The sequence below is a fragment of the Arthrobacter crystallopoietes genome, from assembly GCF_017603825.1.
Lineage (GTDB): Bacteria > Actinomycetota > Actinomycetes > Actinomycetales > Micrococcaceae > Crystallibacter > Crystallibacter crystallopoietes_B.
This window is the reverse complement of the sequence record NZ_CP072014.1, coordinates 3,602,541-3,660,211: the sequence shown is the minus strand read 5'-3', so window position 1 is coordinate 3,660,211 and position 57,671 is coordinate 3,602,541. Positions and strand designations below refer to the sequence as shown.

General features: G+C 64.4%; 49 protein-coding genes and 3 tRNA genes (2 of these 52 cut by a window edge). 37 read left to right on the top strand and 15 right to left on the bottom strand.

Features of this window, described 5'->3' with window-relative positions; translation table 11 throughout:
• Positions 1-622 (bottom strand): IS3 family transposase gene (locus tag J5251_RS16735; protein WP_139007412.1). Its coding sequence is split into 2 segments (ribosomal slippage): positions 1-352 and positions 352-622, totalling 1,191 coding nucleotides (it extends 568 nt beyond the left edge of the window); the frame shifts between segments, so codons are not numbered across the junction.
• Positions 623-731: 109 nt separating this feature from the next.
• Here J5251_RS16735 and J5251_RS16730 point away from each other — a divergent pair.
• The gene (locus J5251_RS16730) at positions 732-1,256 is read left to right on the top strand and encodes a flavodoxin domain-containing protein (RefSeq protein WP_139006561.1); all 525 of its coding nucleotides are present in this window, start codon (positions 732-734) and stop codon (positions 1,254-1,256) included.
• Positions 1,257-1,438: 182 nt separating this feature from the next.
• A complete protein-coding gene (locus J5251_RS16725) occupies positions 1,439-2,059 on the top strand; it encodes a hypothetical protein (protein WP_208574652.1) in 621 nt (206 codons plus the stop codon).
• Here J5251_RS16725 and J5251_RS16720 read toward each other — a convergent pair.
• A protein-coding gene (locus J5251_RS16720) for an IS3 family transposase (RefSeq protein WP_139007412.1) occupies positions 2,032-3,221 on the bottom strand; the annotation gives its coding sequence in 2 pieces (ribosomal slippage) (positions 2,032-2,951 and positions 2,951-3,221; 1,191 coding nt in all). The genes J5251_RS16725 and J5251_RS16720 overlap by 28 nt on opposite strands.
• 142 nt (positions 3,222-3,363) lie before the next feature.
• On the opposite strand from J5251_RS16720, the gene J5251_RS16715 reads away from it, so the two are divergent.
• From J5251_RS16715 to J5251_RS16700, 4 genes are all read left to right on the top strand, one after another.
• The gene (locus J5251_RS16715) at positions 3,364-3,918 is read left to right on the top strand and encodes a DUF4389 domain-containing protein (protein WP_208574651.1); all 555 of its coding nucleotides are present in this window, start codon (positions 3,364-3,366) and stop codon (positions 3,916-3,918) included.
• Positions 3,858-4,691 carry a cation:proton antiporter gene (locus J5251_RS16710; protein ID WP_208574650.1) on the top strand — a complete coding sequence of 278 codons (834 nt, stop codon included), beginning with the start codon at positions 3,858-3,860 and terminating at the stop codon, positions 4,689-4,691. The genes J5251_RS16715 and J5251_RS16710 overlap by 61 nt, the downstream gene beginning before the upstream one ends.
• A gap of 743 nt (positions 4,692-5,434) precedes the next feature.
• Positions 5,435-7,843 (top strand): phosphoenolpyruvate synthase, encoded by a 2,409-nt coding sequence (gene ppsA / locus J5251_RS16705; RefSeq protein WP_208574649.1) that lies wholly within the window; start codon positions 5,435-5,437, stop codon positions 7,841-7,843.
• Complete coding sequence (locus tag J5251_RS16700) at positions 7,844-8,689, top strand: pyruvate, water dikinase regulatory protein (protein ID WP_244250706.1); 846 nt, start codon at positions 7,844-7,846, stop codon at positions 8,687-8,689. It abuts the gene before it with no gap.
• Between the two features lie 628 nt (positions 8,690-9,317).
• Here the strand turns inward: J5251_RS16700 and J5251_RS16695 are convergent.
• The 5 genes from J5251_RS16695 to J5251_RS16675 all read right to left on the bottom strand — a co-directional run bounded on the left by J5251_RS16695 (position 9,318) and on the right by J5251_RS16675 (position 14,851).
• Complete coding sequence (locus J5251_RS16695; RefSeq protein ID WP_208574648.1) at positions 9,318-10,727, bottom strand: ferredoxin reductase; 1,410 nt, start codon at positions 10,725-10,727, stop codon at positions 9,318-9,320.
• Positions 10,724-12,028, bottom strand: coding sequence for an aromatic ring-hydroxylating oxygenase subunit alpha (locus J5251_RS16690; RefSeq protein ID WP_139006556.1), 1,305 nt, complete (start codon positions 12,026-12,028; stop codon positions 10,724-10,726). Before J5251_RS16690 ends, J5251_RS16695 begins: the two co-directional genes overlap by 4 nt.
• A gap of 823 nt (positions 12,029-12,851) precedes the next feature.
• Positions 12,852-12,927, bottom strand: a tRNA-Lys gene (locus tag J5251_RS16685).
• 111 nt (positions 12,928-13,038) lie between these two features.
• Positions 13,039-14,157 carry a PQQ-dependent sugar dehydrogenase gene (locus J5251_RS16680; protein WP_208574647.1) on the bottom strand — a complete coding sequence of 373 codons (1,119 nt, stop codon included), beginning with the start codon at positions 14,155-14,157 and terminating at the stop codon, positions 13,039-13,041.
• Complete coding sequence (locus tag J5251_RS16675) at positions 14,147-14,851, bottom strand: hypothetical protein (protein ID WP_208574646.1); 705 nt, start codon at positions 14,849-14,851, stop codon at positions 14,147-14,149. Before J5251_RS16675 ends, J5251_RS16680 begins: the two co-directional genes overlap by 11 nt.
• A gap of 141 nt (positions 14,852-14,992) precedes the next feature.
• Here J5251_RS16675 and J5251_RS16670 point away from each other — a divergent pair, with 141 nt between their 5' ends.
• The gene (locus J5251_RS16670; RefSeq protein ID WP_208574645.1) at positions 14,993-15,943 is read left to right on the top strand and encodes a 2-hydroxyacid dehydrogenase; all 951 of its coding nucleotides are present in this window, start codon (positions 14,993-14,995) and stop codon (positions 15,941-15,943) included.
• 4 nt (positions 15,944-15,947) lie between these two features.
• On the opposite strand, the gene J5251_RS16665 is transcribed toward J5251_RS16670, so the two are convergent.
• A complete protein-coding gene (locus J5251_RS16665) occupies positions 15,948-16,391 on the bottom strand; it encodes a hypothetical protein (protein WP_208574644.1) in 444 nt (147 codons plus the stop codon).
• 88 nt (positions 16,392-16,479) lie between these two features.
• On the opposite strand from J5251_RS16665, the gene ilvD reads away from it, so the two are divergent.
• The 8 genes from ilvD to metG all read left to right on the top strand — a co-directional run bounded on the left by ilvD (position 16,480) and on the right by metG (position 29,063).
• Complete coding sequence (ilvD, locus tag J5251_RS16660) at positions 16,480-18,183, top strand: dihydroxy-acid dehydratase (protein ID WP_208574643.1); 1,704 nt, start codon at positions 16,480-16,482, stop codon at positions 18,181-18,183.
• A 352-nt stretch (positions 18,184-18,535) separates the two neighbouring features.
• Positions 18,536-20,437 carry an acetolactate synthase large subunit gene (locus tag J5251_RS16655; RefSeq protein ID WP_208574642.1) on the top strand — a complete coding sequence of 634 codons (1,902 nt, stop codon included), beginning with the start codon at positions 18,536-18,538 and terminating at the stop codon, positions 20,435-20,437.
• Between the two features lie 3 nt (positions 20,438-20,440).
• Positions 20,441-20,953, top strand: coding sequence for an acetolactate synthase small subunit (gene ilvN, locus J5251_RS16650; protein WP_074701971.1), 513 nt, complete (start codon positions 20,441-20,443; stop codon positions 20,951-20,953).
• Positions 20,954-20,989: 36 nt separating this feature from the next.
• On the top strand, positions 20,990-22,015 hold the full coding sequence (gene ilvC, locus J5251_RS16645; protein WP_074701972.1) for a ketol-acid reductoisomerase: 1,026 nt from the start codon (positions 20,990-20,992) through the stop codon (positions 22,013-22,015).
• A gap of 154 nt (positions 22,016-22,169) precedes the next feature.
• Positions 22,170-23,759 (top strand): phosphoglycerate dehydrogenase, encoded by a 1,590-nt coding sequence (serA, locus tag J5251_RS16640; RefSeq protein ID WP_139006548.1) that lies wholly within the window; start codon positions 22,170-22,172, stop codon positions 23,757-23,759.
• 113 nt (positions 23,760-23,872) lie between these two features.
• Entirely contained in the window at positions 23,873-26,680 is a 2,808-nt protein-coding gene (locus tag J5251_RS16635) for an ABC transporter permease (RefSeq protein ID WP_208574641.1), read from the top strand.
• The gene (locus J5251_RS16630; RefSeq protein ID WP_208574640.1) at positions 26,677-27,381 is read left to right on the top strand and encodes an ABC transporter ATP-binding protein; all 705 of its coding nucleotides are present in this window, start codon (positions 26,677-26,679) and stop codon (positions 27,379-27,381) included. Before J5251_RS16635 ends, J5251_RS16630 begins: the two co-directional genes overlap by 4 nt.
• Before the next feature lie 122 nt (positions 27,382-27,503).
• Complete coding sequence (gene metG / locus J5251_RS16625) at positions 27,504-29,063, top strand: methionine--tRNA ligase (RefSeq protein ID WP_208574639.1); 1,560 nt, start codon at positions 27,504-27,506, stop codon at positions 29,061-29,063.
• A gap of 7 nt (positions 29,064-29,070) precedes the next feature.
• Here the strand turns inward: metG and J5251_RS16620 are convergent, their stop codons facing one another.
• From J5251_RS16620 to J5251_RS16610, 3 genes are read right to left on the bottom strand one after another with little or no spacing between them, the layout of a single operon-like run.
• Positions 29,071-29,631 carry a hypothetical protein gene (locus J5251_RS16620; protein WP_139006544.1) on the bottom strand — a complete coding sequence of 187 codons (561 nt, stop codon included), beginning with the start codon at positions 29,629-29,631 and terminating at the stop codon, positions 29,071-29,073.
• Positions 29,632-29,687: 56 nt separating this feature from the next.
• Positions 29,688-31,094: an APC family permease gene (locus J5251_RS16615; RefSeq protein ID WP_208574638.1), complete on the bottom strand. Its 1,407-nt coding sequence runs from the start codon at positions 31,092-31,094 to the stop codon at positions 29,688-29,690.
• Positions 31,095-31,142: 48 nt separating this feature from the next.
• The gene (locus J5251_RS16610; protein ID WP_208574637.1) at positions 31,143-31,325 is read right to left on the bottom strand and encodes a hypothetical protein; all 183 of its coding nucleotides are present in this window, start codon (positions 31,323-31,325) and stop codon (positions 31,143-31,145) included.
• Between the two features lie 118 nt (positions 31,326-31,443).
• Between J5251_RS16610 and J5251_RS16605 the strand changes: the two genes are divergently transcribed.
• The 11 genes from J5251_RS16605 (at position 31,444) to J5251_RS16555 (ending at position 42,772) form a co-directional block, all read left to right on the top strand.
• A complete protein-coding gene (locus J5251_RS16605) occupies positions 31,444-32,511 on the top strand; it encodes a 3-isopropylmalate dehydrogenase (protein WP_139006541.1) in 1,068 nt (355 codons plus the stop codon).
• 54 nt (positions 32,512-32,565) lie between these two features.
• Positions 32,566-33,669, top strand: a complete 1,104-nt coding sequence (locus J5251_RS16600; protein WP_139006540.1) for a branched-chain amino acid aminotransferase — start codon at positions 32,566-32,568, stop codon at positions 33,667-33,669.
• Positions 33,670-33,866: 197 nt separating this feature from the next.
• Positions 33,867-34,898 (top strand): M14 family zinc carboxypeptidase, encoded by a 1,032-nt coding sequence (locus tag J5251_RS16595; protein WP_208574636.1) that lies wholly within the window; start codon positions 33,867-33,869, stop codon positions 34,896-34,898.
• Positions 34,899-35,033: 135 nt separating this feature from the next.
• On the top strand, positions 35,034-35,837 hold the full coding sequence (locus J5251_RS16590) for an MBL fold metallo-hydrolase (protein WP_208574635.1): 804 nt from the start codon (positions 35,034-35,036) through the stop codon (positions 35,835-35,837).
• A 10-nt stretch (positions 35,838-35,847) separates the two neighbouring features.
• On the top strand, positions 35,848-36,621 hold the full coding sequence (locus tag J5251_RS16585; RefSeq protein WP_208574634.1) for a fumarylacetoacetate hydrolase family protein: 774 nt from the start codon (positions 35,848-35,850) through the stop codon (positions 36,619-36,621).
• Positions 36,622-36,633: 12 nt separating this feature from the next.
• Positions 36,634-37,227, top strand: coding sequence for a hypothetical protein (locus J5251_RS16580; protein WP_208574633.1), 594 nt, complete (start codon positions 36,634-36,636; stop codon positions 37,225-37,227).
• A 52-nt stretch (positions 37,228-37,279) separates the two neighbouring features.
• The gene (gltX, locus tag J5251_RS16575) at positions 37,280-38,794 is read left to right on the top strand and encodes a glutamate--tRNA ligase (RefSeq protein WP_208574632.1); all 1,515 of its coding nucleotides are present in this window, start codon (positions 37,280-37,282) and stop codon (positions 38,792-38,794) included.
• 150 nt (positions 38,795-38,944) lie between these two features.
• Positions 38,945-39,016, top strand: a tRNA-Gln gene (locus tag J5251_RS16570).
• A 117-nt stretch (positions 39,017-39,133) separates the two neighbouring features.
• A tRNA-Glu gene (locus J5251_RS16565) sits at positions 39,134-39,206 on the top strand.
• A 126-nt stretch (positions 39,207-39,332) separates the two neighbouring features.
• Positions 39,333-41,126 (top strand): dynamin family protein, encoded by a 1,794-nt coding sequence (locus tag J5251_RS16560; protein ID WP_208576208.1) that lies wholly within the window; start codon positions 39,333-39,335, stop codon positions 41,124-41,126.
• Positions 41,123-42,772 carry a GTPase gene (locus J5251_RS16555; protein WP_208574631.1) on the top strand — a complete coding sequence of 550 codons (1,650 nt, stop codon included), beginning with the start codon at positions 41,123-41,125 and terminating at the stop codon, positions 42,770-42,772. Before J5251_RS16560 ends, J5251_RS16555 begins: the two co-directional genes overlap by 4 nt.
• Positions 42,773-42,808: 36 nt before the next feature.
• Here the strand turns inward: J5251_RS16555 and J5251_RS16550 are convergent, their stop codons facing one another.
• A complete protein-coding gene (locus tag J5251_RS16550; protein ID WP_208574630.1) occupies positions 42,809-43,336 on the bottom strand; it encodes a DUF1697 domain-containing protein in 528 nt (175 codons plus the stop codon).
• A gap of 106 nt (positions 43,337-43,442) precedes the next feature.
• On the opposite strand from J5251_RS16550, the gene J5251_RS16545 reads away from it, so the two are divergent.
• On the top strand, positions 43,443-44,447 hold the full coding sequence (locus tag J5251_RS16545; RefSeq protein ID WP_208574629.1) for a thiamine-phosphate kinase: 1,005 nt from the start codon (positions 43,443-43,445) through the stop codon (positions 44,445-44,447).
• An 11-nt stretch (positions 44,448-44,458) separates the two neighbouring features.
• Here the strand turns inward: J5251_RS16545 and J5251_RS16540 are convergent, their stop codons facing one another.
• Positions 44,459-45,178 carry an IclR family transcriptional regulator gene (locus J5251_RS16540; RefSeq protein ID WP_139006532.1) on the bottom strand — a complete coding sequence of 240 codons (720 nt, stop codon included), beginning with the start codon at positions 45,176-45,178 and terminating at the stop codon, positions 44,459-44,461.
• A 158-nt stretch (positions 45,179-45,336) separates the two neighbouring features.
• Between J5251_RS16540 and leuC the strand changes: the two genes are divergently transcribed.
• The 6 genes from leuC to J5251_RS16510 all read left to right on the top strand — a co-directional run bounded on the left by leuC (position 45,337) and on the right by J5251_RS16510 (position 51,847).
• Positions 45,337-46,815 (top strand): 3-isopropylmalate dehydratase large subunit, encoded by a 1,479-nt coding sequence (leuC, locus tag J5251_RS16535; RefSeq protein ID WP_208574628.1) that lies wholly within the window; start codon positions 45,337-45,339, stop codon positions 46,813-46,815.
• Positions 46,816-46,839: 24 nt separating this feature from the next.
• Positions 46,840-47,439, top strand: coding sequence for a 3-isopropylmalate dehydratase small subunit (leuD, locus tag J5251_RS16530; protein ID WP_139006569.1), 600 nt, complete (start codon positions 46,840-46,842; stop codon positions 47,437-47,439).
• 110 nt (positions 47,440-47,549) lie between these two features.
• Entirely contained in the window at positions 47,550-48,866 is a 1,317-nt protein-coding gene (murA, locus tag J5251_RS16525; RefSeq protein WP_139006530.1) for a UDP-N-acetylglucosamine 1-carboxyvinyltransferase, read from the top strand.
• A 16-nt stretch (positions 48,867-48,882) separates the two neighbouring features.
• A complete protein-coding gene (locus J5251_RS16520) occupies positions 48,883-49,668 on the top strand; it encodes a lysophospholipid acyltransferase family protein (protein ID WP_208574627.1) in 786 nt (261 codons plus the stop codon).
• A complete protein-coding gene (locus tag J5251_RS16515; RefSeq protein ID WP_208574626.1) occupies positions 49,665-50,702 on the top strand; it encodes an NAD(P)H-dependent glycerol-3-phosphate dehydrogenase in 1,038 nt (345 codons plus the stop codon). Before J5251_RS16520 ends, J5251_RS16515 begins: the two co-directional genes overlap by 4 nt.
• On the top strand, positions 50,699-51,847 hold the full coding sequence (locus J5251_RS16510) for a D-alanine--D-alanine ligase family protein (RefSeq protein ID WP_208574625.1): 1,149 nt from the start codon (positions 50,699-50,701) through the stop codon (positions 51,845-51,847). The genes J5251_RS16515 and J5251_RS16510 overlap by 4 nt, the downstream gene beginning before the upstream one ends.
• A 33-nt stretch (positions 51,848-51,880) precedes the next feature.
• Here J5251_RS16510 and J5251_RS16505 read toward each other — a convergent pair whose 3' ends face one another.
• Positions 51,881-52,369: a DUF3515 family protein gene (locus J5251_RS16505; protein WP_208574624.1), complete on the bottom strand. Its 489-nt coding sequence runs from the start codon at positions 52,367-52,369 to the stop codon at positions 51,881-51,883.
• Positions 52,370-52,510: 141 nt separating this feature from the next.
• Here J5251_RS16505 and J5251_RS16500 point away from each other — a divergent pair, with 141 nt between their 5' ends.
• From J5251_RS16500 to rsmD, 4 genes are all read left to right on the top strand, one after another.
• Complete coding sequence (locus J5251_RS16500; RefSeq protein WP_208574623.1) at positions 52,511-53,536, top strand: LCP family protein; 1,026 nt, start codon at positions 52,511-52,513, stop codon at positions 53,534-53,536.
• 146 nt (positions 53,537-53,682) lie between these two features.
• Positions 53,683-54,651, top strand: a complete 969-nt coding sequence (locus J5251_RS16495; RefSeq protein WP_244250704.1) for a DAK2 domain-containing protein — start codon at positions 53,683-53,685, stop codon at positions 54,649-54,651.
• Entirely contained in the window at positions 54,644-56,851 is a 2,208-nt protein-coding gene (locus tag J5251_RS16490; RefSeq protein WP_432264406.1) for an ATP-dependent DNA helicase RecG, read from the top strand. The genes J5251_RS16495 and J5251_RS16490 overlap by 8 nt, the downstream gene beginning before the upstream one ends.
• A gap of 3 nt (positions 56,852-56,854) precedes the next feature.
• On the top strand, positions 56,855-57,421 hold the full coding sequence (gene rsmD, locus J5251_RS16485) for a 16S rRNA (guanine(966)-N(2))-methyltransferase RsmD (RefSeq protein WP_208574622.1): 567 nt from the start codon (positions 56,855-56,857) through the stop codon (positions 57,419-57,421).
• Here the strand turns inward: rsmD and J5251_RS16480 are convergent.
• On the bottom strand, positions 57,418-57,671 hold the end of the coding sequence (locus J5251_RS16480; RefSeq protein WP_139006522.1) for a spermidine synthase. The gene runs 517 nt beyond the window's last position; only the last 254 of its 771 coding nucleotides appear in the window; the start codon falls outside the window, past its right edge — the gene reads right to left on this strand; it ends in the stop codon at positions 57,418-57,420. The genes rsmD and J5251_RS16480 overlap by 4 nt on opposite strands.

Below are 57,671 nucleotides of genomic sequence, written 5' to 3'. Positions count from 1 at the left end.
GTCGTGGTCCTGAACGGGCGCGGCTGGCACGGGATGAGGTTCTCATCGCGCATGATCTGGCGCACCAGCTCCGGCGAACACCCGGTGCCCTCGTCGGCCAGATCGGCGTGGATCCGCCGGTAGCCGTAGGTGCCGTCGGATCGTGTGAAGAAGTGCCGCACGCGGGCGGTGAGCGCCTGCCGGCGGGCCGCGGTGGCCGAGAGCGGGCGGGAGAGCCAGTTATAGAAACCGGACGCGGAGACGCCAAGCCACCGGCACATCTTCACCACCGGACTGGTGCCGGCAGGGTCGTTGCGCTGGGAGTCGATGAATTCATACTTCGCCACTACCGTGGCTCCCGTGCAAAGTATGCTGCGGCTTTTTTTAGGAACGCGGCCTCGGCTTTCAGCTCGCGGTTTTCGCGCTCGAGTTCCTTGAGCCTTGCTCGTTCGGAGACGCTCAGGGCCTCGTCCTCATCGGGCACGTTTCCGGCGTTACGGTATTTCTTCAGCCAGGTCCGCAGAGTCTCGGCCCCGACGCCGTTCTCCTCGGCAACGGATTTGATTGTCTTGGAGGTTGTGATGACCTCCTGGCACAGATCGTCCTTGAATTCCTGGGTGAACCGTCGTTGTGATGCAGACATTCTGCACGTTCCTCATTTCAGTAGTCCCTCTAATTTTATGAGGGTCCACTGTCCGAAATCTCTAGGCTCCCCAAACCTCTTAATCTGGGAACCTCCCAGGAGGTGTCGGATGCGGGTCATTATCGGTTATGCCAGCAGCCAGGGATCCACCGCGCAGATCGCGGAACGGATAGCCGAAATCCTGCGGGACTCGGGAAACACCGTGGACGTACGCCCGGTGCAGGAGATCGACCGTCCCGGAGACTTTGATGCTGCCGTGCTGGGCAGCGCCCTCCACAACCAGGCCTGGCTGCCCGAAGCGGCCGCGTTCCTGCACACCCACGCCCCGGTGCTCGCCAAGAAAAAGGTATGGCTGTTCAGCGTGGGCATGTCGGACGGCCTGCCCAAACCGATCCGCGCGATGGCCCGTTCCGGTCAGGAAAAACGCATCGCGCAGTCGCTGCGCGGCGACGTCCAGCCCCGGGGCCACCGCCTCTTCTCCGGGGTCTGCCAGCCATGGCAGCTGCCCCGGGCGGGCAGCATCCTGTTCCGTGCGGCGGGAGGCCGTTTCGGCGACTACCGGGACTGGCCGTCCATCGAGTCCTGGGCCCGCGACATCGCACAGGACATCAAACACACAGCACCGGGCCGGTGAACGCTCCCGGACACTAAACCGCAGCCCGCAGGCACCCGTCCGAAGCGGGTGCTTCCGGACCATTGAAGGGAATCGTCATGAGCGAGGCTTTTCCGGCGCACCCGTAACCGGTTCCAGGAGCACCACCGCCGCGGGCCAGACCCGTCAACTGGGTCCTGCTGGTCATCGGCGCGCTGCTGGCCATGCTGGGGATCGGGCTGACCATCGGCGGGGCCGCCCTGGCAGGCGCGGACGCGGCGCAGCAGGACGGGTGGTACCTGAGCGGACCGGTGGAACGCAACCAGAGTACCGGCTACGCTTTGACCGCACCATCCCTGGTGATCGACCCCGGGCAGGCGGGACTGCCCGGGGCGCCGCCACTGAGCGAGCTCGCCAGCATCCGGGTGCAGGTCTCCTCCGTGGTCCCCGGCCAGGACATCTTCGTCGGCATCGGGGAGGCCTCAGCGGTCTCGGCATACCTTGACGGGGTGCCCCACGACTCGATGGGCGACTTTTCCTGGCCCATCGACGGGGAACGGCCCGGGACCTTTTCCGGGACGCCAGGCGAAACGGATTCCCCGGCAGGGGAGAGGGCACCGGCCAAGCCGGCCGGGGAGGATTTCTGGGCCGCGTCCGCATCGGGCTTGGGCACCCAGGAAATCACGTGGGACCTGCAGCCGGGCCGCTGGTCCCTGGTAGTGATGAACGCCGATGCCAGTCGCCCGGTATGGGCCGACGTTCAGGCCGGGGCCAGTGGGCTGCTTAGCGAATTTCGGACAGCGGAATTAGCGGTTTCCTATGCTGCCAGGGCTGGCTGCTGGTAACTGTAGTGGACGTTGTTGGGGTACCGGTAATCGAGTGCGGAATGCCTCCTGCGGGAGTTGTAAAAGCCCTCGATATAGCGGATGACGTCCCTGCGGGCCTGAGTCTTCGTCGCGTAGACCGTGCGGTAAACACGCTCGTTTTTCAGAGCGGAAAAGAAGGATTCGGCCATCGCGTTATCCCAGCAAACCCCGGTCCGGCCCATCGAGGACCGCATGCCCAGTCCCGCGACCAGGGCCCGGAACGAGGCGGAGGTGTATTGGCTGCCGCGGTCCGAATGCCAGATCGCGCCGGGCTCGATCACGCTCGTCTCGGCGGCGTTGCGCAAGGCAGTCTCGACCAGTTCCGCACGAATGTGGTCGGCGATGGCCCAGCCCACGACTTTCTTGGAGTAGCAGTCGATGACGGTGGCCAGATAGACGAAGCCCTGCCAGGTGTGGATATAGGTGATGTCGCCGACGAACTTGGTCCCGGGCCGGTCCGCGCTGAAGTCCCGCTTCATCAGATCCGGGATCTTTGCCGCAGCGTCGGCATCGGCCTCGGTCGTGGTCCTGAACGGGCGCGGCTGGCACGGGATGAGGTTCTCATCGCGCATGATCTGGCGCACCAGCTCCGGCGAACACCCGGTGCCCTCGTCGGCCAGATCGGCGTGGATCCGCCGGTAGCCGTAGGTGCCGTCGGATCGTGTGAAGAAGTGCCGCACGCGGGCGGTGAGCGCCTGCCGGCGGGCCGCGGTGGCCGAGAGCGGGCGGGAGAGCCAGTTATAGAAACCGGACGCGGAGACGCCAAGCCACCGGCACATCTTCACCACCGGACTGGTGCCGGCAGGGTCGTTGCGCTGGGAGTCGATGAATTCATACTTCGCCACTACCGTGGCTCCCGTGCAAAGTATGCTGCGGCTTTTTTTAGGAACGCGGCCTCGGCTTTCAGCTCGCGGTTTTCGCGCTCGAGTTCCTTGAGCCTTGCTCGTTCGGAGACGCTCAGGGCCTCGTCCTCATCGGGCACGTTTCCGGCGTTACGGTATTTCTTCAGCCAGGTCCGCAGAGTCTCGGCCCCGACGCCGTTCTCCTCGGCAACGGATTTGATTGTCTTGGAGGTTGTGATGACCTCCTGGCACAGATCGTCCTTGAATTCCTGGGTGAACCGTCGTTGTGATGCAGACATTCTGCACGTTCCTCATTTCAGTAGTCCCTCTAATTTTATGAGGGTCCACTGTCCGAAATCTCTAGGCTCCCCACAGATCCCAGCTGCTGGGCCCGGCCGGCCAGGCAAACTGACCGCCGGGATCATCGCGCTCATTGTTGGGGTGCCGCTGTTACTGTTCGGCGCGGCACGGCTGGGCCGCGACATCGACCCCTCCGCCAGCAGCCGGGGTGCAGCCCTGGGGCCTGCTGCTGAACCGGCCGCCGCAGCAACAGCGCCCGGATCTCCGGGCTACCCGGTCCGGTTCAGCGGATTCCTGGACCCGCAACTGTCCCGCGGCCTGTGGCTGATGAAATGGCTGCTGGCCATACCGCACTTCATTATCCTGGCGTTGCTGTGGTTCGCCCTTTTGGTGACGACGGTCGCGGCCGGCATCATGATCCTGTTCACCGGCCGTTACCCCCGTTCCTGGTTCGCCTTCTGTGTCGGGGTGCTGCGCTGGAACTGGCGGGTCGGTTTCTACTCCCACGCGGCGCTCGGGACCGACCGGTACCCACCCTTCACCCTGGCCCCGGCGGCCGGTTACCCGGCGGACCTGGACATCGCATACCCCGAGCGGCTATCCCGGGGACTGGTGCTGGTCAAATGGTGGCTGCTGTGCTGGATGACCTTGGCCGCCTCGCGAAGAGGGAAACACCGGCGGTACTGTCGGTGCTAGTGCTCGAGGACATCGCCATGGCGTTGTATCTGCCCATATTGGTCGTCATTCTCTCCGGCGGCGGGCCCTGGCAGGCGGCCGGGGGAGTTGCCCTGGCGGTGGGGGCGGTGTCCCTTGTCCTGCTCGCCGCGCACAAGGCCGGGCACCGGATGGGCCGTCTGCTCTCCCACCCGCAGAATGAACAGGTCATGCTGCGCCTTCTTGGCATCACCCTCGTTGTCGCAGGGCTCGCCGAAGGCGTGGGTGCCAGCGCCGCCGTCGGCGCCTTCCTGGTCGGCATCGCCATTCCGCAGAGTTTCGCAGACCGTGCCCGGCGCATCCTCAGCCCGCTGCGTGATCTTTTCGCGGCAATTTTCTTCTTCACTTTCAGCCTGGCGATCCAGCCCGCAGACTTGCTGCCCATCCTGCCGGCGGCGCTGCTGTTGTGCGCTGTCACCGCTGCGACGAAGCTGGGCACAGGCTGGTGGGCGGCCAGGAAAGAGGGGGTTCAGACCCGCGGAAGGCTGCGTGCCGGTGCCGCGCTGGTGACCCGTGGCGAGTTTTCGATCGTGATCGCCGGGCTGGCCGTTACCGCAGGCTATGCGGCGGTCGGTCCGATCGCCACGGCATATGTGCTGATACGGGCCCTCTCCTGGCCCGGTTCATCGACACCTCCACAGCCAGAACCAAGGGCAAACCTGCAAAGACCTGACCTGGACCGTGAGAACCTAAGGGTAGAGCACAAGCAACAAGGCCGCTTGCCTGGAGTTCCGGGAGGAAGACCGCCGCCTTAAACAGCCGCGACGATGCCGATCATACGAAGATTCTATTGGTGACCGGGACTTCTGTGTGTTCTGCAGGTTGTGCGCTCTGCACCAGCTGTGGGTGGATGCTCTGGTGCTGCGCGGCTCGGCCACTCTTGGACGCCTATCCTACGTATTAAGGTGTTCGGGTGATTGAGGGGGTCCGGTGGGCCGGTGCGCGTAGGCTACGGTAGCTGCGAGGCTGGTACCGACAACAACGGAAACCATCACCATCGGACCAGTCCGCTCGTATCCCCGCTCATGACGATCAGCATCATCGCGGCCATGATTCGCGACAGCTCTTTACCCGGACGGCTGGCTACGAGGTATGGATCAATTACAAGTGGGAGGGCTAACCTATCCGCCGAAACCAGGTGGAACCTCCGCTCGACATGTGCTGCGGTCCTCAACGCAACCAGCTGCGGGGGCCTCATTTACGTTCCTTCAAGCCCACTTGCAACCGCACCTTCCGTTGCCTTGGCCGCAACCGGTGTCCATTCATTCAAGGCAGATCTGTTTCCGAGTTCCTGGCGAACTCAAATGCTGAGGCTCCGCTAGCCGCAATGGTCCGGCCGGATCTCTATCGGCGACTGCGTACCTTCCATTTCTTTCGGTGACCTCGATATTTTGTTGCGTGCGTCACAATCACTTGCCTCCCCGTGGCCGTATTGACAGCCTTGGGCATCAACCATTTGTACAGCGCTTTGTGCGCGTGCCCACAAGGAGCACCACATATGACCGACGTTCTTTGGTTTTCTGAACTTGGCCTGTCCGACCTTGAGCGGGTCGGGGGTAAAAACGCCTCGCTCGGGGAGATGATCCGGGGCCTGGCAACGGCCGGGGTCCGGGTTCCCGACGGTTTCGCCACCACGGCGGACGCCTACAGGCGTTTCCTGCGCGAGTCCGGCCTCGATGAGCGCATCGGCGCGATCCTCGAGAACCTGGACAGCGACAACGTGACTGCCCTGGCCCGCGCCGGCACGCAGATCCGGGACCTGATCCGTCACACCCCGTTCCCCGCCGGTTTTGAGGAGCAGATCCGGGGCGCGTACAGCCAGCTGGTTGAAAACCACGGAGGGGATACGGAGGTGTCGTGGGCGGTTCGCTCCAGCGCCACTGCCGAGGATCTGCCGGATGCTTCCTTTGCCGGCCAGCAGGAGACCTTCCTGAATATCCGCGGCGTGGAGAACATCCTCCACGCGGTCAAGGACGTTTTCGCCTCGCTCTACAACGACCGGGCCATTGCCTACCGCGTCCATCATGGTTTTACCCATTCCGAGGTTGCCCTCTCAGCCGGTATCCAGCGCATGGTCCGCTCCGACATCGGCACCTCCGGCGTGATGTTCACCATGGATACCGAGTCCGGCTTCAACGACGCCGTGTTCATCACCTCCTCCTACGGCCTGGGCGAAGCAGTGGTTCAGGGAGCGGTGAATCCTGACGAATTCTATGTGTATAAGCCTGCCCTGGCCGCCGGCCGTCCGGCGGTCCTCAAGCGTGGACTCGGCGAAAAAGCGATCCAGATGACCTACACCGAGTCCCGGGAGGTCGGCCGGACCGTCGATTTCGTACCCGTGCCCCGCGAGCAGCGCGGCAGGTTCAGCCTCAGCGACGCCGAAGTCGAGCAGCTCGCCCGGCATGCGGTGGCGATCGAAGCCCATTACGGCCGCCCCATGGACATTGAGTGGGGCAAGGACGGCGTGGACGGAGAACTGTACATCCTGCAGGCCCGCCCGGAGACCGTCCAGTCCCGCCAGGCCACCGGTACCATTTCCCGGTACAAGCTCAACGAGCACTCCAAGGTCCTGACCGAGGGCCGGGCCATCGGCCAGCGCATCGGCGCCGGCCAGGTGCGCGTGCTGACCTCGATCGACCAGATGGCCTCGTTCCAACCCGGCGACGTCCTGGTGGCGAACATGACCGACCCGGACTGGGAACCGATCATGAAGAAGGCCGCCGCGATCGTGACCGACCGCGGCGGCCGCACCTGCCACGCGGCGATCATCGCCCGGGAACTGGGCATCCCGGCTGTGGTCGGCACCGGAAACGCGTCCCGGGTCCTGGCCGACGGGGCGCCGGTGACCGTCTCCTGCGCTGAAGGCGAGGCCGGACGGGTCTACGAGGGACTGCTGGACTACACGCTGCACGAAACCACGGTGGACACGATGCCGCCGGCGCCGGTTCAGATCATGATGAACGTTGGTACTCCTGAACAGGCCTTCAGCTTCTCCCGGCTCCCGCACAGCGGCGTCGGCCTGGCCCGCCTGGAATTCATCATCAACCGCCAGATCGGCATCCACCCCAACGCCCTGCTGGCCCTGGAAGGCGAGATCGAGCGGCCCGCCGCGCTGTCCGACTACACGGTGCAGCAGATCCGGGAAAAGACCGCCGCCTACGAGGGGCCGCGGGACTACTACGTGCGGCGGCTGGCCGAGGGCATTTCCACCATCGCCGCCGCCTTCGCACCGGAACCGGTAATTATCCGGCTGTCGGACTTCAAGTCCAACGAGTACGCCAACCTGCTCGGCGGCCCCGCCTTCGAACCGGTCGAAGAGAACCCGATGATCGGCTACCGCGGCGCCTCCCGGTACCTCTCGCCGTCGTTCCGCAAGGCGTTCGAGCTTGAGTGCGAGGCCCTGAAATTCGCGCGCAACGAGATGGGCCTGTCCAACATCAAGCTCATGGTCCCGTTCGTGCGCACCCTCGAGGAAGCGCAGGGAGTGACCGAGCTGCTCGCCGCCAACGGCCTGCGCCGCGGCGAGGACGGGCTTCAGATCGTCATGATGTGCGAACTGCCGGCCAATGCCCTGCTGGCCGATGAGTTCCTGGACTACTTCGACGGTTTTTCCATCGGCTCCAATGACCTGACGCAGCTCACCCTCGGTCTGGACCGGGACTCTGCGCTCGTCGCCGGAGGCTTCGACGAACGCAACCCCGCGGTGAAGAAGCTACTGGAGATAGCGATCGCCGCCTGCCGCGCCCGTGGGAAGTACGTCGGCATCTGCGGCCAGGGTCCCAGTGACCATCCGGACTTCGCCGAGTGGCTGCTGGAGCAGGGCATCAGCTCGATCTCTCTCAACCCCGACGCCGTAACGGATACCTGGCTGCGCCTGGCCCGGACCGGCAACCGCTCCGCGGTCTAAGTGACCGATCCACAGCAGCGGAACACCGCGGGGATTGGGCAGCGCCCGGCCCCCGCGGTGTTCTTCCTCTCGGACAGCACCGGCATCACCGCCGAGACGCTGGGCAACACCTTGCTGACCCAGTTTCCCGGTCACCGATTCGAACGCCGCATCATCCCCTTTATCACCACCGAGGAGGAGGCAGAGCGCGTTGTGCGGACCATCGACGCCGTTGCCGCGGTAGGCGCGCGGCCGATCGTCTTTTCCACCGTGGTGAATCCGGATACCCGCGCGATCCTCTCGCAGGGCAACGGGCACTTCATGGATTTGCTCGGCGCCCACATCGCCGAGCTGGAAGATGTCCTGCAGTCCCGGGCCAGCGCGGAACCGGGCAAGGCCCACGGCCTCGGCGACGCCATCCGCTACCAGTCCCGCATGACCGCCGTCGAGTACGCCATCGAGCACGACGACGGGCAGTCCATTCGAGCATTGGAACGTGCGGAGCTGATCCTGATCGCCCCCTCACGGTGCGGCAAGACCCCGACGACAATGTACCTGGCGCTGCAGCACGGTGTCCTGGCCGCTAACTTCCCGCTCGTCGAGGAGGACTTAACCAGCCGCTCGCTGCCGGAGCCGCTGCGCCCCTTCGTACGCAAATGCTTCGGGCTTACCTCCCTGCCGGTCCGGCTGAGCCAGATCCGCCAGGAACGCCGGCCGCACAGCACCTACGCCTCGCTGTCCCAGTGCAGCTGGGAACTGCGCAACGCCGAAGACATGTACGTGATCAACGGAATCCCGTACGTAAACTCTGCGTCCATGTCGGTCGAAGAAATCTCTGCCACCATCGTTCAACGGATGAAACTGTAAGCATTGAGATCGGCTGGCGGTCGCCCCGACTACCGAAGCTGCCTGGGCCGCGCAATGAAGGGTCCCCGTAAACGCAGAGCGAAAGTCTGGCTGGGGTCCGCGCTGATACCCATTAATGTCCGCACTCGTCTAAAATCCCGCCATTTAGCCCTGATGCCTCGCATACACCTGTTAGTAGCTAGTCGCAGCACTCGAGGTACACAGGCATTTTTACGGGCGGGGTAATCGCGAATCTGAGAACCCGGAACCGTGGCGTTTTGAGCGTTTGGTTTTAGTCGGGGAGTGGTGCGATGAAGGACCGGCTAAGCGACTGAATGTTTCAGGTTGAGTTCTGGGACCGTAGCGTGAGCGTCGGATAACTAGGAAGTGACCCTATTCTGACGTTCATTCCGACACCCGCCTGACGTCAGGTCGAAAGAGACACCAACCCGAACCAGCGGCCTTACATCCGATCGCACATGCTCTCCAGCTGGTGGTGCGTTCATTTTCCGGGAAGGTACGACTGGTCGGGGAGCCCACGGACCGACAAGGGCCTACGGAAATACCACCTGTGGCATTCCAATAGGCCCCTGTCTTCTTGCCGTGAAAACCATCCCTTAGCTGTTTGACCCAGAGCAGTTAAGGGCGGCTAGGCATCGATCACCATATCGGTGCGCGCGGTCGAGCAGCAGGGCAGGAACTTGCCGGCATCGATCTCCCGTGCCCGGATCCCACCCTGGTGGTTCATCTCGACCTCCCCTGAAAGCTTGACGACCTTGCAGGAGCCGCACATGCCTTCCTTGCAGTTTGCACCGATCCTGACGCCCGCACGCTGGGCCACCTCGAGAATGTGCTCGTCGGGGTCAACCCGCACATTGATGCCGGTACGCATGAAGGACAGGGTCAGGCTTCCCGTTCCCACCGTGTCAAAACTCGAGGCATCAGAGGAACCGGGCTCCTCTCCCACACCCGAACTGCCATCTTCGGAACGGGGCGCGTCCGGGTCGACGGTTTCCAGCGGCAGCCCCGTGGCCGTCAGGGTTCCCTCGGCGTCGTAGCCGGGCTCGTAGAGCCCGAACGCGGTGGGCTGACTTTCGTAGTAGTCCTGGGCGGAATCGGCGATTTCCTCGGCGATTTCCTCTGCGATGTCCGCTGCAAGCGCGAGCTCTTCTTGGTATTCAAGGAGCGTCTGGCGATCGCCCGAGAAGAATTCCATGTTGATGGAGGTGTCGTCGACGCCGACCTTCTTGAGGAGCTCGGCAGCGGTGTTCAGGTAACCCTCGGGACCGCAGGCATAGACCTGGCGGCCATTGGCGTCGGGTGCCACCTGGTCGATCATGGCCGCCGTCAGCCTTCCGCTGAGCCATTCCCACCCCTCGGGCTTGCTTCGGTTGCCCAGGGAATAGAAGACCTTGACGCGGGAGTCCACGGAGGCAATGTAGGCCAGTTCCTGGTGGAAGGCATATCCTCCGGCCTCCGCTCCGTGGTACAGCACCACCACATCCGCCTGTCCGGGCAGGGAGTGGATGGTCCGCACCATCGACATGATGGGGGTGATGCCGGCGCCGGCGGCCAGCAGGAGGTACCGTGCCCGCCGGTCGGCGTCGGGCAGGTGGAAAGCCCCGACCGGGCCCAGCATGTCCAGGACCATGCCGGGTTTGACGTTCTCATGGACCCACGGGGAGACGAGTCCCGCGGGGTCGCTTTTAACGGTGATGTTGAAGGTCCACGGCTGGGTGGGCGAACTGGACAGCGAGTAGCTGCGGTCCACCGGATCCTGGTCCTCGCCGTTCACAGGAAAGGCGATGTTCACGTACTGGCCCGCACGGAACGCCAGGGGCGCACCGTCGCAGCGGCGGAACACGAAGGTCATCATGCCGCCCGCCTCGGGAACGGTCTCGACACACTCAGCCATGAACTCCTGCGGATGCCAGGGGCCCAACGCGCGGGCGGCGCCGGCGGGCCCCTCGGTGCTGCCCATCACCCTGTTCCACGGCATCTCAAGACCACGGATGCGCGATGGTTCCGAGATCGCCGTCTCGGTGAGGAGCTCAATCATGCCAAGTGCTCCTGCACGCGCTGCACGTACCAGTTGATGAACGCCTCTACCTGGTATTCGCTCTTCATGTACGGGCCGGGCTCGTAGGCGGGGCTGCTAGCGCCCTTCTGGCACAGCTCCACGAAGGCCTTGTCCTGAAGATTAGTTTGCTTCCACGTGTAGGTGAGTTTCTCCAGATCGTAATCGACACCTTCCTCGGCGTCGTCAGCCACCAGCCAGGTGGTGCGTACCAGTGTCTGGTGTTCGTTGACGGGGAAGACGGCGAACGTGATGACGTGGTCCCCTTGGAAATGGAACCAGCTGTTGGGCTGCAGATGCATAGAGCAGCGGCCAAGGCGGAAGTCCCGCAAGTCACCGAGCAGCTTCTTGGAGAGCCTGCGCCCATCGGGGGAGAACGATTCGCCTTCACCGTCCAGTGATTCCCGTGAGATGCGGATTCCCGCTACGCGCGTGTCAAGCTCCTCGACGACCTCGTAGGGAAGGCCATAGCGGCGGCAACGCTCCTCAAGCGAGGACTGCGCTTCCTTGTTGCGGTCCCACACCTCCTCGAGATGGGGCGGGATAACGCCGTCCGTCAGGCCCCAGGTGGGAAAGAGGGAACAGGCCAGTTCCGGGTGGCCGTCGCAGTGGTAGCACTCACGGTTGTTCTCCATGACCAGCTTCCAGTTGCCCTCTTCGATGATGTTCTGCTGGTAGGCGATTTTGGTCTTCGACAGATCGTGGGGTGCGAGGTAAGGCTCGAAGATCTTAGAGGTTTCGTCGAAATCCGCCGGCGGCTCATCTGCAATGCAGACGAAGATGAGCCCGGCGACCATGCGGCTGTGGGCTCGCTTGAGGCCGAAGCAGCCCTTGTCGAACTTCGTTTCCCCGGGAGCCGAGGCGTGGATCAGATCGCCGCTGGGCGAGTAGGTCCAGGAGTGGTAGCCGCAGACCAGGTTTCCCGTTGATCCCGCAGCTTCGGTCAGGACGCGGGCGCCGCGGTGGCGGCACACGTTGTGCAGGACGTTCACATCGCCGTCGTCGTTGCGCAGCACGATCAGGGAGTAGGGCCCGTAGTCGACGGTGACGTAGTCGCCCGGCTCCGGCAGTTCGGCGACGCTGGCAGCATAGATCCAGTGCTGGCCAAAAATGGCCTCCATGTCGATGTTGAAAATCGACCGGTCTGTGTAGAAGGGGGCATCGAGGGAATAGCCCGCGCGCCGGAACTCAAACAGCTCGGCGATTTCCGCCCGCTGATGGGCAGGCAATGATGAAGCGAGTTTTCCGCGTGAGTTGAGGGCCACGTTCACTGGAGCGGACATTTTTTTCTCCCGGGTGGACTGGAAGTGGGCGATTGGTGGGGATTACGGAGTTAGTGCGGGCAACTGGTGTTGTCGAGATGTTGTAGTCACGAGATTAGGGAGGACCGAAGAGCAAGAGGGGCCTGTCGTAGATGACAAATAATCGGCAGTCCCACCACCGCAAACGTCTCCATGCTTAGCCCTTCGCACTGCGTATTACGCAACTACAATCATGATGTGCAACAGCGTGACGTATCCCACGTTTGGTGTCAAGCTTTGAGACGCGGCTCGGCGCTATATAAATGCTTTGGTTGCAGTGCGGGTAGGGGCGACAGCGTGGGACGCAGGATGCCAGAAGGGGAGATGCGGCTCTATTCTGACGGGATCCCGACCACTCATCTGACGTCAGGTTGTTTCGCCGTACTGGAGCTTTTCGAGGTCCTCGATCCAATTCCGCTATGGGGAATCGACCTGGCGGAGGAAAAGCCCTGACCCAGCAGGCGTCTACCGCTGCCCTCCGATCTTCAGCAGAAGGGCTTTTCTGATGACCGGGACGACCGCACCCAATGTGGGTCGCTGGCGACTGGGACGGTGACATATCGTGAATGCGGGCTGCAGTCGACGCCGCCGCTGCTGGTGCTCAACGGGATAATGCATGTCAGGGGACCTGAGGGTTGCTTTGAGGTTGCCTTCGGCTGACCAAATGGCGACAGAGGCAACGATACGTCGCGCGGTAAGCGCACTCATGCTCTATATGGACCGTAAATAACCCCCGCTGGCTATTGAGGCAAGAAGAAACCCCGCCTGTCCAAGCAGTTGGCTTGGTCAGACGGGGTTTCTGCTCTGGTGCACCCCCCGGGACTCGAACCCGGAACCCATTGATTAAGAGTCAATTGCTCTGCCAGTTGAGCTAGAGGTGCAATGTGTTTCGAAGCGTTTCGGACTTTTTCGTTTCCGTTTTCTCCCTCGCAACGACATGTAACTCTAGCAGGACTTTTTGGTGAATGCGAAATCCAGCGGTCGATTGTTGGCTACTTCACAGAAACGGCCAGCATGCGGTCCGGATTGCCCCCATTCGTCAGTACCCACAGGTCGCCTTCCGGAGACAGCGCCACGTCGCGGAGCCTGCCGTACTTGTCCGTCAGGAGCGCCGTAGGTTCGCCTGCGCCTTCCTCAGCCAGTTCTACACGCCACAGGCGCTCGCCCCGCAGGGCCGCTATCCAGGCCACATCCTCCACAATGGCCATGCCGCTGGGGGAGGCCTCGGCTGTAGATGGCCAAACAACGACGGCGTCCACATACCTTTCGTCTCCGGGTGCGCCGGTAACGGCGGGCCAGCCGTAGTTCTGCCCCGGCTCGATGAGGTTGAGTTCGTCGTCCTCGGTGGGGCCGAATTCGGTTGCCCACAGGCGGCCCAGCGAATCCCAATCCATGCCCTGGACGTTTCTGTGCCCGTAGCTGTACACGGGGCTGTCCGGGAAGGGATTCCCCGGTGCGGGCTCCCCATCCGTAGTGACCCGGAGAATCTTGCCGCCCAGAGAATCCAAGTCCTGGGCCGTTTGGGAATTGCTCGCGTCGCCCGTGGACACGTAGAGGTGGCCGTCCGGGCCGAACTCCAACCGGCCGCCGTTGTGGATCCGCGATTTGGGGATCCCGGTGACTACCTCCTGCGCGTCCGACAAGGGGCCGTTGTTCCAACGGTAGCTGATGACCCGGTTGTCCTGAGGCGCCGTCAGATAGACAAACAGGCGCTGGTTTTCGGCGTAGTCCGGGCCTACCGCGAGACCCATCAGGCCGCCCTCTCCCGTTGTTTCAAGCGGGGAGTCAATCGGTACTGAAGCCACCGTGCGACCGTCGCTGACGTGTTTGATCACCCCGGTGTCGTTTTCCGAGATGAGCGCACTCCCATCCGGCAGGACGGCGATGGACCAAGGCGACTCCAGATCCGTGGCTGCCGTTGTGACGCGGTCCCCTAAAGACGGGGTGCTGCCGGTGTTCGGGGCGGGGCTTTCGGACGGACCGGTGCAAGCCGCCAGCCCCAGCGCCAGCACCGCAGCCGTAGCTGGGAGCTGGCCGCGCCGAAAAATGTCCTTGCGGCGCCGGTCGCCCGGAACGGATGTGTCAGCACGAGGTAGTGGCTTAGGTCGCATTCGTGCCGCGGCCGCCGTCGTCGTCCTGAACTTTGTTCACCCGCGGTTCGATGACGGTTTCGCCGTCGTGCGCGGGCCACTGCGTTTCATCGTAAAGCGGGTCCGGGCTGTCCGGGGTGGTGCCGCTTTCCTGTGGCTTCGGTTCGGCCCCGGTCTCCGGTGCGCCCGGGCTTGCCTGGGATGGAGCCTGATCCTTTGCCTGGTCTCCGGTGAAGGGACCGGCGGGCGCATCCGGCTCCACCGGTGCCGCATGTTTGCCGTGAGTAGGCGTCGGAGCGTCGGAGTCTTCAATGTATTTGTCCTCGACGGCGGGTTCTGAGTGTGCTGTTTCCGCTGCGCTCTCGGTCCAGCCGTCGATGGGTTCGGGGCCTTTGTCGTTTGAGCCCGTCTCGTTGGTATGTCCGGCAATGAGTCCGCCTGTTGCCGCACCGGCCGCGACGCCGCCCGCCGCCGGTTCGGAGCGATCGGCTACGTTGCCTTGCCTCGGCTTTGCGCCATCATCCGTCACGCCCATCCTGCCGACGGTGGGAGCCTGGGCGGCAGCATCGGAGGGCCCGTGCGCCATGTTGGTCGGTGCATGGCCCAGCGGTCCGCTCGAGGCCGGCACCTGTCCGGCAGAGGAACCCCGGGTGAAAAGCCACCACAAAACCGCAGCGACAATGACGACAATCAGTACCCAGATGAACCATTCCATGACGGGACCTTCTTCGGTTGGCGGCGTGGATCGTCTGATCCGTACGTTAGTTCCCGCCCCAGAGCATGTCCATAGCCATGTACCGGGCCGGCTGGGCCGGCTGCTTTGGGTCTGTCTTGCCGCCGGGCTAAAGTGCCGAACATGGCTCAGCAGACCTTGATCAACACCGTTACCTTTCCGGATGCATCCCTCTTGGAGGCGGTGGGGCCGCTGCCATCCGGACTGCAAGCCGGAGTGTGGGACCTGCAGGGGCCGCCGCGGGGGATTGCAGCCGCCGACATCGAAGCAGTGATCCTGCCGTACGCCGCAGGCACCGATTGGGGTGCGTTGAAGGACCTGCCTCGGCTGAAGCTTGTCCACACCCAATCAACGGGTTATGACGGCCTGCCGGAACTGGTGGGACCGGATGTCGCCGTGGTTAGTGCGGCCGGTGTCCATGCAGCCGCCATGGCGGAACTGGCGGTAGGGCTGACGCTGGCGTCGCTGCGCGGCGTGGACCAGATGGTCCGGGACCAGCCCAAGGCAGTGTGGAATTCGGTGCGGCGCCAGTCCCTGGCCGACAGTCGGGTCCTGCTGGTTGGGGTCGGCGGTATCGGCAGGGAAATTGCCCGGCGGCTCCAGCCCTTCGAGGTTGAACTCACACGCGTGGGAAATACCGCCCGGGTCGATGCCGAGGGCCAGGTGCACGGCGCCGACGAACTCACCGCCCTGGCCGCAAAGTGCGACGTGATGATCGTCATCACTCCGCTCAATGATTCCACCCATCAACTGATCGACGCCGAAGTCCTCGCCGCCATGCCCGACGGCGCCCTACTGGTCAACGTTGCGCGGGGAGCGGTGGTCGATTCGGACGCGCTGACCGCGGAGGTTCTCAGCGGCAGGCTCAAAGCCGCCGTCGATGTCTTCGACCCGGAGCCGATCCCGCGCGACCACCCGCTCTGGCAGTCCGAAAACATCATCATCGCCCCGCACGTGGGCGGCAACACCACCGCGTTCTGGCCCCGGATCGTCAAGCTGCTGCAGGGCCAGCTGCAGCGGCTGTCCGAGGGGGAGTTGCCGGAAAACCTGGTTCAGCCCGGGCCCTTCGCCTGAGTACTTAGGCGACTTCGAGCAGGCCGGCCATGAAGCTGCGGAAGTCCGCTTGGTCCTCTTCCTGCTCGATAACGTACCCGGGAATCGGCAGCAGGCCACGGCTCTGGACGGTGAACCGGAAGGTTTTTCCCGTGCTCGTGCCGACTTCGTAGTCACCCTCGGCCAGCTGGACGGCGTGGGAGAGGTTGGTCATGTTGATCGCCACGGGGGTGCTTCCGGCCGTGAGTGTGGGCCCGTTGAACGGAGCGACGATCAGCTCTTGCGGGCGCCAGCGATAACCGATGACGTAATACCGGCCCTTCCTCGAACCCGTCGGTGACTGGGCCGTCCGGTCTGCCCCTGTACTGCCGAAAACCAGGTTGTAGTCGCCGTGGTTGGGGATCTGGGCGTCGAAAATGCCGCTCAGGATGTCCTTGAGTTCGTCGCTGGTGGGCGTGGTGGGGTGCATGTTTCCATCCTAGGGAACCGCTCCATTGTGTTGCGCCTGCGTGTCACATGGTCATGAGCGCAGCGGGGCTGGCCATAGAATCGAAGTCATGAGCGCGGACGTAACTCCTGATATCAAGCCCCGTAGCCGGGTAGTCACCGACGGCATTCACGCAGCACCGGCGCGCGGAATGTTCCGAGCAGTGGGAATGGGGGATGACGATTTTGCCAAGCCGCAGATCGGTGTCGCCAGTTCCTGGAACGAAATCACCCCCTGCAATCTATCGCTGAACCGGCTGGCCCAGGGCGCCAAGGAAGGCGTCCACTCCGGCGGCGGGTTCCCGATGCAGTTCGGCACCATCTCCGTTTCGGACGGCATTTCGATGGGGCACGAGGGAATGCACTTCTCGCTGGTCTCCCGCGAGGTCATCGCCGACTCGGTGGAGACAGTGATGCAGGCCGAACGGATCGACGGCTCGGTGCTGCTGGCCGGTTGCGACAAGTCCCTGCCGGGCATGCTGATGGCTGCCGCGCGCCTGGACCTCGCCAGCGTCTTCCTCTATGCGGGCTCAATCATGCCCGGGTTCGCCAAGCTGGAGGACGGCTCGGAGAAGGAAGTCACCCTGATCGACGCCTTTGAGGCCGTCGGAGCCTGTGCTGCAGGCAAGATGAGCCTGAAGGACCTGGACGCCATCGAGCGGGCGATCTGCCCGGGCGAAGGCGCCTGCGGCGGCATGTACACCGCCAACACCATGGCTTGCATCGGCGAAGCCCTCGGCATGTCCCTGCCGGGCTCCGCCGCCCCGCCCTCGGCCGACCGCCGCCGCGACATGTTCGCCCGGCAGTCCGGCGAGGCCGTGGTCAACCTGCTGCGCCTGGGGATCACCGCGCGCGACATCATGACCAAGAAGGCCTTTGAGAACGCCATCGCCGTCACCATGGCTTTCGGCGGCTCCACCAACGCGGTGCTGCACCTGCTGGCGATCGCCCGCGAAGCGCAGGTGGACCTGACGCTCGAGGACTTCAACCGCATTGGCGACAAGATCCCGCACCTGGGCGACCTGAAGCCGTTCGGCCGCTACGTAATGTTCGACGTGGACAAGATGGGCGGCGTGCCGGTCATCATGAAGGCACTGCTGGACGCCGGCCTGCTGCACGGCGACTGCCTGACTGTCACGGGAAAGACCGTTGCGGAGAACCTCGCGGAGATCAATCCGCCGGACCTGGACGGCAAGATCCTGCGCGCCCTGGACAACCCGATCCACAAGACCGGCGGCATCACCGTGCTGCACGGCACGCTGGCTCCCGAAGGCGCCGTCGTCAAGAGCGCGGGCTTCGACGCCGACGTCTTCGAAGGCAACGCCCGTGTCTTCGAACGCGAGCAGGGTGCGCTCGAAGCGCTGGACCGCGGCGAAATCAAGGCGGGCGACGTCGTCGTTATCCGCTACGAGGGCCCCAAGGGCGGTCCGGGCATGCGCGAAATGCTGGCCATCACCGGCGCGATCAAGGGTGCCGGCCTGGGCAAGGACGTCCTCCTGCTGACCGACGGCCGCTTCTCCGGCGGCACCACCGGCCTGTGCATCGGCCACGTGGCGCCGGAAGCAGTGGACGGCGGTCCGATCGCCTTCGTCATGGACGGCGACCGCATCCGGGTGGACATTGCGGCCCGCAGCTTCGACCTGCTGGTCGACGAGGCCGAGCTCGAAGGCCGCAAGATCGGCTGGGAGCCGCTCCCGGCCAAGTTCACCACCGGTGTGCTGGCCAAGTACGCGAAGCTCGTGCACTCGGCCTCCACCGGCGCTTACTGCGGCTAACCACAGGACGACGACGGCGGGGAGCCACCCGCCGTCGTCGTCCTTGCGGTGGACCCGGTGAGAGTCCACTAACTGGACAGCAACGTCCGTATAATGAGACAACGTTGTCTCCGGTTGACACTGATATCTGTGTGGTAGAACACTGAAGTCATGCAGAACGTATCCGTGGTCGTCCTTATCAAGCGCGTGGCGTAAGCCCCGGCTGGTAAGACCACGTCACGCGCGAAACCCCATCGGAGCCAACCGGCTCGACGGGGTTTTTTTATTTGCAGAAGAGAACAGAGCCGGCCCTCCCGTTGCAGGGAACCGGCAGGCACATCCGAAATTACAGAAGATCCGCAAAGGAAATCCGATGAGTAAGGGATCGCCAATCAGCCCCTCGCTGATGGCCCAAAAAGCGCCGGCCGCGGCCAGCGACGCTGTCAAGAACAAAGATGCTGCTTCTGTCTCTTCCATCGTGGATGCGGTCAACCCCGTTCAGGGGCCCAACAACATCGTGCCGCCCACAGAAATGACCGGCTCACAAGCCGTTGTCCGTTCACTGGAAGAACTGGGCGTCGATGACGTCTTCGGGTTGCCGGGCGGGGCCATCCTCCCCACCTACGACCCGCTCATGGACTCGACCAAGATTAACCACATCCTGGTCCGCCATGAACAGGGAGCAGGCCATGCCGCCCAGGGCTACGCCATGGTCACCGGCAAGGCAGGCGTCTGCATCGCCACCTCCGGCCCCGGCGCCACCAACCTGGTGACGGCCATCGCGGACGCCCACATGGACTCCGTTCCGATGGTGGCGATTACCGGCCAGGTAGCCACCAGCGTTATCGGCTCGGACGCCTTCCAGGAAGCGGACATTGTCGGCATCACCATGCCGATCACCAAGCACTCCTACCTGGTCACGAACCCGGAAGACATTCCGCGGGTGCTGGCCGAGGCATTCCACATCGCCACCACCGGCCGTCCCGGCCCCGTCCTGGTGGACATCCCGAAGGATTGCCAGCAGGCGAAGGTGACGTTCTCCTGGCCACCGAAGATCGACATTCCCGGCTACCGCACGGTGGTCCGCGGACACTCCAAGCAGGTCCGGGAGGCAGCCAAGCTGATTGCGGCCGCGGAACGTCCCGTCTTCTACGTCGGCGGCGGCGTGCTCAAGGGCAATGCGTCCCCGGAACTGCTCGAACTTGCGGAGCTGGTTGGCGCGCCGGTGGCCACAACGTTGATGGCCCGCGGCGTGTTCCCCGATTCCCACCCGCAGCATGTCGGCATGCCGGGCATGCACGGCTCGGTCTCGGCCGTCACGGCGCTGCAGCAGTCGGACCTGCTCATCACCCTGGGTGCCCGGTTCGATGACCGGGTGACCGGTGTCCTGAGCACCTTTGCCCCGGACGCCAAGGTCATCCACGCCGACATCGACCCGGCCGAAATCTCGAAGAACCGCACGGCAGATGTGCCGATCGTCGGTTCGGTCAAGGAGATCATTCCGGAGCTCGCCCAGGCCTGCCGGGAACGGTTTGCCGCCGTTGGAGCCCCGGATCTGACCGAGTGGTGGACCCAGGTGAACCGGCTGAAGAACACCTACCCGCTGGGCTTCACGGAGCCCGACGACGGCCTGATGGCGCCCCAGCAGGTCATCGAGCGCATCGGCGAACTCACCGGTCCGGAGGGCGTCTACGTCGCCGGCGTGGGCCAGCACCAGATGTGGAGCGCCCAGTTCATCAAGTACGAGCGGCCGCAGGCCTGGCTGAACTCCGGCGGGCTGGGCACCATGGGTTATTCCGTGCCTGCCGCCATGGGCGCCAAGGTCGGCAACCCGGACCGGGTGGTCTGGTCGATCGATGGCGACGGCTGCTTCCAGATGACCAACCAGGAGCTGGCAACCTGCGCGCTGAACAACATTCCGATCAAGGTTGCTGTCATCAACAACTCCTCGCTCGGCATGGTGCGGCAGTGGCAGACGCTGTTCTACGACGGCCGCTACTCCAACACCGACCTGCACACCGGCCACGAGACGGTCCGGATCCCGGATTTCGTCAAGATGGCCGATGCCTACGGTTGTGTCGGGCTGCGCTGCGAACGCGCCGAGGACATCGACGCGACGATCAAGCAGGCGCTGGAAATCAACGACCGTCCGGTGGTGATCGACTTCGTCGTCAGCCCCAACTCCATGGTCTGGCCGATGGTGCCCTCGGGCGTCAGCAACGACCTGATCCAGATCGCCCGCGACATGACCCCGGAATGGGAAGAAGAGGACTAGTCAATGGCACGCCATACCCTTTCAGTGCTGGTTGAAGACGTTCCGGGTGTCCTGACCCGTGTCGCCAGCCTCTTTGCCCGCCGGGCGTTCAACATCCATTCTTTGGCCGTAGGCCCCACGGAAACCTCCGGGTTCTCCCGCATTACCGTGGTGGTTGAAGCTGAAGGTGATCTGCTGGAACAGGTCACCAAGCAACTGAACAAGCTCATCAATGTCATCAAGATTGTCGAGCTGGTTCCCGAATCCTCCGTGCAACGCGACCACATCTTGGTCAAGGTTCGTGCGGATGCCGCGACTCGGCTGCAAGTAACCCAGGCAGCAGATCTCTTCCGCGCTTCCGTGGTCGACGTGTCTACCGACTCGTTGGTCCTGGAAGCCACTGGCACCGCCGAAAAGCTCAACGCACTGCTGTCCGTGCTTGAGCCGTTTGGCATCCGCGAAATTGTTCAATCAGGAACGCTGGCCATCGGCCGCGGCTCCCGGTCCATGAGCGACCGCGCCCTGCGTTCCGCCTAGACCCTTATCAAGAAACCTCAAACAGGAGAAATACAAGTGACTGAGCTCTACTACGACGACGACGCCGACCTCTCGATCATCCAGGGGCGCACCGTTGCCGTCATCGGTTACGGCAGCCAGGGCCACGCCCACGCGCTGAGCCTGCGCGACTCGGGCGTGGACGTCCGCGTTGGACTCAAGGAAGGTTCCAAGTCCCGCGAGAAGGCGGAGGCCGAGGGCCTGCGCGTGCTCGGCGTTGCCGAAGCAGTTGCCGAAGCCGACCTGATCATGGTGCTGACCCCGGACCAGGTGCAGCGCCACGTGTACGCCGAGGACATCGCACCGAACCTGCAGTCCGGCGATGCCCTGTTCTTCGGCCACGGGTTCAACATCCGCTACGGCTACATCAAGCCGCCGGCCGACGTCGACGTTGCCCTCGTTGCCCCCAAGGGTCCGGGCCACATTGTCCGCCGCGAATTCGAAGCAGGCCGTGGCGTGCCGGACCTGATCGCCGTGGAGCAGAACGCCTCCGGCAAGGCCAAGGAACTGGCGCTGTCCTACGCGAAGGCCATCGGCGGCACCCGTGCGGGCGTCATCGAAACCACCTTCACCGAAGAGACCGAAACCGACCTGTTCGGCGAGCAGGCTGTTCTCTGCGGCGGTGCTTCGCAGCTGATCCAGTACGGCTTTGAAACCCTGACCGAGGCAGGCTACAAGCCGGAGGTTGCGTACTTCGAAGTGCTGCACGAACTCAAGCTCATCGTTGACCTGATGGTCGAAGGCGGCATCGCCAAGCAGCGCTGGTCCGTGTCGGACACCGCCGAGTACGGCGACTACGTTTCCGGCCCGCGCGTCATCGACGAGCACGTGAAGGAAAACATGAAGGCCGTGCTGGCCGACATCCAGTCCGGTGCCTTCGCCAAGCGCTTCATCGACGACCAGGATGCCGGCGCGCCGGAGTTCGCCGCCCTGCGCAAGAAGGGTGAGGACCACCCGATCGAGGCCACGGGCCGCGAACTGCGCAAGCTTTTCTCGTGGATCAAGACCAACGATGACTACACCGAGGGCTCCGTAGCCCGCTAAGGAACGCATGCGGCGTTCCTCGCCGCACGCAGACCTGGATTAATCGGCATAGGGGCCGGACGCACATTGGTATTCTTAACAATGCGCGTCCGGCCCCCTTGTCGGTCTTAGACTGTACTCACCCCACCATGCAACGCAGCGAAGGAACACCCCTGTGGAAAAACCTGTAGTTCTCCTTGCCGAAGAACTGTCGCCCGCAACCGTCGAGGCACTGGGTCCCGACTTCGAGATCCGCCAGACAGACGGGGCGGACCGCTCCCAGCTGCTCTCCGCTATTGCAGATGTAGATGCCATCCTGGTCCGTTCCGCCACCAAGGTGGACGAGGAAGCCATCGCTGCAGCCAAGAATCTGAAGGTCATCGCCCGTGCCGGCGTCGGCTTGGACAACGTGGACATCAAAGCAGCGACGCAGGCGGGCGTCATGGTGGTCAACGCGCCGACGTCGAACATCGTTTCCGCGGCTGAACTGACCGTCGGGCACATCCTCTCGCTGGCACGCCACATTCCGGCCGCCAATGCTGCACTCAAGAACGGTGAATGGAAGCGTTCGAAGTACACGGGTGCCGAGCTCTACGAAAAGAAGGTCGGCATCATCGGCCTCGGCCGGATCGGAGCCCTGATCGCTTCACGCCTGCAGGCCTTCGAAACCCAGATTCTCGCTTACGACCCGTACGTCACCAGCGCACGTGCCGCCCAGCTCGGCGTCCAGCTGGTGAGCCTGGACGAGCTGCTTGAGCAGTCGGACTTCATCTCCATCCACATGCCGAAGACGCCCGAAACCATCGGCATGATCGGCGCCGAGGCCTTCGAGAAGATGAAGCCTTCCGCCTACATCGTCAACGTCGCCCGCGGCGGTCTGATCGACGAGGACGAGCTCTACACCGCCCTCAAGGAAGGCAAGATCGCCGGCGCTGCCATTGACGTTTTCGTCAAGGAGCCCAGCACCGACCTTCCGTTCTTCGCACTCGATAACGTTGTGGTCACCCCGCACCTGGGCGCTTCCACGGAGGAGGCACAGGAAAAGGCAGGCGTCTCCGTGGCCAAGTCCGTGCGCCTGGCCCTCGCCGGTGAACTCGTTCCCGACGCGGTCAACGTTGCCGGCGGCGTCATTGCTCCCGAGGTCCGCCCGGGCATCCCGCTGATCGAGAAGATCGGCCGCATCTTCACTGCACTGACACATGACTCGGTCACCCAGATCGACGTCGAGGTGGCCGGCGAAATCGCCGAGCTGGATGTCAAGGCCTTGGAACTGGCTGCGCTGAAGGGTGTCTTCAAGGACGTCGTTTCGGAACAGGTCTCCTATGTCAATGCGCCCGTGCTGGCGGAACAACGCGGGATCAACACCCGGCTGATCACCACCTCCGAGTCCGAGGAATACCGGAACGTCCTGACCGTACGCGGTGCTCTCTCCGACGGCAGCCAGATCTCCGTTGCCGGCACGCTGACCGGCCCGAAGCAGATCCAGAAGCTCGTGTGCGTCAACGGCTACGAAGTTGAAATCCCGATCAGCGAGCACCTGCTGGTCTTCACCTACGATGACCGCCCCGGTGTCATCGGCACCCTCGGCCAGCTGCTGGGCAATCACAACATCAACATCGCCGGCATGCAGGTATCCCGCAACGAAGACAAAAAGCAGGCCTTGGCGCTGCTGGCTGTGGACAGCTCTGTGCCGCAGGATCTGCTGGAGGAACTGCGCCAGACCATCGGCGCAACCCTGGCCCGGGCAGTCGACCTGCAAGACTGATCCAGCTGTAGTGCAGGCCCGTTGAGCAGTTGGCTTTCGCATCGGCTCAACGGGCCTTTGCGCTTATCTCCTCTCTTTTTCGTACCGTCAAGTCCTTATGTGGGGGAATACAGTTGAACGCAGCAGCACGATTCTTGCGTAGCCGCTCGCTCGTAGTCACGGTAGTGGTCCTGGTCGCGGCCATGCTGCTATCGGTGTTCATCCAGGACCGTGCCCAGTCATCCCTGGGACAGGTAGTGGATACCAACTCCCGGGGACTCTACGACATCTTGGTACTCCCCGAAGGCAAGGGCCCGGATACAGACACGCTGAAACAGCCGGACTACGTTTCCGGTACCGGCGGCATCACCCAGGAACAGCTCGGGCAGATCCGCGGCCTCGCCGATGTTGGAGTCGCGGCGCCGATAAGCCTGGTCTCCAAGGTTGTGCAGGACATCGAGTTTCCCCAGTTGAAGGCCACGGACTACGTGGGCTACAACGAAAACATCGAAGGCTACCTCGAACAACAGAACATCACCGATGCAGTGCCGGCCGAGGAATGGCCTGAGCCGGACTCCGTGCTCAGCGAGGAACCGAAGAACTACCGGATCACGGCCAAGGCCGTCACCTCCAACGGCGTCAGCGACACTGTCCTGTTCGAAACCGCGGCGGAAGGTTCGCTGGGTCAGGCCAAGCTCGAGGAACTGAAGGTTCCCGGCGGCACCAGCCTGCGCACGGTGGCCCCGGAGGGGGAGACGGGCATCAAGTTCCCGGACCCCGCCGGCGGCAGTGCCCACGGCGATTTTGACCTCACCGTTGCACTGCCGATGCTGCCCCAGATCACCGAGACCGTTGTAGCCGTTGACCCCGCCGCCGAGCAGGCACTGCTGGGCGAGGCCGGCGGCTTCCTCGCGCCCCTGGCGAAGGCCCCAGCGCCGTCGGGCCGCAGCGCCATGGAACTGGGGGATAAGTTCTCGCAGCAGATGACGCCGGGTCTCTTCGCCGACGGCACCGACTCTGCCGTAATCGACGGGCACCCGTTCAGGTTCTGGAGCCCCTTCCTGACGCAGTACCGGGCGGCGGTGGAAGCGGGAACCCTGACCGAGGATTCGAAGGTGATCCCGCTGGTGGTCCGCTCCGGCACCGATCTGGATCTGACGTACTCCGTTGACATCGAAGAGATTGACGACGCCGGCAATACCGTTGCGGAGGTGGGTACTGTCAGCAAGGAACTGGGGGAGGAATACCTCCCGTTTGCCTCTTCCAAGCCTTTCCAGCTGCGCTGGCCCGGTGGCGAGGATTACAACTACCTGCTGGGCTCCGGCGGGGTCCAGGTTGTCGCTGGTCTGCACCAGCCGGCCGAGTGGACCACCGACTTCCTCTCCACTCCCGAGTACGTGGCCGGCGAAGCCAACCCGGACGGCAGCGTGGAACAGACGGTCACCCCGCAGGGCTGGGTCACCGTCAACGAGTTGCCGGAAAAGACGCTGCAATGGCAACTGGAGCCGGACCAGAGCCAGCGCGAGCCGGTCAACGAGCAGTCCTACCGGACCAGCCTGGACGATCCGGCCGACGCCGCCGCACCCCTTCCGTTTGTCTACGGCACCTTCGACGCCAATGCCGTGCGCGATGCTGCCGGCGACGTGAACTACCTGCCGCTGGGCGGCTACGACCCGGCGCGGGTGACGCTGACGGAAGACGCCGAAGGTAACAGCGTCGACGACACCGAGCTCAAGCCGGGCCTTAGCGGTGCGGGACTGGCAGTACAGTCCGCCGGTGCCATCACGGACTTCAACGGGCTGGCCGCCGTGCGCGGAACTTCGGACACCGATCCGGTCATTGACGCCGTTCGCGTCCGGGTGGATGCCGGCGGCAGTTGGGCCGATGCCGCACCGAACATCGATGCCGTAGCGGCCGCCATCGGCGACCTGGGCCTGGATGTCCAGGTTGTTGCCGGCTCCGCCCGTGAGGACGTTTCCATCTATGTACCCGAGTACCACCAGGAAGCCGACGGAACGGTGACCGACCTGGGTACGGTCAGCCAGTCCTGGGTCCGCCAGGGCGCTGCCTCGGCGGTCCAGAGCTCACTGGGCCAGGCCAGCTCGGCGTTGCTCTTCCTGACACTGGGCGGAGCCGCGCTGCTGACTGCAGCGAGCACAGTTGCGTTCACCCGCTCGCGCCGTACCGAAGCTGTGACCCTGCGCGCCATGGGCTGGACTCGGCCCCGGATCCGTTCGTGGTTCCTGGCCGAACTGCTCGTCGGCGCCGCGGCGCTGCTGGCCGTGGCGGTAGTGGTCAACGCCTTCAGCCGCACGCTGACCACGCTGGTGGTTTCCGGCGTCGTACTCATCGTCTATGTCGCGGCCTCCTTCCTCTCGGCCGCGATGCTGAAGCCGGTTCCGCCGGCCGGTGATGCGCCGTCCTCGTCAGGCACCGCGCCCATGATTGATACGCCGCTGAAATTCGCGCTGCGGCAGGTGAACACCAACCGGTTCAACGCCGGAGCGGTTGTTGTGGGCGTCGGTGTGCTCGGTGCGGCGGCCGGCGCACTGGCGGCGGTTATCCTCGACCTCCCGCGGGCAGCCGGCAGCACGGCGCTCGGCTCGCTGGCGCTCAGCCAGACCGGCGGCGTGAACATCGCGCTGGCGGTGCTCGGCGTGGTGACGGCATTGGTGCTGACCCTGATGACCGGCCGTTTCGATCTGGCCCGCAAACGCGAGCAGTGGGACATTCTTGAGGCGATGGGCTGGACTCCCACGCTGCTGCTCTCGCTGCGGCGGAGCGAAGCGGGGCTGCTGGCGGTGATGGCCCTGCCGCTGGCCGTCCTCGGCGCCGTCGGCGTCTCCCTGGCCGTGGCACCGCATGCCGCGCTGCGTGCGGTGGCCGCCGGCGTGCTGGCAGTGATTCTCTGGTTCATCCTGATGACAAGGACACGGAAATGATTGAACAACCGCAGACGCGTGCCGAGAAGATCGGGCGTACCGCGGACCATGCCATGCCGCTGGAGCTGCGTGGCATCACCATCCGCTATGACGGTGGCGGCGGCGAGCCGCTGGTGGTCGCAGAGGATTTCGACCTTGGCCTGGAGGCGGGGAGCATGCACTGCCTGGCCGGACGAAGCGGCTCGGGCAAGACCAGCATCCTGACGGTGGCGGCCGGCCTGACGCTGCCGACATCGGGCGAGGTGTTCTGGCAGGGCGATTCGCTCGATGAGATGGACGACGACGAAATCTCCGACCGCCGCCGCGCCCTCATCGGGTATGTGGACCAGGGCGGGGCGCTGATCGACGGGATGAGCGCGCTTGAGAACGTGTTGCTGCCCGCGGTGCCGGACAAACAGGTTGAAGCGAAGACCGAGATGGCCAAGGATCTGCTGGACCTGGTGGGGCTGGGACGCCGGATGCGGCATTACCCGGCGCAGCTGTCCGGCGGCGAGCGGCAGCGGGTGGCGATTGCGCGCGCGCTGATCCTGGGCACGCGCGTGCTTGTGGTGGATGAGCCGACGGCCAGCCTGGACCGCGAGCATGCCAACCAGATCATCGGCATCCTCAAGGACACCACCAAGGACGGGATTGCGGTCCTGGTGGCGTCCCACGACGAGGAACTGATCAAGGTGGCGGACAGCCGCACCCACATGTACTGAGACGGCCAACTGCCGCCGAAGGCGCCGTAAGCGGAGGATCCGGGTGCCGCCGTCGTTGTCACGAAGACGGCGGCGGCCGGCCGCTTTCGACAAGCGCCGAGCACACACGGTAATTTCTATAGGTGACCTCTTCTGCTGATAAGCCCCCGTACTACATCACCACGGCTATTTCGTACCCCAACGGCGTGCCCCACATCGGACATGCCTACGAGTTCATCGCCACGGATGCTATGGCGCGGTTCAAGCGGCTGGACGGCTACGACGTCTGCTTCCTGACCGGAACGGACGAACACGGGCAGAAGATGCTGCACACCGCGGAGAAGGAAGGCATCACCCCGCTGGCCTTGGCCAAGCGTAACTCGGATGTCTTCCAGGCTACCCAGGACGGCCTGGGCATCAGCTACGACCGCTTCATCCGTACCACGGACGAAGACCACTACGCCGCCGCGCAGGCCATCTGGAAGCGGATGGAAGACGCCGGGGACATCTACCTCGACAAGTACGAGGGCTGGTACTCCGTCCGCGACGAGGCCTACTATGGCGAGGACGAGACTGAAGTCCGCGAGGACGGCAAGCGCTACTCGATCCAGACCGACACCGAAGTCACTTGGACCGAAGAAGAGTCCTACTTCTTCCGCCTGTCGGCCTACCAGGACAAGCTGCTTAAGCTTTACGAAGACCAGCCGGAATTCGCCGCCCCGCGCACCCGCTTCAACGAGGTCATCAGCTTCGTCAAGCACGGCCTGATGGACCTGTCCATCTCCCGCACCACCTTCGACTGGGGTATTCCGGTGCCGGGCAATCCCAAGCACGTGATGTACGTGTGGGTGGACGCGCTGACCAACTACCTCACCGGCGTCGGCTTCCCGGACACCGAGGCGGACGCGTTCCGCAAGTGGTGGCCGGCCGATGTCCACGTGATCGGCAAGGACATCTCCCGCTTCCACGCCATCTATTGGCCGGCGTTCCTGATGTCCGCCGGGCTGGAACTGCCCAAGCGCGTGATGATCCACGGCCATCTGTACAACCAGGGCGTGAAAATGTCCAAGTCGCTGGGCAACGTGATTGCGCCGTCGGACTGGGTGGCGCAGTACGGTCTGGACCAGATGCGCTTCTTCCTGCTGCGCGAAGTCCCCTTCGGCGCAGACGGCTCCTACAGCCACGAGGCCATTGTCGGCCGGATGAACGCGGATCTGGCCAACAATCTGGGCAACCTGGCCCAGCGCTCCCTGTCCATGGTGGCCAAGAATTGCGAGGGCAAGGTTCCGCAGCCCGGCACGCTCGCCGCCGAGGACCATGAATTGCTGGCGCGGGCCGAGCGGCTGCTGGAAAAGTCCCGCGCAGCCTACGAACTGCAGGATTTCCACGCATCGCTGGAGGCGATCTGGACCGTCCTGGGCGATACCAACGCGTACTTCGCCGAGCAGGCTCCCTGGGTGCTGCGCAAGACGGACGTGGAGCGGATGAACACCGTGCTCTATGTCACGCTGGAGGTGCTGCGGATCGTCTCTATCCTGGTCCAGCCGGTGATGCCCGGTTCGGCTGCCAAACTGCTCGATGTGCTGGGACAGAGCAACGACGGCGCCCGCGATTTCGCTGCCATCGCCAAGGCTATGGTGCCGGGTACGGATTTGCCGGCGCCGACACCGATCTTCCCGAAGTACGAAGAGCCCGCCGGCTAAGGGCTGCTTAGGCGACGTCCGGTCGGGCCAGGAAACGGTCCTTAGCCGTGCGCTCCATGATGCGGGCCATCGTATCCAGCTGGCGGTTGGTCTGGGCCAGCAGTTGCCGGAAACGCGACGCATCGAGCCGCGGCTCCGCTTCTGCCAGTACGATCAGGGTCCGCCAGAGGCATTCCTTGCCGCGGAGCGCGGACTGAAGCATTTCCAGCTCCAACTGTGCTCCTGCGCCTCCGCCGATTCGCAGCGGGTTGAGCGGATTGATCTTGCCCACCACAGCGCCGCCTGCGGCTGCGACTTTCTTGAAGGTGCTCCGCCGGTAGCCGAACTGCCCCATCAGTTCCTTGACCTCGCGGCGTTCGGCGATGACCTCGTTGCGCAAGCGCTGGAGGTCGGCCTCGAATTCGGTTCCGGCCCAGGACTCCCGGGCCGAACCGAAGAGCCTGATTCCGGTCTTGGCACCCAGCAGATGATCGTCCAGATAGGCAGCAAATTCGTCGTTGTCCAGCCGGCCCGGCTGCTTGTGGTCCTGGTCCATCGTGTGGTCCTCCCGATCGTCGGTCATCAGCATGCTTGCTATTTTTGCAGATCCTGATCGGGTTGTCGTTGACCCGGGGGCGGAGGGCTTTAGCCGGCCAGGTCCTCCGGGTGCCTGATTCGGGTCTTCTTTGCCCGCACGCCACGGTTCCACAACCAGGTCAGCAGCCACAGCACGATGCCCAGGCCAATCATCACTCCGGCGATCTGGTATTCGATGGGATCCTGCGCCCAGGGGCCGACGAGGAAGGCGCAAGTCGCCACCCCTAGGTAAGGAAGGACCGTGGGGGACTGGAAATGCGGCCGGTCTATCGGCCGGCGGCGCAGGACGAGGACGGCGACGTTCACCACGGTGAAAACGCAGAGCAGGAGCAGCGCCGTGGTCCCGCCCAGGGCACTGACGGTGTCGGTGCCCATGAAGTTGGTGACGGTAATGATCAGGGCGAGGGCAATCAGTGTGGTGAAAATGATGGAGGCCCACGGTGAACGGCGGTTCGGCAACACCTTGCCCAGCGAGCGGGGCAGCACGTCCTGTTTGGCCATGCCATAGAGCAGGCGGCTGGCCATCAGCATGTTGATCAGCGCGGTATTGGCCACCGCAAACATGGAGAGGAACGGATAAATGACATCCACCGGCAGGCCCGGTGCCCCGGCCTGCACCACCTCGAGCAGCGGTGTGGGGCTTTCGGACAGCACACCGATGGGGACAATAGCCACTGCGGCCACGGAGACGAGAATGTAGATCAGGACGGTGATGCCCAGACCGGTCAGCATGACTTTGGGAAAAATCTTGACCGGATCCTTAGTTTCCTCCGCCATGTTGACCGAGTCCTCGAACCCCACCATCGAGAAGAAAGCGAGCGACGTGGCAGCCGTAATGGACAGGAAAGCGCCTTTGTCGGCGGACGTTTCGAAGATCAACACCCTGCTGAAGTCCACGTTGCCCTGGGACATGGCCCAGAAACCGATGAAGATCACGATCATCAGGCCGGTGAACTCAACCAGGGTCAGGACCACATTGAACTTGATGCTCTCGGCGACACCGCGCAAATTGATCATCGCCAGCACGAGCATGAAGATCACCGCGACCCACGTGACTCCGCCCTGGTCCCAGTCAAGGTTGAACCCCACGATGAAGTTCTCGGCCAGGAACTTGGATGCGGTGGAAGCGGAGGTGATGCCGGAGCTGAGGACCGCGAAGGTGACCAGGAACGTCAGGAAATGGATGCCGAAGGCCTTGTGTGTGTAGAGCGCGGCGCCGGCTGCTTGCGGATATTTCGTCACGAGTTCCAGGTACGAGAACGCGGTGATGGTGGCAACAATGAAGGCCAGCAGGATCGGTGCCCAGGCGGCGCCGCCCACCTCGCCGGCAATCCGCCCGGTCAGGGCGTAAACGCCTGTGCCGAGGATGTCCCCGACTATGAACAGCAACAGGAGCTTCGGACCTATGGCCCGTTTGAGCTCCGGTTGCTCATGGGTTTCGGTGGTGCTGCTCATCGTTGAACTCCCGTCCAAGCGCGGTGCCTACGGTCAGAGACTTCACAGTCAACGTAACACGCTGCCCCTGCCATGTCTCGGGTCCGCGGCGTCCGATCCGCAGGAGCTGGCTTTCCCGCCGGTGAACCAGCCGGACAAGGAGTGCCAGCGGTACAGAATGCCCAGCCCGGACCTGAGCAGCGCGGCCACGCCCGCGATCAGGACGGCCTCCAGGGCAAGCCTGCCGCGCATGATCCAGAACTCTATGCCGCGGTCTGCGCTCCCAACATCATGCCCGGGTCTGATTTTCAACTGTTCACAAAGTGAGATGGCTTGCTCAGGATGTGGGATCGTTCCCTAGACTGGAGGCATGAACGCAGCAGAGTCACAGGCATTTTCACTGGCAGTCATCCCCGGAGACGGAATCGGTCCCGAGGTGGTGGCAGAAGGAGTCAAGGTACTCAAGGCGGCGACCGCCAATGAAGACGCCACCTTTGAACTGACGGAGTACAAGCTCGGTGCCGAGCACTGGCTGGCCACGGGGGAGACCCTGCCGGAAGACACGCTCGACAGGCTGCGCGGCCACGACGCCATTCTGTTCGGCGCCGTCGGTGCGGCTCCCGGGGACACCCGCATTCCCTCCGGCATCATCGAACGCGAGATGTTGCTCAAGCTGCGCTTTAGCCTGGACCACTTCGTCAACCTGCGTCCGTCCAAGCTCTTTCCCGGCGTGCCCAGCCCGCTGGCCAACCCCGGCGAAGTGGATTTCGTCGTCGTGCGTGAAGGTACCGAAGGCCCCTACGTCGGCAATGGCGGCGCGCTGCGCGTCGGCACGCCGCATGAGATCGCCACCGAAGTCTCGGTCAACACCGCCCACGGCGTGGAGCGTGTGGTCCGCGATGCCTTCCGCCGTGCGTCGGCCCGCCGCAAGAAGCTGACCCTGGTCCACAAGCACAATGTACTCGTCCATGCGGGCCACCTGTGGCGCCGCCAGGTCGAGGCAGTGGGGCGCGAGTTCCCCGATGTCGCCGTCGACTACCTGCATATCGACGCGGCCACCATCTTCATGGTCACCGACCCGAGCCGCTTCGACGTTATCGTCACGGACAACCTCTTCGGCGACATCATCACCGATCTGGCCGCCGCTATCACCGGCGGCATCGGCCTGGCAGCCTCGGGCAACATCAACATGGACCGCACCGCCCCGTCCATGTTCGAACCGGTCCACGGCTCCGCCCCGGACATTGCCGGCCAGCAGAAGGCCGATCCCACCGCCGCCATTCTGTCCGTGGCCCTGCTGCTGGAGCATCTTGGCCTGGACGCTGCCGCTGCCCGGGTGCAGGATGCAGTGGAGAAGGACATCGCCGGCCGCGGCACCGAACCGCGTACGACGTCGGAGATCGGCGATGCTATTGCCTCACTTTTGGCAGTAGGCTAGTTAGCAGCCCTTAACTCGAATCACAACGGCGTGCCCTAAGACCGTGGAGGAACCATGACCCAAACGCTGGAATTCACCCAGCAGCTCTCGGACCATCCGAAGAGCGCCGAAGAACGTGCTGCCATACTGGCCGACCCGGGTTTCGGCAACTACTTCACGGACCACACGGCCGTCGTCGATTACAAAGTCGACGCAGAAGGGAACGGCGGCTGGTCCGGCGCGCGGATCGAGCCTTACGGTCCCATCGCCCTGGATCCCTCCGCAGCCGTGCTCCACTACGGCCAGGAAATCTTCGAGGGGATGAAGGCGTACAAGCACGCGGACGGTTCGGTCTGGACCTTCCGTCCCGAGGCTAACGCGAAACGGATGAACCGCTCCGCCCGCCGGCTGGCGCTGCCGGAAATTCCGGAGGAGACGTTCCTGGAGTCCCTGCGGCAACTGGTGGAGGTGGACAAGGACTGGGTGCCCAACGGCGACGGCGAAGCGCTGTACCTGCGCCCGTTCATGATCGCCACGGAGGCGTTCCTCGGCGTGCGGCCGGCGCGGGAGGTTTCCTTCCGCGTCATCGCCTCGCCGGTCGGCAACTACTTCGGCGGCGAGCTGAAGCCGGTGTCGATCTGGCTGTCGGAACAGTATGCCCGGGCAGGCCGCGGCGGTACCGGGGAAGCCAAATGCGGCGGCAATTATGCGGCTTCGCTGGCCCCGCAGATGGAAGCCGAGGCGCACGGCTGCAAGCAGGTACTGTTCCTGGACCCGTTCAATGACAATGCCGTGGAAGAACTCGGCGGAATGAACATTTTCTTCGTGTTCAAGAACGGCACGCTGGTCACGCCCGAGCTGAACGGAAACATCCTGCACGGCGTCACGCGCTCCTCCATCATCCAGCTGGCCAAGGACCGCGGCCTCGACGTGCAGGAACGCAAGATCACCATTGACGAGTGGCGGGACGGGGTCGCTTCCGGCGACATCACGGAGGCCTTCGCCTGCGGCACGGCAGCGGTCATCACGCCCATCGGAGAACTGAAGACCAAGGACGGCTCTATCGGCTCTCCGGGCAGCAACGCCGGTGAAGTGTCGATGTCCATCCGCAAGCAATTGCTGGGCATCCAGACCGGCGCCGTGGAGGACACACACGGCTGGCTGACCCGCCTGGCCTAGGCGCAGCCAGCCCGGATCAGATTACAAGGGCCCCGTTCGCACAGTGCGGACGGGGCCTTTTGCCGTTGGTGCGGAATTCCCTCGAATTAAAGTTTGGGGTCTGGAGCGCATATTTGATCGTTTAACCTATCGCTGCCGCGCGTGGGCGGATAGCTTGCAAACATCACCCGCAGATCGCACCAGGAGGAACCTCGTCCATGAGAAAACCACTTGCCGCAGCAGTCTTGGCCGGAGCCCTCGCTCTGACCGCCGTCACGGCACCCGCCGCCGTAGCAGCCGGCGAAGGCCCCAATTACGGCGGCAATGAAACCGTCAACACCTCAATTCTCCACACCTATGAGGAACTGGCGGCTGAGCTCGACGTGCAGGACGCCAAACAGCCGCGGTTGGACGTTGACGTCATCGGGCAGACCGTGAAGGGCCGCGATATCTTCTTGGCGAAGTACATCAGCAACCCGGAGAACCCCACGGTCCTCTTCCTCACGCAGCAGCATGGGAACGAGCAGCTGACCACGGAAGGCGCCCTGGAATTCATCAAGCACCTGGGCACGGGCAAGACCAAGGGCGTGCTGGACGGGGTCAATGTCCTGATCGTGCCGATGCTCAACGCGGACGGTGCCATGGGGGACGTCAACTTTCCGCTGGACGATTACATTGCCGCCGGTGACCGGCACCTGACCCGGTACAACGCCAATGAAGTGGACATCAACCGGGATCACATCACCAGGAACCAGCCGGAAACCCGGGCGCTGCATGACAATGTCCTGGGCAAGTACAACATCGACTACATGATTGACCTGCACCACCAGGGCGCCCAAAGCGAACGGGACGGACAGCTCGTCTCGGGCTCCATCCTGTACCCGACCACAGAGAACGTGGAAGCGGATGTGCTGGAAGGCTCGAAGCAGCTAGGTGCCGTCGTCTTCAACGCCGTCGACTCCACGGGCTGGGGCCACCTGGGCAAGTACGTCGGCGGGACCGCCGAAACGATCAGCCGCAACGGCATCGCCGTCGAATACGGCATCTCGACACTGCTGTTCGAGATGCGCGGTATGAGCGACCACTACCGTGATGACTACGTGCTCGGCCAGAAATCTAACGGCTACCTGATCAAGCAAACCGTCACCACGCTCGACGCTGCTGTCCGGGCCATTTCGGACCGCTCCATCGACGACGCCGACACCTCCTTCTGGGATACGCTCGCCGAGCAGAACACCCGCAGCGAGTAACCCCGGTCGGTAGGCAACATCATAAAGTCCGACGGCGGTGCCCGGCTTGGGAGAGCCGGTCACCGCCTTCGCCGCTCCTCGTTCCGGGATTCGTCAGACATCCCGGAACCGGTGCCGGGATGCAAGGATAGGGACGTGAACGCAGCATCGAATCCGAACCTGGTCCGCAGCAGCACGCTCACCCGCTACCGGCTGGCGCCGAATCCCGGGCCGATGAGCCTGGAGGGGACCCAGTCCTACCTGATCAGCGCTCCCGGCGAGCCCGGCGTCGTAGTCGTGGATCCGGGGCCGCTGGATGAGGCGCACCTGCAGGAACTGGCCGCCGCGGGCAACGTCGAGCTGGTGCTGATTACGCACCACCACATCGATCACACCGAGGCCAGTGCGCGGTTCCACGAGCTGACCGGAGCACCCGTGCGTGCCTTGGACCGGGCCCAGTGCCACGGCGGCGATCCGCTCACCGACGGCGAAACCATTCGCACCGCCGGCGTGGATATCTCGGTCCTCGCCACTCCCGGGCACACGGCGGATTCCGTGTCTTTCCATCTTCCCGACGACGGTCCGGACGGCTCCGTGCTCACCGGCGACACCATTTTGGGCCGGGGGACAACCATCATCGCCTACCCGGACGGCCGGCTGGGCCCTTATCTGGAGTCGCTGGAGAAACTGGCCGCGCTCGGGCCGGCAAAAGTCCTGCCGGCCCACGGCCCCCTCCTGCCTGATCTTTCAGCCATCTGCCGCGAATATGCGGAGCACCGCCAGCTGCGGCTGGACCAGATTCGCGCCGCTCTGAAGGAGCTCGGCGAGCACGCAGGCGTCGACGCCGTCACCGATTATGTTTACAACGACATCGATCCGTCGGTGCGCGGGGCGGCCGAAGCATCCGTCGCGGCACAGCTGGATTACCTGCGCTCCGGAATCCAGCGCCGGAGCCGCTAGGGTAGTTCGTATGCGTATCGCCCGATTTGTACTTGACTCTGACCCTGCTTTCGGCATCGTCGAAGGTGACGAAGGAAATGAAGAGGTCGCGGTCATCGCCGGTGACCCGTTCTTCTCCGGAATCCAGCTCACCGGTGCCCGCCACAAGCTTGAGGACGTGCGGCTGCTGGCCCCCATCATTCCCCGCAGCAAGGTGGTCGGTATCGGCCGCAACTACGCCGAGCACATCAAGGAAATGGGTAACGAAACCCCGGCCGCACCGCTGATGTTCCTGAAGCCGAACACCTCCGTCATCGGTCCGAACGAACCGATGGTGCTGCCCGAGTTTTCGGAAGAGGTGTCCTACGAGGCGGAGCTGTGCGTAGTGATCGGCCGGATCTGCAAGGACGTCCCGGCCGAACGGGTCGACGAAGTGATCTTCGGCTACACCTGCGGCAACGACCTGACCGCCCGCGATGCCCAGCGTACGGACAACCAGTGGGCCCGTGCCAAAGGCTTCGATGGCTCGGCACCGATCGGACCTTGGATCGAAACGGAACTGGACACCGAAGATCTTGCGGTCAAGGGCTGGCTCGACGGCGAATTGAAGCAGGACGGCAACACGGCCCAGATGACCTGGAGTGTCAAGGAGCTCGTTGCCTATGTCTCCCAGGCCTTCACCCTGCTGCCCGGTGACATCATCATGACCGGCACCCCGGCCGGCGTCGGGACGATCGAGGCCGGGCAGCGCTACGAGGTTGAGATCGAAGGCATCGGACGGCTGTCCAACACTGCGCGCCGCTAGCCTGGACGAACGATGATGACGGCGCCACGCGGCCCGGCGGCGGCCCGCACCATCGCAGCGGTGCTGCCGCCCGCCGTCGTCTGGGCCGTGGTCCTGATCTTGAGCCCTGTGCTCGAATACGGTCTCGGCCGGATGGTGTGGTGGGGAACCGGGGCGGCTTTCCTGCTGTGCTTTGTGCCGTGGGCCATCGTTACGTGGCTGGACAAGCGGGGTGACCTGCGCCGCGGGATCGAACGGCTCGGCTTCGGCCCGCTGATGGTGTGCACCGGAGTGTTGATGTACGGGACCTTGCGGGCCATCCAGTGGCTGAACGGTCCGCTGGGACTTGCGGCCGTCATCTTCGCCATTTACGGTGGCTTTGCCTTGATGCTGCTCTTCCGCCGAGCCGGCCCGGACTGGACTTGCATGACCTATGGCGGAGCCGCCGCCATCCTGGTCTTGATGGCAGGAATGACCGGATTGATCGGCGCAGTGCTGCTGGCAGCCGGTGTCTGGGCACAGACGCTTCTGCAGCCTGCGCAGGCCGGGCGTTTCGCGGTTTCGGCGCTGGCCGGAGCCGTGGTGTGCGGAGGAATCTATGCGCTCCTTGAGCAGGCAGTGCGGTAGCGTCCGCTGAGCCGCGGGCAGAGTTCCGGCACGGGCTAAACTGGACTCCATCATGACTAATGCATCTGCCCTTCCTGCTGACCTGCCCACTGTCGATGCCGAAACACCTGTCCGGGTACGGTTCTGCCCGTCGCCCACCGGAACCCCGCACGTCGGCCTCATCCGCACTGCCCTGTTCAACTGGGCCTACGCCCGGCACACCGGCGGGACCATGGTCTTCCGGATCGAAGACACGGATGCCGCCCGCGACAGCGAGGAAAGCTACCAGCAGTTGCTGGAAGCGATGAAGTGGCTCGGCATCACCTGGGACGAGGGCGTCGAAGTCGGCGGTCCGCACGGACCCTATCGCCAGTCCCAGCGCGCTGACATCTACCAGGACGTCATTACCAAGCTGAAGGAAGCCGGTCACGTCTACGAGTCCTACTCGACGCCGGAAGAGGTCGAGGCCCGGCACAAGGCAGCTGGCCGCGACGCCAAACTCGGTTACGACAACTTCGACCGGGACCTGACCGGGGAACAGATCGCCGCATTCAAGTCAGAGGGACGCGAGCCCGTGCTGCGCGTGCGGATGCCGGACGAGGACCTGACCTTCAACGATCTGGTCCGGGGCGAAATCACGTTCAAGGCCGGGACTGTACCGGACTTCGCCGTCGTCCGCGCCAACGGCAAGCCCCTCTACACGCTGGTGAACCCGGTGGACGATGCGCTGATGGGCATCACCCATGTCCTTCGCGGCGAGGATCTGCTCTCCTCCACGCCGCGCCAGATCGCCCTGTACCGGGCGCTGGTGGACATCGGTGTGGCGCGCTACATGCCGCTGTTCGGCCACCTGCCCTATGTCATGGGCCAGGGCAACAAGAAACTGTCCAAGCGGGACCCGGAGTCCAACCTCTTCCTGCACCGCGAACGCGGCTTCATCCGCGAGGGGCTGTTGAACTACCTGTCGCTGCTGGGCTGGAGCCTGTCCGCGGACGAAGACATCTTCACGGTGGACCAGCTGGTGGAGAACTTCGATATCCACGATGTGCTCTCCAACCCTGCGCGCTTCGATCTGAAGAAGGCCGAGGCCATCAATGGAACCCACGTGCGGCTGCTGGAACCGGGGGACTTCAGGCTGCGCCTGGTCCCGTACCTGCAGCATGCCTCCTTGGTAGGGGAGACCCTCACGGAGCGGGACCATATGGTGCTGGCCGAGGCCGCCCCGCTGATCCAGGAACGCATCACCTTGCTGGGGGAAGCCCCGGACATGATCGCCTTCCTGTTCAAGAAAGACGACGAAATCGACATCGCGGACGACGCGCGCAAGGGGCTGCCGGAAAACCTGGCTGAAGTCCTGGACGCGGCGCTGGTTGCCTTGGAACCGATCGAGGAGTGGACCGCGGAAAACATCCAGACTGCTCTGCGTACCGCGCTGGTGGAAGAACTGAGGCTTAAGCCGCGGCTGGCCTTCGGCCCGGTCCGGACCGCTGTCTCCGGCCGCCGGATCTCCCCGCCGCTATTCGAGTCCATGGTCATCCTCGGGAAGAACTCTTCGCTGGCCCGCATCAAGGCTTTCCAAAACGCCTAGAACAGGCGCTTTCGGGTGATGTGACGGACGCCTCAGCGGGTAACCGGCCAACCGTTTTGTGTAAACGGAAGACCTCCGGTAAAGTAATTACTCGTGCTGAGGCGCTGAGGAAGTAAGCAAGAAGCTTCCCGCAGGGCCCGAAAGCACCTTTGGGATATGGTGTAATTGGCAACACAACGGTTTCTGGTACCGTCATTCTAGGTTCGAGTCCTGGTATCCCAGCGCTGGGAATTGCGCTGTTTACAGAGTAGTTCCGGCCAAATAATGAATTTGGCAGCCGGGCAAAGTGTGTGAAATACTCATGAAGCTCGATCGGCGAAAGCCGGTAAAAAAGTGCAAGGCCCCATCGTATAGCGGCCTAGTACGCCGCCCTCTCACGGCGGTAACGCGGGTTCGAATCCCGCTGGGGTCACAGATAACCGGTCCCGGACATTTTGTCCGGGGCCGGTTTTTTCGTGTGCACGTTCCGGTCCTGTTCCAGGAACGCTTCCGGACGGAATTCCCAAGTCAACGGTGAATGCCTTGAGGTGCTGGCATGATGGAATCTGTGACAGGTACAACAGGCAACCGCCCGGAACCGGCCTCGGACGGGTTGGCACTGGCGGAGGCGGTCCGCGATGCGCTCGGCGAGTTGACGCTTCCGCTTCATCTGCCCGGAGCCGCGCAGACCCGCCACGACATCCACGCAGCGCTCGACCAACTGGAGGACTATGTCCTGCCGCGCTACCGGAGCTTGGACGCTCCGCTGCTGGCCGTTGTGGGCGGATCCACCGGCGCCGGCAAATCCACGTTGGTCAACGCGCTCGCTGGCCGCCCGGTCACCCGCACGGGCGCCATCAGGCCGACGACGCGCCAACCTATCCTGCTGCACAATCCGCGGGACCGTTCCTGGTTTTCGGACCAGCGCGTCCTGCCCGCCCTGAACCGCATCACCTCGGCCGCGGAGCCCGCCGGTGGACTGCCGGCGGAGCGGGCAGGCGCCGAACCGGATCCGCGCGCCATGTCGTCCCTGGTCCTCGTCCCTGAATCCACGATCCCGCCCGGCATCGCCCTGCTGGATGCACCCGACGTGGACTCCATATCGGACGATAACCGCAAGCTGGCGGGGCAGTTGCTGTCGGCGGCCGACCTGTGGCTGTTTGTGACCACGGCCAACCGGTATGCGGACGCCGTGCCGTGGAAGCTGCTGCTGGAAGCAGGCCGCCGGGACATTCTCGTCGCCGTCGTGCTGGACCGCGTTCCGGTCGGCGTTGAGGACGAGGTCCGGGCGGATCTCGCCGGGCTCCTGGAACGCGAAGGACTGGGCAACGCGCGGCTCTTTGTCGTCCCCGAGTCGCCCCTGGATGAGCTGGGCATGCTGCCGTATGCCGCGGTGACGGATATCCGCGGCTGGCTGCTGGAGATTTCCGCGGACGCGACGGGAAGGGCCGCCATTGCGCGCCGGACCCTGAGTGGGGCGGTCGCGTCGCTGGCCGCCACGACCGCGTCCGTGGCGGATGCACTGGACGCCCAGTCCGTCGCTGCCGCCAGACTGCGTGACGACGTGCTGGACGCCTATAACAGTGCAGCCCGGCGGACCCTCGACTCCACCCAGGACGGCACGCTGCTGCGCGGTGAAGTGTTGGCCCGCTGGCAGGACTTCGTGGGAACCGGAGAGTTCTTCCGCTCGATCGAGAGTGGGATCGGTCAGCTGAGGGACCGGATCGGCGCCTTCTTCAGCGGTAAGCCCGCACCCTCCGTCAACGTCGAGGCCGCAATTGAAACGGGGCTGCAGGCCGTGATCGTGGACGAGGCAGCCAAGGGCGCCGAGGACGCTGATGCGCGGTGGCGCAACGATCCGGCTGGGCGGCAGTTGCTGGGCAACAAGGATTTGTCTACCGTCAGCGACGGTTTCAGCGACAAGGCCTCGGCCGAAATCCGGGCCTGGCAGGGAGACCTGCTGGAGATGATCCAGACGGAGGGCGCCAGCAAGCGGCTTACCGCCAGGATGCTTTCCTTTGGGGTCAACGGGCTCGGCGTGGCGCTAATGGTGGTGGTCTTCGCCGCCACCGGTGGGCTGACCGGCATCGAGATCGGGGTTGCCGGCGGAACAGCTGTGGTCGGCCAAAAACTGCTGGAGGCCGTTTTCGGCGAGGACGCGGTCCGCCGCCTCGCCCGCAAAGCGCGGGAAGGGCTAAAAATTCGGACGGAAAACCTCATGCGGGAGGAAGCAACACGTTTCCTCTCCCTGATCGACGACCAGGACGCCGCGGCGCTTGCCGCCGGACTGCGCGGCCAGTCAGCGCAGCTGTCCGCGCTGGCCCGGCGAACCGGAGCGGAGGGCGTGGCATGAGCCGGCACCGGGGAGAGAAGGAACGCTCGCCGTTGCGCAGCCGGCTGGAGGCTCTGAACACTGCGCGCGAACTTGCCCAAGAACGACTGCCGGATGAGACGCTGACACCCGTCACGGAAGTACTGAACCGGGCCAGCACAAGACGGTCGTTGTCGGCCGAACATACCGTTGTCGGTTTCTTCGGCGCCACGGGCAGCGGTAAGTCATCCCTGTTCAACGCGGTAGCTGGCCAGGAAGTAGCGACCGCTGCCGCCCGCCGCCCGACGACTTCCGAGCCGTTGGCGGGTGTCTGGAATCCAGTCGGAAGCGAGCCGCTGCTCGATTGGCTCCAGGTCAAACAGCGGCATCTGATGGATGCTCCGCCGGCGAGCGGCCGCCAGGAACATGGTGCCGACGAAGATGGCTACGGCGGACTGATCCTGCTTGATCTTCCTGATTTCGACTCCACCGCCGTCGAACACCGGGAGATCGTGGAACGGCTCGCGGGTCAGGTGGACGTCCTCGTCTGGGTGCTCGATCCGCAGAAATACGCTGATGCCGCCCTGCACCAGGGTTTCCTGCGCCCGCTTGCCTCGTACGGAGCGGTCACCATGGTGGTGCTCAATCAGATCGACCGGCTGGCTACGCGCGAAGTGCGGCCGGTGCTGGACTCGCTGAAGCAGATCCTGGCGCAGGACGGACTCGATGGTGTAGCGGTCTACCCGGCCTCCGCGATGACCGGCGCGGGCGTCGATGAACTGCGCACGGCCATCCGCACCGTGGTCGACCGACGCCGCGCCAGCACGGAACGCCTGCTGGCCGATATCGACGCTTCTGCCGCCGCATTGGCGAACGGCTCGTCCGGCCCGGCGCTTCCGGCCGTGCCGAAGGAAGCCAAACAGAAGCTCTCTGAGCACCTGGCCCAGTCTGCGAGCGTGGACGTGGTGGCGGAAGCGGTGCGCAAGTCCTACCGCAGGCAGTCGCACGCCAACACTGGCTGGCCGGTCACCCGTTGGCTGGGCAAACTCCGCCGTGATCCCTTGAAGCGGCTCAACCTGGACCGCAGGGATGTCAATCCCGCGGTGAACCGGTCTTCCCTGCCTGAGCCGGGCCCCGCGCAGCGGGCGCAAGCGGATTCCGCGGTCCGGGCCTTCGCCGATACGGCCGGCAGCCGGGCACCGGAAGTATGGCGCGGCTCCATCCGCAGAGCTGCCCGTGCCAGCGCACCCCAGCTGCCCGATGCCCTCGACCAGGCTATGGCCGGGACGGACCTGGGCTCAAACCGGAAGTCGTGGTGGTGGCCGGTGATCGGCGCTCTCCAATGGATCGCCCTGGCCGCGGCGGCCGCTGGCGCCCTCTGGCTTCTGGGGCTGGCCGTCCTGGGCTACCTCCAGTTCGAAGTACCTCCGGCGCCGCGGGTCGAGGGCTTCCCGGTTCCCACGCTGCTGCTGGTGGCCGGCGTCCTGCTGGGCATCGTGCTGGGGTTGGCATCGGCATTGGTCGCCCGGGTAGCGGCGGCCTCCAGGGCAGCTAAAGCACGACGGCGGCTGCGGTCGGCGGTGGAGCAGGTGGCGGAGAGGAAAGTGGTGGCTCCGGTGGAGGAAGAGATCCGCCGCTACAACAGCTTCCGGGAGGCCCTGGCGGCCGCGCGCGGGGGCACGGGCTAGCGGGGGGCAGGGATCAGCGAGGCCAATTGCGGCGTCTTAGCCAGCGGCAGCCAGAACCTTCAGCATCGTACGGAGGTTGCGTGTCGTCGTCGTACTTTTGAATCTCTTGTGCGCCACCAGCTTGTTCACCGGGCTGTCCAGCGTGCCGCCCTTGGCCGCAGTCCAAGCCATCGCTTCGGGTCCCAGCAGAATGCCGTCCCCGTCGGCGGCCGCGGCTGCCTTATGCAGCTCCTGCAGCTCGGCCGGATCCGACGTGACCGTGACGTAGGCATGGACGCCGGCAGTGTCGGCCGGGTAGGGGCACGCCGCCACCAGTTCGTCCAGCCGTTCAGCGCTGAGGACCACGACCCAGGCGTCGTAACCGAAGCGCTCGCGCAGTTTCGCCTCGACCAGTTGCTTCACCTCTTCGGCCGGGCCATCGCTGGCGCACACAATATTGCCGCTGGCCAGCAGGGTCCTGACATCGTGGAGGGGCAGCTCGGCCAGGGCCGCCTTCAGCTCTGCCATCTTGATGTTGATACCGCCGACGTTGATCCCGCGCAGGAAGATGGCATAGGTGGTCATGGGGGCAGATTACCCGTTGGCGCGCCGGTAGTGAATGATCTAGTCAGGACCAAACGCAAACAAGGCCGCGCAGGATTTTCCGGGGCCGGAACGGGGAAGCTCAGAAGTGGCGGAACATCTTACGGTGGCTCAACTGGACGAGCGGGCACTGCTGGAACGGATTTTCCCGCGGCTGGGTGCGGCCGATGTGCCGGTCGGCCCCGGGGACGATGCCGCGGTGATCGAGGCTCCCGACGGGCGTACCGTGATTTCCATCGACACCCTGGTCCAGGACCAGGACTTCCGGCTCGAATGGGCCAGCGGCTACCAGAGTTCAGGGTTCGACGTCGGGTGGAAATGCGCCGCGCAGAACGTATCAGACATCAACGCCATGGGTGCTGTGCCCACGTCGCTGGTCATCAGCCTGACCCTCCCCGCGGACACTCCGGTGCGCTGGGTGGAGGACATGGCGGACGGGCTCCGCACGGCGCTGCACGAACTGGGCGCAGAGCGATGCGCCGTGGTGGGCGGCGACCTGGGCCGGGGCGCCGTCCTGGTGGTGACGGCAGCGGTGACCGGGGATCTGCAGGGCCGGGCACCGGTCCTGCGGTCCGGGGCGCGGCCGGGCGACCTGGTGGCGGTCGGCGGATCGCTGGGCAGGGCGGCCGCCGGGCTGGCGTTGCTCGAGGGAACCTCGGGCTACGGCGGCATGCCGCCCGAACTGCAGGCTCTGGCCGCCGCCCAGTCGCGGCCGCTGCCGCCGCTGGCACTGGGGCCGCGGGCTGCGCGGGCCGGAGCACACGCCATGATGGACATATCCGACGGACTGATCCGCGACGCCGGACGGCTGGCCCGTGCGAGCGGCGCCTCCTTGGCCCTTGACTACCAGCGGCTGGACCTTTTCGAGGTCCCGCTTCGGCAGGCGGCCCGTATGCTGGACGCTGATCCGCGGCATTGGGTGCTGGGCGGGGGAGAGGACCACGGGCTGCTGGCGGTTTTCCCGCCCGGCGCTGGGCTGCCCGAGGGGTTCGTGCACATCGGGAGTGTTGTCGAAGCGGCGGCCGGTGCCGCCGAGGTAACCGTGGACGGCGAGGTACCGGACGTGCTCGGCTGGGATCATTTCATGGGCTGATCCAGGCGCGTTCAGTCGGTGGTCTTGCGCAGCGCGTCGGTCAACTGCTGTGCGGCCTGGACTACCACTTCTGCATGGATGCGTCCGGGCTGGCGGCTGAGCCGCTCGATCGGTCCGGAAATGGAGACGGCCGCGATCACCCGGCCGGAAGGCCCGCGCACGGGGGCGGAAACGGACGCGACGCCGGGTTCGCGCTCGCCCAGGCTCTGGCCCCAACCGCGGCGGCGGACCCCGGCAAGTACCGTAGGCGTGAAGCGGGCGTTCTTCAACCCCTCCAGCAGGCGCTCATGGTCCTCCCACGCCAGCAGGACTTGGGCGGCCGAGCCTGCCTTCATGGAGAGCTGGGTGCCCACCGGGATGGTGTCGCGCAGGCCGATCGGCCGCTCCGCCGAGGCCACGCACACACGCCATTCGCCCTGTCGGCGGAAGACCTGCGCGCTCTCGCCGGTGGCATCGCGCAGGGCAAGCAGCACCGGGCCGGCGGAGGCGATCAGGCGGTCTTCGCCGGCGGCCGAAGCCAGCTCGACCAGACGGCTGCCCAAGACGAACCGGCCCTGGATGTCTCGGCTGACCAGACGGTGGTGGACCAGGGCCAGTGCCAGGCGGTGGACAGTGGGGCGCGCGAGCCCCGTAGCGGCCACCAGCTGGGCCAATGTTGTGGGCCCGGCCTCCAGCGTGTCCAGCACCATGGCTGCCTTATCGATGACTCCGACGCCGCTTGATTTGTCCATAACATGATATTGCCGTCTCATTATCTGAGATGCAAGTTGAAAAAGTAGCGGGCAGCGATGCGGGCTGGGAAAGTTGAAGTACATACTTCTGCGGGCGCCGATGGCAGCTGAAAACCGGTTGAAACGGCCCGCGCTGTCACTGATGGAGGGAGCTGGCTATGGCCGGTACAACTGCGGGCAAAACGCTCGCCGAAAAGGTGTGGAATGCACACGTGGTGCGCAAGGGCGACGGCGAAGGAGCCGCGCAGCAGCCTGACCTGCTCTACATCGATCTCCATCTTGTTCACGAAGTCACGTCCCCGCAGGCGTTCGAAGGGCTGCGCCTGGCCGGCCGTCCGCTGCGCCGCCCGGATCTGACCATCGCCACGGAGGACCACAACACTCCGACGCTGGATATCGACAAGCCGATCGCGGATCCGACCAGCCGGACCCAGATCGAGACGCTGCGCGCCAACTGCAAGGAGTTCGGCGTCCGGCTGCACTCCCTGGGTGACGCCGAGCAGGGCATTGTGCATGTTGTCGGCCCCCAGCTGGGCCTGACCCAGCCTGGCCTCACCGTGGTCTGCGGCGACTCGCACACGTCCACGCACGGCGCCTTCGGCGCGCTGGCATTCGGCATCGGCACGTCCGAGGTCGAGCACGTCATGGCGACCCAGACCTTGTCGCTGAAGCCGTTCAAAACGATGGCGATCAATGTCGAGGGCACTCTGCGTCCGGGCGTGACCTCGAAGGACATCATCCTGGCCGTCATCGCCAAGATCGGCACCGGCGGGGGACAGGGCTACGTGCTGGAATACCGCGGATCGGCCATCCGGGACCTGTCGATGGAAGCGCGGATGACCATCTGCAACATGTCCATCGAAGCCGGTGCCCGCGCCGGTATGGTGGCACCGGACGAGACCACTTTTGAATACCTGAAGGGCCGGCCGCACGCCCCCGAGGGTGCGGACTGGGACGCCGCAGTTGACTACTGGCAGACGCTGCGCAGCGACGACGACGCCGAATTCGACGCCGAGGTGTTCCTCGACGCGGACACGCTGGAACCGTTCGTCACGTGGGGCACCAACCCCGGACAGGGCGTGTCCCTCTCCGAGTCGGTTCCCTCGCCGGAGGACTTCGCGGACGAGAATGCCAAGGCTTCGGCCGAGCGCGCCCTAACTTACATGGACCTCAAAGCCGGCACGCCGATGAAGGACATCCGGGTTGATACCGTTTTCCTCGGCTCCTGCACGAACAGCCGCATCGAGGACCTGCGCATCGCTGCAGACATCATCCGCGGCCGTAGCAAGGACCCGAACGTCCGCATGATGGTGGTGCCCGGTTCTGCCCGCGTCCGGCTGGAAGCCGAGGCCGAGGGCCTGGACCAGGTCTTCAAGGATTTCGGCGCCGAGTGGCGCTTCGCCGGCTGCTCCATGTGCCTGGGCATGAACCCGGACCAGCTGGCTCCGGGCGAACGTTGCGCCTCCACGTCCAACCGCAACTTCGAGGGTCGCCAGGGCAAGGGCGGCCGCACGCACCTCGTGTCGCCTGTGGTGGCAGCGGCGACTGCGGTACGCGGCACCTTGAGTTCGCCGTCGGACTTGGATCCTGTTGACGAGGGCCAGGCTCGCCGCCTGAGCCAAACCAGCGCAGCTTAACGCGGATTAGGGGAAACAATGACCATGGAAAAATTCACCACCCACACCGGCATCGGGGTTCCGCTGCGCCAGTCGAATGTGGACACCGACCAGATCATTCCTGCGGTGTACCTCAAGCGCATCACCCGTACCGGATTCGAAGACGCGCTCTTTTCTGCCTGGCGCAAAAAGGAAGACTTCATCCTGAACCAGGAGCCGTTCAACCGTGGCTCGGTGCTAGTGGCCGGTTCCGATTTCGGCACCGGCTCCTCCCGCGAGCACGCGGTATGGGCACTGAAGGATTACGGCTTCAGGGTGGTCCTCTCGTCGCGCTTCGCGGACATCTTCCGGGGCAACTCGGGCAAGCAGGGCCTACTGGCCGCACAGGTCGCCCAGGACGACATTGAGTTGATCTGGAAGGAACTGGAGAACCATCCGGGCACCGAAATCACGGTGGACCTGAACTCCAAGACCGTGGTCTGCGGAACCCTCACGGCGCCGTTCGAGATCGATGACTACACGCGCTGGCGCCTGCTCGAAGGGCTGGATGACATCGGGCTGACGCTCCAGCACGAAGAGGACATCACCAGCTACGAGGCAACCCGTCAGTCCTGGAAGCCCAAAACGCTTCCGGCCCGGTCCTAACATCGGCGTGGCTAATCGCACTTTATTTCGGGATGATCACGGTAGCTTCTATGCTTAGCTGAGGCCTTCGCGAAGTATGGAGGCGTTGCTAATCGAGGAAACAGGTGTATATGGCAAGCGTTCTGACCATCCGCGGAGGAGTCCCTCTTAGGGGAAAGGTATCCGTCCGGGGAGCCAAGAACCTCGTACCAAAAGCCATGGTTGCCTCCCTGCTGGGCAACGATCCTTCACTGCTGCGCAACGTCCCGGAGATCAAGGACGTCGAGGTAGTGACCAGTCTGCTGCGCCTGCACGGCGTCGAGGTCGCCAAGGATCCTGTCACCGGTGACCTGTCGCTGGACCCCACCAAGGTCAAGACGGCACAGATGAAGGACATCGACGCGCATGCCGGTGACTCCCGCATCCCGATCCTCTTCTGCGGGCCGCTGATCCATGCCATCGGGGAAGCGTTCATTCCTGACCTGGGTGGCTGCAAGATCGGGGACCGCCCCATCGACTACCACCTGGATGTGCTGCGCCAGTTCGGCGCCGTGGTGGAAAAGCTTGAGGGCGGTATCTCCATTTCCGCTCCCAAGGGTCTGAAGGGCGCCAAGCTCTCGCTGCCTTACCCCAGCGTCGGCGCCACCGAACAGGTGCTGCTGACAGCTACCCGTGCCGAGGGCATCACCGAGCTCAGCGGGGCTGCGATCGAGCCGGAAATCATGGACCTGATCGCGGTCCTGCAGAAAATGGGCGCCATCATTTCGGTGCAGACGGACCGGGTCATCCGGATCGAGGGCGTTGCGCATCTCAGCGGGTTCAACCACCGCGCACTGCCGGACCGCAACGAGGCCGCATCCTGGGCTTCCGCCGCACTGGTCACCCAAGGTGACATCTATGTTGAGGGCGCGATGCAGCCTGATCTGACCGCGTTCCTGAATACCTACCGCAGAATCGGCGGTGCCTTCGATATCGACGACGAGGGCATCCGCTTCTACCACACCGGCGGGAAGCTCTCGCCGCTCGTCCTCGAGACGGACGTGCACCCGGGCTTCATGACGGACTGGCAGCAGCCCCTTGTGGTTGCCTTGACCCAGGCCGCCGGCGTGTCCATCGTCCACGAAACGGTCTATGAAAACCGCTTCGGCTTCACCCATGCCCTGATCCGGATGGGCGCCAGCATCCAGGTGCACCGCGAATGCCTGGGCAGCATCCCCTGCCGCTTCGGCCAGCGTAATTTCCTGCATTCGGCAGTCATCTCTGGACCCACCCAGCTGCAGGGCACGGACATCGACATTCCGGATCTGCGGGGCGGCTTCAGCCACTTGATTGCGGCGCTGGCAGCCAACGGCACGTCACGCGTGACCGGTATCGAGCTGATCAACCGGGGTTACGAGCGGTTCCAGTCCAAATTGGAAAACCTCGGCGCGGACTTCGACATTGCCTGAAGCGGCAGGACGAAGGATGAAGCCGGCCATGAAGGAACGGGCCACGATCGGCACTTTGGCGGCCTTGGTGCGCCCGGTGCTGAACCTGGTCCTCAGGCGTAAGTGGGACGGGATGGAGAACCTGCCTCAAGGCAAGGGAATCATCGTCTGCCCCAACCACAATACGGAAATAGATCCCCTGGTAGTCGGTCACTTCGTCTACAACCAGGGCTTCTTTCCGCACTTCCTGGCCAAGGCCTCCCTGTTCAAGATCCCCGTGGTCGGCGCCATCCTGTCGGCCGCCAAGCAGATCCCCGTGGAGCGCAGCAGCGCGGGCGCAAACCGCTCGCTCAGCGTGGCCCGGGAGGTGATGGATCAGGGCGGTGCCGTGATCATCTACCCCGAAGGCACACTGACGCGGGATCCGGACCTGTGGCCCATGCGCGGCCGGACCGGCGCGGCCCGGCTGGCGCTCCAGACCGGTGCCCCGGTTGTGCCGATTGCCCATTGGGGCGCCAACGAACTGTTCCCGCGCTACGCAAAGAAGCTCCACATCTTTCCGCGCAAGACGGCCAGAGTGGTGGCCGGACCGCCGGTGGACCTGAGCGAATTCATCGGCCAGCCGCTGACAAAAACCGTGCTCGAAGGGGCGACGAACAGGATTCTGGACGGCGTGACGGAATTGCTGGCCGGACTCCGCGGCGAGCAGCCGCCGGCGGAGCGCTGGGACCCGGCTATACGCGGCCAAAACGCCACCGGCCGCAACTTCGAAGTTTCCCCGCCTGCCGACCTGCCACCTACATCACCGGAGGACAAGCCGTGAGCCCCCACCAGGATCTGCCCGCTGTCGTGGCTGTTCTGGGCGCCGGCAGCTGGGGTACAACGTTTGCCAAAGTCGTTGCGGATGCCCATCCGGGCATCCAGGTGCGTCTATGGGCACGGCGGCCGGAAGTGGCGGATGAAATCAACAACCGCCACCTTAACAGCCAGTACCTCAACGACATCCGCCTGCCGGACAACCTGACCGCCTCCGGTGAGGTGGCCGAGGTCATGGACGGGGCGGAACTGGTGGTTCTTGCCGTTCCGGCGCAGACGCTGCGTCCGCAACTGGCGGCCTTGAAGCCGTTGCTGGGGGACACCGCCGTCGTTGTTTCCCTCATGAAGGGCCTGGAGCGCGGCACTGATTCGCGAATGAGCGAAGTCATCAAGGAAGAACTCTCGCTGCCCGATTCGCGGATCGCGGTGATTTCCGGCCCCAACCTCGCCATGGAAATTGCGCGCAAGGAACCGACCGCCTCGGTGGTGGCCTGTACCGACCGCGATGTGGCGCAATGGATCGCCAACACGTGCACCGCCCGCTACTTCCGCCCGTATACCAACACGGACGTTGTGGGCGTGGAGATCGGCGGGATCGTCAAGAATGTGATTGCCCTGTGCGTGGGCATCTGCGACGGCAAGCACATGGGCGACAACACCAAGGCCTCCGTGATCACCCGCGGGCTGGCGGAGACTACGCGGCTCACGCTGGCGCTGGGCGGCGAGCTGGAAACCATGGCGGGGCTGGCCGGACTGGGGGATCTGGTGGCGACATGTTCGTCCCCGCTCTCGCGCAACCATACGGCAGGCCGTCTGCTGGGCGAAGGCCTGACGCTGGACGAAGTCAACCAGCGCATGACCCAGACCGCGGAGGGCATCAAGTCCGGGCGCGCGGTGCTCGACCTGGCCACCCAGGTAGGCGTGGAAATGCCGATTACCGAAAGCGTGGTCGCCGTCCTCGAAGGAGAAATCTCCGTCGAAGACCTGGCCCCGCGACTGCTCACACGTGAGCTCAAATCCGAAGGCGAACAGGAACAGTGAACAAAGAACCGAACAGCCCGAATGCCCCGGCAAGTGAGCGGAAACCGCGTGTCGCCGTCCTCTTCGGCGGCCGTTCCAGCGAGCACTCGGTCAGCTGCGTGACGGCTGCAGGCGTTTTGGCGGCCATTGACCAGGAAAAGTACGACGTCATTCCGATCGGCATTGCTCCCAACGGCCAGTGGACCTTGGTCTCCGAGGATTCCGCCCGGTGGTCCCTGACCTCGGAGACCCGGCCGGAGGTCGCCCCCGCGGCGGAATCGGTGCTGCTGGCCGCAGCGAATTCCGGCACCGAACTGGTTGTCCGTTCTGCCTCCGACGCCATCCGGAACCTGGGACGGGTCGATGTGGTGCTGCCGCTGCTGCACGGGCCTTTCGGCGAAGACGGCACCCTGCAGGGCCTGCTGGAAATGGCCGACGTGCGCTATGTGGGCGCCGGGGTCCTGGCATCCGCCGTCGGGATGGACAAGCACTACATGAAGGTGGTCTTCGAAGCCGCCGGGCTTGAAGTCGGACCTTACGAAGTCATTACCGACCGCCAGTGGCAGCAGGATCCGGATTCGGCTTTGGCACGTGTGGCGGGACTGGGCTTCCCGGTCTTCGTGAAGCCGGCCCGCGCCGGTTCGTCAATGGGCATCAGCAAGGTTTCCGACGCAGCCGGACTGCGTGCCGCCATCGAAGCCGCACGCGAGCACGATCCGAAGATCGTCGTGGAAGCTGGGATTATCGGCCGGGAAATCGAAGTGGCCGTCCTGCAGGGGCGCAGCTGCGACGAGCCGCGCACCAGCCTCCCGGGTGAGATTGCGGTGCAGCCCGGTGTCCACGACTTCTACGATTTCGAGGCCAAGTACGTAGACGGCGCGGCTGCGGCACTCAGCTGCCCGGCGGACCTACCCTCGGACGCCACGGACCGTGTCCGCGAACTCGCCGGCAAGGCGTTCGACGCCGTCGCGGGAGAGGGCCTGTCCCGGGTGGACTTCTTTTACACGCCGGAGGGCCATCTGATCATCAACGAGATCAATACGATGCCCGGGTTCACCCCGATCAGCATGTACCCGCAGATGTGGGCAAAGTCGGGCCTGCCCTATACCGAACTCATCGACGAACTGATCTACCTCGCCCTGAACCGCAAGACCGGACTGCGCTAACCGCAACTGCGCTTGCCGCTCGGCGTCCCGTGTCTACGAGGCGTCGAGCGTGTCCGACGGGTTGATGCATTTGCTCGTCTGCGGAACCTCGGCGGCGGCGTCGGCCAGATCCACCAGAATGGTGGATTCGGCCACCTCGTCAGGGTTGAAAATAAGCTCGGTAGCCGGTTCGCGGCCATAAGTGGTGGCTGTCCACGTGTCTTCGCCCTCGTGCAGGACCCAGTCGATGCCGTTGACCGTGACACACCGGTCCGTGGTCGGTCCGGGCACCGTGACGCCGCAGCGGAGGATGACCTTGGACGGATCGCCCCAGGCAGCCGTTGCCTGGCTGGAAGTCTCGCGGCGCTCAGCGTCGGCAACGAACTCCGGCAGGATCACCATCATCGGAGCACAAGCGGGATTGGCGGCGTCTTCGGCGGCATCAACCTGCACGATGGGAGAGCAGGCCGTTGCCGCGAGCACTATCCCTGCCCCCAGCAACGAGGCAGGCAAGTATCGGCTCAGGGCGTTCATGCGGGACATGAATCCAGCCTATCCGCTTGCCGCGACGGACAGTAACGGAACGCCCTCCAGCCCTCGTGCTCGCTGCGCGGCGACCCTTGCAGGAACCGTCCAGTTTCGGCCACTATGCTCGTCCGTGGCCCGTTTCAAGAAAGTGAATGAATGACGTCTGACTACGACTATGACTACGCCCCTCCCCGCCGCCCCAAGCGCCGGCCCGTGCGCAAGGTGCTCGCCGTGCTGGCAGCACTGTTGGCCGTGGCCATCGTCATCGGCGGCAGCTATGTCTTTTACCTGGCAAACGTCTTCGACAACAATTCGCAGAAGATTGAGAATGCGTTCCCGCAGAACCGTGTCAGCAAGGCAGCCGGGGATGGCTCCCAGAACATCCTGCTGATGGGAACTGATGCCGACGGCGGAAGCGGCGAGGATGAAAACCTGGCCGGAGTGCCCAACGGCGGACGGACGGACACGATGATGCTCGTGCATGTTCCGGAAAACCGCGACAAGGTCTACGTCATGTCGATCATGCGAGACACCTGGACCACGATCCCCGGCTACGGAGAGCACAAAATTAACTCCGCCATGGCGTTCGGAGGCACGCCGTTGGTGGTGGAAACGGTGGAGACATTGTTCAACGCGCGCATCGACCATGTGGCCTCCGTTGATTTTGCCGGCTTCCGGTCGCTGACGGACGCCCTTGGCGGTGTGGAGATCGATAATCCTGCCGCCTTCCAAATCACCGGCGGTAACGGCGAATCCTTCCCGGAAGGTGTGCAGACCCTCGACGGCGAGTCTGCCCTGAATTTCGTCCGGGAGCGCAAGTCGTTCACCGACGGCGACTACCAGCGAGTGGCCAACCAGCAGTTGTTCGTGAAAGCGCTGGTGTCCGAAATCCTTTCGCCGACGACGCTGGCCAATCCACTGCGGATGAGCGGAGTCGTCTCCGAATTCTCGCCTTATATCAGCGTTGATTCGGAATTCAGCGGTCCGGCGGCAGCCTTCCTCGGCGCCAGTCTGTGGAAGGTGCGCGGCAACGACATCGAGATGTTTACGCTTCCGTCACTGGGTACCGGCATGTCTGCCGACGGCCAGTCCATTGTGCTCAAGGATGAAGCGGCCATCGCCGAAGTATCCGAGGCAATGAGCAATGGGTCGATGGCCGATTATCTGGCTTCCGCCGGCTAGAAGGCTCGGAGAGCTGCAGCTGATTTGCAGCCATGCCCAAAACGTTACGCACTGTCGGGCTCCGGCTACGGTAGGCTCGGTTAACGCCGGAGAACTGAAAGAGTCCGTTGGCCTTTTTGTGCCGGCGGCAGCGGGATTGGAACACCTTGCACGCAAAGATAGCCGCGAACACACAGGCGCTCAAGCGCTGGCTGGCGAAAGCGGAAGAGGTGCTCGGGAACCACAGCGACCGGCTCAATGCCATCAACATCTTCCCCGTTGCTGACGGGGACACGGGCACCAACCTGTACCTGACGGTGAGAGCAGCGTCCCTGGCCGCCGCCGAGACGGATACCGCGGACGTCGGCGAACTGTTGGCGGCCAGCGGGCAGGCGGCCATGGAGGAAGCGCGCGGGAACTCCGGCACATTGTTCGCGGTCTTCCTCTCGGCGATGGCGGAACCGCTCAAAGGCACCACCAGGATGACCGGGCCGTTGCTGGCCGCGGCGCTCCAGCGGGCGGAAATCCGCTGCTGGTCCGCGTTGAGCGATCCGGTACCCGGGACCATGCTCTCGACCATGGAAGCAGTATCACGGGCCGCTAATTCCCAGGGAGCCGCCCACAACGGTGACGATTCGAACCACGGTCTGGCCGTCACCCTTGAAGCAGTGGTGGAGGCCGCCGTCGAAGCCGTGGTGCAGACGGAAGACCAGCTTGGTGCGCTGGCTGCTGCGCAGGTGGTGGACGCTGGAGCCGTCGGCTTCCTGCTGATCATGGACACATTGCGCTCCAGTGCCCTCGGGGTGGAACTGCAGCCGGAACTGCTGGACGGGCTGCACGGTTACAACCTGCAGGATCCGCACATCCATCTCGGCCAGGCGCACGAAGGAGTGGAAGTCATGTGCACCATCAACTTGAGTCCGCTGGATGCCGCCACGCTGCGCCTGCAGCTGGACGAACTGGGCGATTCCGTGATCCTGAGTGCAGTGACCGAGTCGGAGGTCGGCTACCGCTGGCGGGTCCACGCCCATGTCCCGGAAGCGGAGCCAGCCTTGGCCGCGATCCGGGCCTTCGCTGAACCGTCGAATCTGTCTGTGACCGATCTTTCCGCCCCGGTGTACGAGGCCCATGACTGAACATCTGCCGGCAGAAGTCGAATTCGAACTGAAGCGGCGGCTCGGCCAACGCAGCGCTTCGGCGTTGGAGAAGCACCTTGGCCTGACCACCGTCGGTGAACTGCTGAATTATTTCCCGCGCCGCTACCTCAAGCGCGGTGAGCTGACCAGTATTGCCGAGCTCCCGCGGGATGAAAACGTGACCTTGGTGGCCCGCGTTGTCAGCTGCACTACACGCCGGATGCGTGCCCGGAAAGGTACGCTGACCGACGTCGTCGTCAGCGATGATTCCGTCCGCGGATTGAACCAGGTGCATCTGACATTCTTCAATGCGTACCGTGCGGACAAGGAACTGCTGCCGGGCACGCTGGCCATGTTTGCCGGCAAGGTCACCACGTACCAAAGCCAGCTAACGCTGACCAATCCGGACTACGTGCTGCTTGAGGACGAGAGCGGCTTTGACGCCGAGGAAGCCCGGCGGCCCGTCCCGCTGTATCCGGCCACTGCCAAATTGAGCAGCTGGCGGATCAAGGCCGCCGTCGAAGCTCTGCTCGACGTCGTGGACTTCAGCCGGATCGAGGATCCGGTGCCGGCCGATATCGCCATCCGCGACCGGCTGTATTCGTTGGAGGACGCCTACCAGCAGATCCATCGTCCCCAGGACATGGAATCGGTGGCCAAAGCCCACGAGAGGTTCAGGTACCAGGAAGCGCTGATCCTGCAGACCGCGCTGGCCCGGCGCAGGGCACAAGCGGCCGCCGAGGAGGCAACCGCCAGACCGCACCGCCGGGCTGGATTGCTGGAGCGTTTCGACGCCTCGCTGCCCTTCACCCTCACCGGCGGCCAGCAGGAAGTCGGAGCCACCATTGCCGCGGAGCTCGCGGAGAACCACCCGATGAACCGGCTGCTGCAGGGGGAAGTGGGGTCCGGCAAAACGCTCGTTGCCCTGCGGGCCATGCTCCAGGTCATCGACGCCGGCGGTCAGGCCGTCCTGATGGCGCCAACGGAGGTGCTGGCCGGCCAGCACCACGAATCGATCCGGCGGATGCTAGGACCCCTTGCCGAGGGCGGCATGCTTGGCGGCGATGAAAACGGGACCCAGGTTGTACTGCTGACCGGTTCCGTGGTAGGCGCTGCCCGGCGTCGTGCTTTGCTGGATATCGGGAGCGGTCAGGCGGGCATTGTCATCGGCACGCATGCCCTGCTCTCCAAAGAGGTCGAGTACAGCGATCTCGGCCTGATCGTCGTGGATGAGCAGCACCGCTTCGGCGTCGAGCAGCGCGATCAGTTGCGCGCCCAGGCCATCAAACCGCCGCACCTGCTGGTCATGACCGCCACACCGATCCCGCGCACCGTAGCCATGACCGTTTTCGGCGACTTGGAAACATCGGTACTGCGGGAACTGCCGGCCGGACGCGCCCCGATCCGTACTCATCTGGTGGGACTCGTGGAGAACCCCGGGTGGGCGGACCGGATCTGGGCCAGGGCGCGCGAGGAGGTGGACGCTGGCAGGCAGGTGTACGTGGTGTGTCCGAAGATCGGCGACGACGAAGGCGAGGATCCGGCCAGTTTTGAGCCGACTGCCGATGCCGGAGAGGAAAGCCGCCCGCTGGCTTCCGTCCAACGGATTGCCGAGTTTCTCGGGGAACTGCCGGTCTTGTCCGGAGTGCGCATCGGTGTGCTGCACGGCAGGCTGGACTCGACGGAAAAGAACGCCACCATGGCCGCTTTTACCGAGGGGCAACTGGACCTGCTCGTGTCCACTACCGTCATCGAAGTCGGCGTGGACGTGCCGAATGCCACGATGATGGTAATCCTTGATGCGGACCGGTTCGGTATCTCCCAGCTGCACCAGCTGCGGGGACGGGTGGGACGCGGCTCGCTGCTGGGTACCTGCCTGCTGGTCACAAGCCTGGAGCCGGGCCACCCCAGCCGGGAGCGGCTGCAAGCGGTGGAGGCGACCACTGACGGATTCCGGCTGGCCCAGGATGACCTGAAGCTGCGGCGCGAAGGCGACATTCTGGGGTCCTCCCAGTCCGGTGGCAAGTCCACGCTGAAGCTGCTGCGCGTCATCAAGGACGAAGCCGTGATCGAACAGGCCCGTAAGGACGCCGCGGCGATCATTGAACACGACGCGCAGCTGGGGGACTACCCGGAATTGGCCGAGGCAATCGAGCTGTATCTCAACCCGGAGAAAGAGGCGTTCCTTGAGCGGGGGTAAGCAATGAGCCGGGTGGTGGCCGGGGCCGCCGGCGGCATGACGCTGGCCAACGTGCCGGGCACCGCAACGAGGCCGACGACGGATCGGGTCAAGGAAGCCTTGTTCTCACGGCTCGAGTCGTACGACGTCATCCATGACGCCGTCGTTCTGGACCTCTTTGCGGGTTCCGGCGCCTTGGGGGCGGAATGCGCCAGCAGGGGAGCGGCCCGCGTTGAACTGGTCGAGCTGGCGGAAAAGGCCGCCGCCGTGTGCCGGCGCAACGCCGAGATGGTCAACTCCGTGCTGCGCCGTGCGGTGGTGCAGGTCCACCGCACCGGCGCCGAGGGATACCTGGGCAGGCTGCAGGAGGGCAGACATTACAACCTGGTGCTGATCGATCCGCCGTACCCGCTCGCCGAAGACAAGTTGGCGGAGATCCTGGCCCTGCTGGAACCGTTCCTGGCCGAGGGGTCGGTGGTCGTCGTTGAACGCTCTTCGCGTTCGCCGGAACCACGTTGGCCGGCCGGGCTGGAATGTTTTTCCGACCGCAAGTACGGCGAGACTCAGTTGTGGTTCGCGGAGCCGGCCTAGGCCAGCACGAATGATTCCAGCTCGGCGCCCGTGAGCACCCGTGCCGGATGCGGACCGGCGGCCAGCAAGGATTGCGTCCAGTCCTCCGGCCACGAATCCCGTCTCGCAGCAAGCACCAAATTGCCGGCATAGCGGCTGGTGAACATGCCCGCTTCCCCCAGCACGGCCACCGCTGGCGTGCAGTCTGACAGCTCCGAGACCTGACGTTTGGCAAAGGTCAGCGGAGGGTCGTCGCCAACGTTGACCAGCA

Bases quoted from the DNA above. Each gene is read 5' to 3' on its own strand.
- J5251_RS16730 (WP_139006561.1), top strand. From the start codon at position 732: ATGCGGGTCATTATCGGTTATGCCAGCAGCCAGGGATCCACCGCGCAG.
- J5251_RS16725 (WP_208574652.1), top strand. From the start codon at position 1,439: ATGCTGGGGATCGGGCTGACCATCGGCGGGGCCGCCCTGGCAGGCGCG.
- ppsA (WP_208574649.1), top strand. From the start codon at position 5,435: ATGACCGACGTTCTTTGGTTTTCTGAACTTGGCCTGTCCGACCTTGAG.
- J5251_RS16695 (WP_208574648.1), bottom strand. From the start codon at position 10,727: ATGATTGAGCTCCTCACCGAGACGGCGATCTCGGAACCATCGCGCATC.
- J5251_RS16690 (WP_139006556.1), bottom strand. From the start codon at position 12,028: ATGTCCGCTCCAGTGAACGTGGCCCTCAACTCACGCGGAAAACTCGCT.
- J5251_RS16680 (WP_208574647.1), bottom strand. From the start codon at position 14,157: ATGCGACCTAAGCCACTACCTCGTGCTGACACATCCGTTCCGGGCGAC.
- J5251_RS16675 (WP_208574646.1), bottom strand. From the start codon at position 14,851: ATGGAATGGTTCATCTGGGTACTGATTGTCGTCATTGTCGCTGCGGTT.
- J5251_RS16670 (WP_208574645.1), top strand. From the start codon at position 14,993: ATGGCTCAGCAGACCTTGATCAACACCGTTACCTTTCCGGATGCATCC.
- J5251_RS16665 (WP_208574644.1), bottom strand. From the start codon at position 16,391: ATGCACCCCACCACGCCCACCAGCGACGAACTCAAGGACATCCTGAGC.
- ilvD (WP_208574643.1), top strand. From the start codon at position 16,480: ATGAGCGCGGACGTAACTCCTGATATCAAGCCCCGTAGCCGGGTAGTC.
- J5251_RS16655 (WP_208574642.1), top strand. From the start codon at position 18,536: ATGAGTAAGGGATCGCCAATCAGCCCCTCGCTGATGGCCCAAAAAGCG.
- ilvN (WP_074701971.1), top strand. From the start codon at position 20,441: ATGGCACGCCATACCCTTTCAGTGCTGGTTGAAGACGTTCCGGGTGTC.
- J5251_RS16630 (WP_208574640.1), top strand. From the start codon at position 26,677: ATGATTGAACAACCGCAGACGCGTGCCGAGAAGATCGGGCGTACCGCG.
- J5251_RS16620 (WP_139006544.1), bottom strand. From the start codon at position 29,631: ATGCTGATGACCGACGATCGGGAGGACCACACGATGGACCAGGACCAC.
- J5251_RS16615 (WP_208574638.1), bottom strand. From the start codon at position 31,094: ATGAGCAGCACCACCGAAACCCATGAGCAACCGGAGCTCAAACGGGCC.
- J5251_RS16610 (WP_208574637.1), bottom strand. From the start codon at position 31,325: ATGCGCGGCAGGCTTGCCCTGGAGGCCGTCCTGATCGCGGGCGTGGCC.
- J5251_RS16605 (WP_139006541.1), top strand. From the start codon at position 31,444: ATGAACGCAGCAGAGTCACAGGCATTTTCACTGGCAGTCATCCCCGGA.
- J5251_RS16600 (WP_139006540.1), top strand. From the start codon at position 32,566: ATGACCCAAACGCTGGAATTCACCCAGCAGCTCTCGGACCATCCGAAG.
- J5251_RS16595 (WP_208574636.1), top strand. From the start codon at position 33,867: ATGAGAAAACCACTTGCCGCAGCAGTCTTGGCCGGAGCCCTCGCTCTG.
- J5251_RS16585 (WP_208574634.1), top strand. From the start codon at position 35,848: ATGCGTATCGCCCGATTTGTACTTGACTCTGACCCTGCTTTCGGCATC.
- J5251_RS16580 (WP_208574633.1), top strand. From the start codon at position 36,634: ATGATGACGGCGCCACGCGGCCCGGCGGCGGCCCGCACCATCGCAGCG.
- gltX (WP_208574632.1), top strand. From the start codon at position 37,280: ATGACTAATGCATCTGCCCTTCCTGCTGACCTGCCCACTGTCGATGCC.
- J5251_RS16560 (WP_208576208.1), top strand. From the start codon at position 39,333: ATGGAATCTGTGACAGGTACAACAGGCAACCGCCCGGAACCGGCCTCG.
- J5251_RS16555 (WP_208574631.1), top strand. From the start codon at position 41,123: ATGAGCCGGCACCGGGGAGAGAAGGAACGCTCGCCGTTGCGCAGCCGG.
- J5251_RS16550 (WP_208574630.1), bottom strand. From the start codon at position 43,336: ATGACCACCTATGCCATCTTCCTGCGCGGGATCAACGTCGGCGGTATC.
- J5251_RS16540 (WP_139006532.1), bottom strand. From the start codon at position 45,178: ATGGACAAATCAAGCGGCGTCGGAGTCATCGATAAGGCAGCCATGGTG.
- leuC (WP_208574628.1), top strand. From the start codon at position 45,337: ATGGCCGGTACAACTGCGGGCAAAACGCTCGCCGAAAAGGTGTGGAAT.
- leuD (WP_139006569.1), top strand. From the start codon at position 46,840: ATGGAAAAATTCACCACCCACACCGGCATCGGGGTTCCGCTGCGCCAG.
- murA (WP_139006530.1), top strand. From the start codon at position 47,550: ATGGCAAGCGTTCTGACCATCCGCGGAGGAGTCCCTCTTAGGGGAAAG.
- J5251_RS16520 (WP_208574627.1), top strand. From the start codon at position 48,883: ATGAAGCCGGCCATGAAGGAACGGGCCACGATCGGCACTTTGGCGGCC.
- J5251_RS16505 (WP_208574624.1), bottom strand. From the start codon at position 52,369: ATGTCCCGCATGAACGCCCTGAGCCGATACTTGCCTGCCTCGTTGCTG.
- J5251_RS16500 (WP_208574623.1), top strand. From the start codon at position 52,511: ATGACGTCTGACTACGACTATGACTACGCCCCTCCCCGCCGCCCCAAG.
- J5251_RS16490 (WP_432264406.1), top strand. From the start codon at position 54,644: ATGACTGAACATCTGCCGGCAGAAGTCGAATTCGAACTGAAGCGGCGG.
- rsmD (WP_208574622.1), top strand. From the start codon at position 56,855: ATGAGCCGGGTGGTGGCCGGGGCCGCCGGCGGCATGACGCTGGCCAAC.